54 protein-coding genes, 1 tRNA gene and 2 pseudogenes (2 of these 57 running past the window's edge) are annotated in these 55,272 nt (G+C 66.0%); 19 read left to right on the forward strand and 38 right to left on the reverse strand.

The genetic code is table 11. The features are described 5' to 3' along the window. The 5 genes and pseudogenes from LPB04_RS18705 to LPB04_RS18725 form a co-directional block, all read left to right on the forward strand. Positions 1-918, forward strand: partial view of a porin gene (locus LPB04_RS18705; RefSeq protein WP_193685997.1) — the 3' portion only. 150 nt of this gene lie to the left of the window's left edge; only the last 918 of its 1,068 coding nucleotides appear in the window; its start codon lies beyond the left edge, outside the window; it ends in the stop codon at positions 916-918. Positions 919-951: 33 nt separating this feature from the next. Next, entirely contained in the window at positions 952-1,287 is a 336-nt protein-coding gene (locus tag LPB04_RS18710) for a universal stress protein (RefSeq protein ID WP_193685998.1), read from the forward strand. A gap of 77 nt (positions 1,288-1,364) precedes the next feature. After that, positions 1,365-2,207: a universal stress protein gene (locus LPB04_RS18715; protein WP_193685999.1), complete on the forward strand. Its 843-nt coding sequence runs from the start codon at positions 1,365-1,367 to the stop codon at positions 2,205-2,207. Positions 2,208-2,286: 79 nt separating this feature from the next. After that, positions 2,287-2,577, forward strand: a pseudogene (locus LPB04_RS18720) (NAD(P)-dependent alcohol dehydrogenase); the annotation flags it as partial. Positions 2,578-2,740: 163 nt separating this feature from the next. Beyond that, the gene (locus LPB04_RS18725) at positions 2,741-3,571 is read left to right on the forward strand and encodes a universal stress protein (RefSeq protein WP_227496475.1); all 831 of its coding nucleotides are present in this window, start codon (positions 2,741-2,743) and stop codon (positions 3,569-3,571) included. A gap of 12 nt (positions 3,572-3,583) precedes the next feature. Here LPB04_RS18725 and LPB04_RS18730 read toward each other — a convergent pair whose 3' ends face one another. Continuing rightward, positions 3,584-4,171, reverse strand: coding sequence for an NAD(P)H-dependent oxidoreductase (locus tag LPB04_RS18730; RefSeq protein ID WP_193686000.1), 588 nt, complete (start codon positions 4,169-4,171; stop codon positions 3,584-3,586). A gap of 385 nt (positions 4,172-4,556) precedes the next feature. Between LPB04_RS18730 and LPB04_RS18735 the strand changes: the two genes are divergently transcribed. Genes LPB04_RS18735 through LPB04_RS18745 form a run of 3 tightly spaced genes read left to right on the forward strand, consistent with a single transcriptional unit; the run spans position 4,557 to position 6,273 of the window. Next, on the forward strand, positions 4,557-5,120 hold the full coding sequence (locus tag LPB04_RS18735) for a cytochrome b (RefSeq protein ID WP_193686001.1): 564 nt from the start codon (positions 4,557-4,559) through the stop codon (positions 5,118-5,120). Further along, entirely contained in the window at positions 5,117-5,668 is a 552-nt protein-coding gene (locus tag LPB04_RS18740; RefSeq protein ID WP_193686002.1) for a YceI family protein, read from the forward strand. The genes LPB04_RS18735 and LPB04_RS18740 overlap by 4 nt, the downstream gene beginning before the upstream one ends. 29 nt (positions 5,669-5,697) lie before the next feature. Then, positions 5,698-6,273, forward strand: coding sequence for a YceI family protein (locus LPB04_RS18745; RefSeq protein ID WP_193686003.1), 576 nt, complete (start codon positions 5,698-5,700; stop codon positions 6,271-6,273). Positions 6,274-6,293: 20 nt separating this feature from the next. Here LPB04_RS18745 and LPB04_RS18750 read toward each other — a convergent pair whose 3' ends face one another. From LPB04_RS18750 to LPB04_RS18780, 7 genes are all read right to left on the reverse strand, one after another. After that, a complete protein-coding gene (locus LPB04_RS18750) occupies positions 6,294-7,055 on the reverse strand; it encodes an ABC transporter ATP-binding protein (RefSeq protein ID WP_193686004.1) in 762 nt (253 codons plus the stop codon). Continuing rightward, positions 7,052-7,903 (reverse strand): ABC transporter ATP-binding protein, encoded by an 852-nt coding sequence (locus LPB04_RS18755; RefSeq protein WP_193686005.1) that lies wholly within the window; start codon positions 7,901-7,903, stop codon positions 7,052-7,054. The genes LPB04_RS18750 and LPB04_RS18755 overlap by 4 nt, the downstream gene beginning before the upstream one ends. A 10-nt stretch (positions 7,904-7,913) precedes the next feature. After that, the gene (locus LPB04_RS18760; RefSeq protein ID WP_193686006.1) at positions 7,914-8,795 is read right to left on the reverse strand and encodes an ABC transporter permease; all 882 of its coding nucleotides are present in this window, start codon (positions 8,793-8,795) and stop codon (positions 7,914-7,916) included. Continuing rightward, complete coding sequence (locus tag LPB04_RS18765; protein WP_227496478.1) at positions 8,792-9,844, reverse strand: ABC transporter permease; 1,053 nt, start codon at positions 9,842-9,844, stop codon at positions 8,792-8,794. Before LPB04_RS18765 ends, LPB04_RS18760 begins: the two co-directional genes overlap by 4 nt. 1 nt (position 9,845) lies before the next feature. Continuing rightward, positions 9,846-11,462, reverse strand: a complete 1,617-nt coding sequence (locus tag LPB04_RS18770; RefSeq protein WP_227496479.1) for an ABC transporter substrate-binding protein — start codon at positions 11,460-11,462, stop codon at positions 9,846-9,848. A 3-nt stretch (positions 11,463-11,465) separates the two neighbouring features. Continuing rightward, complete coding sequence (locus LPB04_RS18775; protein WP_193686007.1) at positions 11,466-12,620, reverse strand: mandelate racemase family protein; 1,155 nt, start codon at positions 12,618-12,620, stop codon at positions 11,466-11,468. An 82-nt stretch (positions 12,621-12,702) separates the two neighbouring features. Beyond that, positions 12,703-15,405: a TonB-dependent receptor plug domain-containing protein gene (locus LPB04_RS18780; RefSeq protein ID WP_193686008.1), complete on the reverse strand. Its 2,703-nt coding sequence runs from the start codon at positions 15,403-15,405 to the stop codon at positions 12,703-12,705. A gap of 244 nt (positions 15,406-15,649) precedes the next feature. Here LPB04_RS18780 and LPB04_RS18785 point away from each other — a divergent pair, with 244 nt between their 5' ends. Continuing rightward, entirely contained in the window at positions 15,650-16,393 is a 744-nt protein-coding gene (locus LPB04_RS18785; RefSeq protein WP_193686009.1) for a FadR/GntR family transcriptional regulator, read from the forward strand. Positions 16,394-16,543: 150 nt separating this feature from the next. Here the strand turns inward: LPB04_RS18785 and LPB04_RS18790 are convergent, their stop codons facing one another. Beyond that, on the reverse strand, positions 16,544-17,695 hold the full coding sequence (locus LPB04_RS18790; RefSeq protein ID WP_227496480.1) for a glycerate kinase: 1,152 nt from the start codon (positions 17,693-17,695) through the stop codon (positions 16,544-16,546). A 90-nt stretch (positions 17,696-17,785) separates the two neighbouring features. Then, the gene (locus LPB04_RS18795; RefSeq protein WP_193686010.1) at positions 17,786-18,679 is read right to left on the reverse strand and encodes a LysR family transcriptional regulator; all 894 of its coding nucleotides are present in this window, start codon (positions 18,677-18,679) and stop codon (positions 17,786-17,788) included. Between the two features lie 116 nt (positions 18,680-18,795). On the opposite strand from LPB04_RS18795, the gene LPB04_RS18800 reads away from it, so the two are divergent. The 5 genes from LPB04_RS18800 (at position 18,796) to LPB04_RS18820 (ending at position 25,135) form a co-directional block, all read left to right on the forward strand. Beyond that, the gene (locus LPB04_RS18800) at positions 18,796-19,986 is read left to right on the forward strand and encodes a CaiB/BaiF CoA transferase family protein (protein WP_193686011.1); all 1,191 of its coding nucleotides are present in this window, start codon (positions 18,796-18,798) and stop codon (positions 19,984-19,986) included. Positions 19,987-19,996: 10 nt separating this feature from the next. Then, the gene (locus LPB04_RS18805) at positions 19,997-20,962 is read left to right on the forward strand and encodes a hydroxymethylglutaryl-CoA lyase (protein WP_193686012.1); all 966 of its coding nucleotides are present in this window, start codon (positions 19,997-19,999) and stop codon (positions 20,960-20,962) included. After that, the gene (locus tag LPB04_RS18810; protein ID WP_193686013.1) at positions 20,959-21,876 is read left to right on the forward strand and encodes an NAD(P)-dependent oxidoreductase; all 918 of its coding nucleotides are present in this window, start codon (positions 20,959-20,961) and stop codon (positions 21,874-21,876) included. The genes LPB04_RS18805 and LPB04_RS18810 overlap by 4 nt, the downstream gene beginning before the upstream one ends. A 49-nt stretch (positions 21,877-21,925) precedes the next feature. Further along, on the forward strand, positions 21,926-22,909 hold the full coding sequence (locus LPB04_RS18815) for a Bug family tripartite tricarboxylate transporter substrate binding protein (protein WP_193686014.1): 984 nt from the start codon (positions 21,926-21,928) through the stop codon (positions 22,907-22,909). Between the two features lie 105 nt (positions 22,910-23,014). Beyond that, complete coding sequence (locus LPB04_RS18820; RefSeq protein WP_193686015.1) at positions 23,015-25,135, forward strand: putative bifunctional diguanylate cyclase/phosphodiesterase; 2,121 nt, start codon at positions 23,015-23,017, stop codon at positions 25,133-25,135. A gap of 18 nt (positions 25,136-25,153) precedes the next feature. On the opposite strand, the gene LPB04_RS18825 is transcribed toward LPB04_RS18820, so the two are convergent. From LPB04_RS18825 to LPB04_RS18875, 11 genes are all read right to left on the reverse strand, one after another. Further along, positions 25,154-26,125: a Bug family tripartite tricarboxylate transporter substrate binding protein gene (locus LPB04_RS18825; RefSeq protein ID WP_193686016.1), complete on the reverse strand. Its 972-nt coding sequence runs from the start codon at positions 26,123-26,125 to the stop codon at positions 25,154-25,156. A gap of 17 nt (positions 26,126-26,142) precedes the next feature. Further along, a complete protein-coding gene (locus LPB04_RS18830; protein ID WP_193686017.1) occupies positions 26,143-27,489 on the reverse strand; it encodes an MFS transporter in 1,347 nt (448 codons plus the stop codon). A 44-nt stretch (positions 27,490-27,533) separates the two neighbouring features. Then, positions 27,534-28,781: a benzoate/H(+) symporter BenE family transporter gene (locus LPB04_RS18835; RefSeq protein ID WP_193686018.1), complete on the reverse strand. Its 1,248-nt coding sequence runs from the start codon at positions 28,779-28,781 to the stop codon at positions 27,534-27,536. Between the two features lie 34 nt (positions 28,782-28,815). Next, positions 28,816-29,607 (reverse strand): 3-oxoadipate enol-lactonase, encoded by a 792-nt coding sequence (gene pcaD, locus LPB04_RS18840; RefSeq protein ID WP_193686019.1) that lies wholly within the window; start codon positions 29,605-29,607, stop codon positions 28,816-28,818. A 2-nt stretch (positions 29,608-29,609) separates the two neighbouring features. Beyond that, the gene (locus LPB04_RS18845; RefSeq protein WP_193686020.1) at positions 29,610-30,395 is read right to left on the reverse strand and encodes a 1,6-dihydroxycyclohexa-2,4-diene-1-carboxylate dehydrogenase; all 786 of its coding nucleotides are present in this window, start codon (positions 30,393-30,395) and stop codon (positions 29,610-29,612) included. A 2-nt stretch (positions 30,396-30,397) separates the two neighbouring features. Beyond that, positions 30,398-31,417 carry a benzoate 1,2-dioxygenase electron transfer component BenC gene (gene benC / locus LPB04_RS18850; RefSeq protein ID WP_193686021.1) on the reverse strand — a complete coding sequence of 340 codons (1,020 nt, stop codon included), beginning with the start codon at positions 31,415-31,417 and terminating at the stop codon, positions 30,398-30,400. An 85-nt stretch (positions 31,418-31,502) separates the two neighbouring features. Continuing rightward, positions 31,503-31,994 carry a benzoate 1,2-dioxygenase small subunit gene (gene benB / locus LPB04_RS18855; protein ID WP_193686022.1) on the reverse strand — a complete coding sequence of 164 codons (492 nt, stop codon included), beginning with the start codon at positions 31,992-31,994 and terminating at the stop codon, positions 31,503-31,505. Beyond that, entirely contained in the window at positions 31,991-33,367 is a 1,377-nt protein-coding gene (benA, locus tag LPB04_RS18860; protein ID WP_193686023.1) for a benzoate 1,2-dioxygenase large subunit, read from the reverse strand. The genes benB and benA overlap by 4 nt, the downstream gene beginning before the upstream one ends. 23 nt (positions 33,368-33,390) lie before the next feature. Beyond that, positions 33,391-34,311, reverse strand: coding sequence for a catechol 1,2-dioxygenase (catA, locus tag LPB04_RS18865; protein ID WP_193686024.1), 921 nt, complete (start codon positions 34,309-34,311; stop codon positions 33,391-33,393). A 31-nt stretch (positions 34,312-34,342) separates the two neighbouring features. Beyond that, on the reverse strand, positions 34,343-34,633 hold the full coding sequence (gene catC, locus LPB04_RS18870) for a muconolactone Delta-isomerase (protein WP_193686025.1): 291 nt from the start codon (positions 34,631-34,633) through the stop codon (positions 34,343-34,345). A gap of 24 nt (positions 34,634-34,657) precedes the next feature. After that, positions 34,658-35,767 (reverse strand): muconate/chloromuconate family cycloisomerase, encoded by a 1,110-nt coding sequence (locus tag LPB04_RS18875; RefSeq protein WP_193686026.1) that lies wholly within the window; start codon positions 35,765-35,767, stop codon positions 34,658-34,660. 101 nt (positions 35,768-35,868) lie between these two features. Here LPB04_RS18875 and LPB04_RS18880 point away from each other — a divergent pair, with 101 nt between their 5' ends. After that, positions 35,869-36,783 carry a LysR family transcriptional regulator gene (locus LPB04_RS18880; protein ID WP_193686027.1) on the forward strand — a complete coding sequence of 305 codons (915 nt, stop codon included), beginning with the start codon at positions 35,869-35,871 and terminating at the stop codon, positions 36,781-36,783. 71 nt (positions 36,784-36,854) lie between these two features. Here LPB04_RS18880 and LPB04_RS18885 read toward each other — a convergent pair whose 3' ends face one another. From LPB04_RS18885 to LPB04_RS18895, 3 genes are read right to left on the reverse strand one after another with little or no spacing between them, the layout of a single operon-like run. Next, positions 36,855-37,817 carry a Bug family tripartite tricarboxylate transporter substrate binding protein gene (locus LPB04_RS18885; protein WP_193689086.1) on the reverse strand — a complete coding sequence of 321 codons (963 nt, stop codon included), beginning with the start codon at positions 37,815-37,817 and terminating at the stop codon, positions 36,855-36,857. 41 nt (positions 37,818-37,858) lie between these two features. After that, a complete protein-coding gene (locus tag LPB04_RS18890; protein ID WP_193686028.1) occupies positions 37,859-38,197 on the reverse strand; it encodes an AtuA-related protein in 339 nt (112 codons plus the stop codon). Next, the gene (locus LPB04_RS18895; RefSeq protein ID WP_193686029.1) at positions 38,184-39,536 is read right to left on the reverse strand and encodes an acyclic terpene utilization AtuA family protein; all 1,353 of its coding nucleotides are present in this window, start codon (positions 39,534-39,536) and stop codon (positions 38,184-38,186) included. Before LPB04_RS18895 ends, LPB04_RS18890 begins: the two co-directional genes overlap by 14 nt. 117 nt (positions 39,537-39,653) lie before the next feature. Here LPB04_RS18895 and LPB04_RS18900 point away from each other — a divergent pair, with 117 nt between their 5' ends. Beyond that, the gene (locus LPB04_RS18900) at positions 39,654-40,577 is read left to right on the forward strand and encodes a LysR family transcriptional regulator (protein ID WP_193686030.1); all 924 of its coding nucleotides are present in this window, start codon (positions 39,654-39,656) and stop codon (positions 40,575-40,577) included. Between the two features lie 45 nt (positions 40,578-40,622). Here the strand turns inward: LPB04_RS18900 and LPB04_RS18905 are convergent, their stop codons facing one another. The 9 genes and pseudogenes from LPB04_RS18905 to LPB04_RS18940 form a co-directional block, all read right to left on the reverse strand. Further along, positions 40,623-41,216: a 3-hydroxyacyl-CoA dehydrogenase NAD-binding domain-containing protein gene (locus LPB04_RS18905; RefSeq protein ID WP_193686031.1), complete on the reverse strand. Its 594-nt coding sequence runs from the start codon at positions 41,214-41,216 to the stop codon at positions 40,623-40,625. 76 nt (positions 41,217-41,292) lie between these two features. Continuing rightward, positions 41,293-42,873 (reverse strand): isocitrate lyase, encoded by a 1,581-nt coding sequence (locus tag LPB04_RS18910; protein ID WP_193686032.1) that lies wholly within the window; start codon positions 42,871-42,873, stop codon positions 41,293-41,295. 914 nt (positions 42,874-43,787) lie between these two features. Beyond that, complete coding sequence (locus LPB04_RS18915; protein WP_193686033.1) at positions 43,788-44,207, reverse strand: hypothetical protein; 420 nt, start codon at positions 44,205-44,207, stop codon at positions 43,788-43,790. Positions 44,208-44,254: 47 nt separating this feature from the next. Then, entirely contained in the window at positions 44,255-44,473 is a 219-nt protein-coding gene (locus LPB04_RS24125; RefSeq protein ID WP_227496783.1) for a hypothetical protein, read from the reverse strand. A 118-nt stretch (positions 44,474-44,591) separates the two neighbouring features. Further along, positions 44,592-44,714 (reverse strand): annotated as a pseudogene (locus LPB04_RS24310) (AlpA family phage regulatory protein); the annotation flags it as partial. Between the two features lie 359 nt (positions 44,715-45,073). Next, a tRNA-Val gene (locus LPB04_RS18925) sits at positions 45,074-45,148 on the reverse strand. 39 nt (positions 45,149-45,187) lie between these two features. Next, positions 45,188-45,895 (reverse strand): DNA polymerase III subunit epsilon, encoded by a 708-nt coding sequence (gene dnaQ, locus LPB04_RS18930; protein WP_193686035.1) that lies wholly within the window; start codon positions 45,893-45,895, stop codon positions 45,188-45,190. Positions 45,896-45,950: 55 nt separating this feature from the next. Continuing rightward, positions 45,951-46,391 carry a ribonuclease HI gene (rnhA, locus tag LPB04_RS18935; protein WP_193686036.1) on the reverse strand — a complete coding sequence of 147 codons (441 nt, stop codon included), beginning with the start codon at positions 46,389-46,391 and terminating at the stop codon, positions 45,951-45,953. Between the two features lie 24 nt (positions 46,392-46,415). Further along, positions 46,416-47,189 carry a class I SAM-dependent methyltransferase gene (locus LPB04_RS18940; protein ID WP_193686037.1) on the reverse strand — a complete coding sequence of 258 codons (774 nt, stop codon included), beginning with the start codon at positions 47,187-47,189 and terminating at the stop codon, positions 46,416-46,418. 11 nt (positions 47,190-47,200) lie between these two features. Between LPB04_RS18940 and gloB the strand changes: the two genes are divergently transcribed. Beyond that, positions 47,201-48,025: a hydroxyacylglutathione hydrolase gene (gene gloB, locus LPB04_RS18945; protein ID WP_193686038.1), complete on the forward strand. Its 825-nt coding sequence runs from the start codon at positions 47,201-47,203 to the stop codon at positions 48,023-48,025. Between the two features lie 233 nt (positions 48,026-48,258). Here gloB and aceB read toward each other — a convergent pair whose 3' ends face one another. Further along, positions 48,259-49,848: a malate synthase A gene (gene aceB, locus LPB04_RS18950; RefSeq protein ID WP_193686039.1), complete on the reverse strand. Its 1,590-nt coding sequence runs from the start codon at positions 49,846-49,848 to the stop codon at positions 48,259-48,261. A 183-nt stretch (positions 49,849-50,031) separates the two neighbouring features. Here aceB and LPB04_RS18955 point away from each other — a divergent pair, with 183 nt between their 5' ends. Further along, a complete protein-coding gene (locus LPB04_RS18955; RefSeq protein WP_193686040.1) occupies positions 50,032-50,955 on the forward strand; it encodes a LysR family transcriptional regulator in 924 nt (307 codons plus the stop codon). Between the two features lie 130 nt (positions 50,956-51,085). Here the strand turns inward: LPB04_RS18955 and LPB04_RS18960 are convergent, their stop codons facing one another. The 4 genes from LPB04_RS18960 to LPB04_RS18975 form a co-directional block, all read right to left on the reverse strand. Continuing rightward, positions 51,086-51,289 carry a cold-shock protein gene (locus LPB04_RS18960; protein ID WP_182988379.1) on the reverse strand — a complete coding sequence of 68 codons (204 nt, stop codon included), beginning with the start codon at positions 51,287-51,289 and terminating at the stop codon, positions 51,086-51,088. Between the two features lie 301 nt (positions 51,290-51,590). Next, a complete protein-coding gene (locus tag LPB04_RS18965; RefSeq protein ID WP_193686041.1) occupies positions 51,591-51,971 on the reverse strand; it encodes an Hpt domain-containing protein in 381 nt (126 codons plus the stop codon). 3 nt (positions 51,972-51,974) lie between these two features. Beyond that, complete coding sequence (upp, locus tag LPB04_RS18970; protein ID WP_193689087.1) at positions 51,975-52,625, reverse strand: uracil phosphoribosyltransferase; 651 nt, start codon at positions 52,623-52,625, stop codon at positions 51,975-51,977. A 96-nt stretch (positions 52,626-52,721) separates the two neighbouring features. Further along, positions 52,722-54,398, reverse strand: coding sequence for an isovaleryl-CoA dehydrogenase (locus LPB04_RS18975; RefSeq protein WP_193686042.1), 1,677 nt, complete (start codon positions 54,396-54,398; stop codon positions 52,722-52,724). A gap of 330 nt (positions 54,399-54,728) precedes the next feature. Between LPB04_RS18975 and LPB04_RS18980 the strand changes: the two genes are divergently transcribed. Then, a protein-coding gene (locus tag LPB04_RS18980; RefSeq protein ID WP_193686043.1) for a putative bifunctional diguanylate cyclase/phosphodiesterase crosses the window boundary here: on the forward strand, positions 54,729-55,272 show its 5' portion. It continues 1,193 nt past the right edge of the window; only the first 544 of its 1,737 coding nucleotides appear in the window; it begins with the start codon at positions 54,729-54,731; the stop codon falls past the right edge of the window.

The following is a 55,272-nucleotide window of genomic DNA, read 5'->3' on the forward strand; positions in this document are numbered from 1 at the left end:
GTCACCAGCGGCATGGCCACCCAGAGCCGCTGGGGCTTCCGCGGTAACGAGGAACTCGGCGGCGGCCTGGCCGCCTTCTTCGTGCTCGAAGGCGGCATCCACGCCGACAACGGCACCTCGACCCAGAACAACACGCTGTTCGGCCGCACCTCGATCGTCGGCCTGCGCGGCAAACTCGGTTCGGTGAGCATCGGCCTGCAGGACACCCCGCTGTTCACCGTGCTCAACGTCGTGGTCGACCCGCTGCGCAACGGCATCGTCCGCTCCAACAACCTGATGCCGCCGACCGGCTTCCGGGCCTCGAATTCAGTGCTGTACCGCAGCCCCGACATGAACGGGTTCACGACGGCGCTGATGTATGTGGCGGGCGAAGTGCCGGGCAAGGCGTCGGCCAGCAGCGCAGTCGGCGGCTCCTTCAACTACAGCCGCGGTCCGCTGAACGCCAGCATCGCCTTCCACCGCAAGAACAACGACAGCGCCACCGTGGGCGGCACCGACCCGGCACGCAACCTGCTGCTGGGCGCGAACTACAATTTCGGGCCGGTGCGCGGCTACCTCGGCTACGAAATCAACCGGGGACCGAACAGTGCGCCGCTCAACAACAGCGCGGCGCTGTTCGGCGGCCTGCCGCCGGTGCCCTCCACCGACAGCCACGACCTGCTGCTCGGGGCCTCGATCCCGCTCGGGGCAAGTACTGTGGTGCTGACCGGCGTGCATGCGAACGACCGCACCCTGCGCAACCAGGACGCGAACCAGTTTGGCCTGGCCTACATGTATGCGTTCTCGAAACGCAGCGACGTCTACACGTCCTACGGCACCATTCGCAACCATAATGGTGCCGCCTACACCGAGGGCAACAGCGAGGAGCCGGGCACGGGCAACCGCCAGTTCGCGATGGGACTGCGGCACCGGTTCTGAGGCGCGACCCGGCGCACGGTCGACAGCCGCGACGTGGTGGTCGGCGACCTGTGCGTGATCGGCGAAAGCGATTGCGCAAGACCAGGCCACCGGTCCCGACCTGCTTCCTGGCTGGCGCGCCACGGGATCGATGCCGCGCTCAGCGCTGCGTCGCCGGGTCTCGAAGGCGGCGCGCCCCTGCCGTCGCTGGCGGCCTACCTCGGCGCGGATTTGCTGGTGATGGGCGGATATGGCCGCGCCCGACTGGGCGAATTGCCGGCGGGCGGCGCACCAGGCAGCAAGCAGAGTTGCACGCGCCTGTCTAGTTCCCGGCGCAAATTTCATTCAAATAATCGGAGGGATTTGATCTGGATCATGGCTATTGAATGACACGGGCGTGAGACTGTAGCATGGCGCCGTTTCGCCGCCGGGCTGCCCTTTCACCCGTTCATCTCTTGAGCCGACCCATGCGTTACAAGACCGTCCTTGTCCACGCCGACCTTTCGCGCCATGCGCCCGCCCGCATCGGCCTAGCGACCGCCATTGGCGCCGAACACGGCGCGCACCTGGTCGGCGCCGCCATGACGGGGGTGTCGCGCGCGGTCTTCCCCGACGGCTGCGACGCCCGGCCGGGCACACTGCTGGCCGGCTATGTCGATCCGCTCGTGCACAGTGCGCGGGAGGCGCTTGCACGCTTCGAAGACATCGCGCGCAGCCGCGGCGTGTCCCACGAAACCCGGCTGATCAGCGACCAGGCGCCGGATGCGCTGGCACTGCTGGCGCGCTTCGCCGACCTGGTGGTCGTCAGCCAGGATGACCCCGACGAGAGCCTGGGCTACCTGCCGCCGGCGCTGCGCATGCCCGATTACGTCGTGGTCAACGCGGCATGCCCGGTGCTGGTGGTGCCGCGCGTGGACCTGGCGCCCGCCCCTGCGCGCCGGGTCCTGCTGTGCTGGAACGGCAGCCGCGAAGCTGCGGTGGCGATGGCGGCGGCCCTGCCCCTGTTGCAGCGCGCCACCCATGTAAGCCTGGCTGCGTTGACGTCCGTGTTTCCGAACGAGTTCGCGAGCGCGGCGGAACTGGACGATGCGCTCGCCTTCCTCGGACGCCACGCGGTGCGCGCCGTGCCGTCACTGCGCGACCCCGGCGGCGACACCGGCCGCGCCATCCTCGGCCTGGCGACCGAACTGGACTGCGACCTGGTCGTCATGGGCTGCTTCGGCCACTCACGCTTCCAGGAACTCCTGCTCGGCGGTGCAAGCAGGACCGTCTTGCAGGAGGCGGCACTGCCCGTGCTGATGGCCCGCTAAGCCCGCACGCAAGGACTACAGGGAGCGCCGTCCGCCTCGCCCTTCGCACCTTCAAGACGAACACCAGCAGGAGAACATCATGCCGGACATGAACGCAGCCGACTTCACCGGACCCGGCGAAGCGGTCGTCAAGATCACCATGACCACCAACTGCGGCACCGACGTCCACATCCTGAACCTCGACGGCCACCGGGCCCAGTGCGGCGGGCACGCCATCGGCGGCTGGCGCTTCGGCAACTGCATCGACGGCTGCCAGGCCGGGTACGTGCGGGTGTCCTGCGCCATGGCCAACCTGGCGCCGCATCCCGACGGCCTGAGCGACGAGCAGCTGCAGATGTGCCCGGACATCATGGACGCCGTCGCCGCCGGTCCCCCGGAAGGCTCGACCTGCAGCCGCTGGTCGCTCACCGCTTCCGCCTCGGGCAGGTCGAGGAAGCCTGTGACTTGTTCGCCCAAGGGCGCGATGGCGTTCTGAAGGTGGCGATCGTGCCCTGAGTGACCCGATCTGAACACAACGAAAGAAAGGACCCGCCATGTCCATGTACAAGACGATCGTCGTCCACGTCGACGACGCCTCCCACTTCGAGGCCCGGCTGAGGGCCGCCGCCGCACTCGCCGACGCGCACGATGCGCACCTGGTCGGCACCGCCGCCACCGGAATGTCGGTCGCCGCCTACGCCATGCTGACCGGCTCGATGGGGGCGATGCCGGGCGACGAGTTCGACTCCCTGCGCGCGAGCGGCAACGCGAGCCTGGCCCGCTTTGCCGAACGTGCGCGCCAGCTCGGCGTCAGGTCGGCCGAGGGCCGGCTGGTGGAGGACGAGAGCCGCGCCGGGCTGCTGCTGCAGTCGCGCTACGCCGACCTGATCGTGGTCGCCCAGGACAGTCCCGACGCGCCGGCGGTGCGCGGACTGCCTCAATACCTGGCGCTGCATGGACCGCGGCCGGTATTGACCGTGCCGGCCGGGTATGCCGGCGAACCGATCGCCGACAGCATCGTCGTCGGCTGGGACGGCAGCGTGCCCGCCCTGCGCGCGATCGATGGCGCCATGCCGCTGCTCACCCGCGCGCGCAGCGTGCGCCTGGCGCTGATCAATCCGGAACGCGAGGTCGGCCTGCACGGCGACGAGCCGGGCGCCGACATGGCCTTGTACCTGGCGCGCCACGGCGTGCCGGTCGACGTCGTCGTCGAGCGCACGGAGTGGCCCCCCGGCGAAGCCCTGCTGCGCATCGCGCACGACAACGATGCCGGGCTGCTGGTCACGGGCGCTTTCGGCCACAGCCGCTACCGCGAGATCGTGCTCGGCGGCGCCACCCGGGTACTCCTCGAGCGTGCACCGATTCCGGTACTGTACGCGCATTGAGCATGCCGGCCGTCAGCGCGCCGCCGCCCCAAGCCGGCGCAAGGGTGCGCACCAGCGCTCGACCTGCTGCGGCGTGAGCGACGCGGCGCCGCCCACCACGCACGTGCGCACCGGCCGGATGCCTGCAAAGCCGAGGATGTTGCGTTGCAAGGCCTTCAGGCTGTGCGCCCGGTAGAACCAGCGGTACAGTACCGCCGGCATGCCCATGGTGACGATCACGCGCGCGCTGCGCCCGCCCAGCAGCCCGGCGCGCAGGGGATTGCGGCTTTCCGCTGCGATAGCGAAGCCCGGCCGCGCCACCTGTTCCAGGAAGGCCTTGAGCAGCGCCGGCATCTCCCCCAGCCACAAGGGATACACGAGCACCAGGTGGGTCGCCTGCATGATCTGCTCCTGGACGGGGGCGAGCGCGGCCGGCACGCTGCCATGCTGCCATTCCTCTGCGCTGCGCAGCAGCGGAAAGTCGATCAGCGCGGGTTCGACCGTCTCGACGGCGTGGCCGGCGCCGCGCGCACCGTCGGCATAGGCCTGCGCCAGCGCGTGGCACAGGTGCCGCTTGCTACGGTCGGGATGCCCCTGGATGATGAGGATGCGCTGTGCCATCACGGCGCCCCGCGCGGGTCCCGCGGGTCCAGTATGCGGCCGACACTGCCGGTGCGCGCGCAGGCACCGATGAGCGCCACGGAATCGGGCGTGAAAAAGTGGTCGAGGTTGCGGATACTCATCTGGCGCTCCCGGTGCCTGCCGCCTGTGGCGGCCCCAGGTCCCAGCTTACGTCGACAGCCGGCCACTCGACAAGCCGCCCCTTGATTCGCATCAAATATCTCGAGAAGGAAGGTGAAACGCGCCGTCCTGTCAGCGCAGCCACGGCAAACATGGCGAATTGGATCATTAAATGGAACAGTGTTATCCGAACGGATAGCTTACTCTCGCTTTGCGGAACAGATAAAGTGCTGCCATCGCAAATGATTTGACAGGCAGCAAGTCCATGAAGGCATCGACACCCCAGCGTTACAGCCCGACCGCCATTGCCCTGCACTGGCTGGTGGCGCTCCTGATCGTCGGCACCTTCACGCTCGGCCTGGTGATGACCGACATCCCCGGCCTGACGCCGACCAAGCTGAAGTATTTTTCCTGGCACAAGTGGGCCGGCGTGACCGTGCTGCTGCTGGCCGCCCTGCGCCTGCTGTGGCGCCTGCGCACACCGGCGCCGGCCTATCCGGCCACGATGCCGGCCTGGCAGCACCTCGCCGCCCACGGCACCCACGCCTTCCTCTACCTGCTGATGTTCGGCGTGCCGCTGTCCGGCTATTTCTACACCCTCGCCGCGGGCGTACCGGTGGTGTACTTCGGCCTGTTCCAGCTGCCTGTATTGATCGAACCGGACCTGGCCCTCAAGCCGGTGCTGAAGGCCGTGCACTACTGGCTCAACATGGGCATGGCGGCCCTGGTCTTCATGCACGTCGCCGCCGCCCTGAAACACCTCGTCGTCGACCGCGACGGCATCACGCAGCGCATGCTGCCGTTTTCGAAAGCAAAGGAAGTCCAATGAAATCCCTGCGCCGCCTGGCCCTTGCGGCCGCCATCGTCCCGTTGTTCGTTCACGCTGCGCCGCTCAAGCTCGACGCCGCCCGCAGCAATGTGAGTGCCGTCTTCAAGCAGATGAACGTTCCGGTCGAAGCGAAATTCAAGCAGTTCAATGCCGTCATCGATTACGACGCCAAGCGTCCCGAAGCGGCGAAGGCGCAGGTGAACATCGCCACCGCCAGCCTCGATATCGGCGACCCCGAATACAACCGCGAAGTCGGCAAGAAGGAATGGTTCGACAGCGCCCGCTTCCCGCAGGCCAGCTTCGTCTCGAGCGCCATCAAGCCGGCCGCCAATGGCGCCTTGACGGTCGCCGGCAAGCTGACGATCAAGGGCAAGACGGCCGACGTCGCCTTCCCCTTGACCGTGAAGACGGAGGCCGGCAAGCAAATCTTCGAAGGCCAGATCCCGATCAAGCGCCTGGCCTTCGGCATCGGCGAGGGCGAGTGGAGCGATACCGGCATGCTCGCCAATGAAGTCACCATCAAATTCCGCGTCGCAGCGGCTAACTAATCCATTACCAACCAGAGGATCTACACAACATGAACATCAAGCACATCGCCGCCGCCATCTTTGCCCTGACCGCCGCCACCGGCGCCATCGCCGCCGACACCTATGCCATCGAGCCGAACCACACCTTCCCGAGCTTCGAGGCGGACCACATGGGCGGCCTGTCGATCTGGCGCGGCAAGTTCACGAACACGAGCGGCAACATCGTTCTCGATCGCGCAGCGAAAACCGGCAGCGTCGACATCACCATCGATGCCAGCACCCTCGACTTCGGCCACGCCAAGATGAGCGAGCACGCCAAGGGTCCGGACATGTTCGACGTCGCCAAATTCCCGACCGCGACCTACAAGTCGAAGTCGATCACCTTCAAGGGCGACAAGCCCGTGTCGGTCGACGGCGAGCTGACCCTGCACGGCGTGACCAAGCCGGTCAAGCTGAGCATCAACCAGTTCAAGTGCATCCAGCACCCGATGTTCAAGCGCGAAGTCTGCGGCGCCGATGCTTCGGCCAGCTTCAACCGCAGCGATTTCGGCATCGACTACGGCGTGCAAATGGGCTTCAACCCGACCGTCAAGCTGGCGATCCAGGTCGAAGCGCTGAAGCAGTAAGCTCTGCCCGCTCCGCCCGCTCAGGCCGCGATCGGCCTGGCGCTGAAATTGCGCGTGGCCTCGACCAGCGTGCGCGTATAGGGATGCACGCTGCTGCCGTCGACCAGGGCGGCGCTGGCCTGGATGTCGACGATGCGCCCCTCCTGCATCACCGCGACGCGGTTGCACAGGTGCACCAGCACGCCCAGATCGTGCGTCACCATCAGGTAAGTCAGGCCATCGCGCTCGCGCAGTTCGGCCAGCAGGTTCAGGATCTCGGCCTGCACCGAGACGTCCAGCGCCGAGGTGGGCTCGTCGAGCAGCAGGATGCGCGGCTCGAGGACCAGGGCGCGCGCGATCGCCACCCGCTGGCGCTGCCCGCCCGACATCTGGTGCGGATAGCGGTAGCGGAACGAGTCGTTCAGGCCGACCCGCGCCAGGATGCGCGACACGCGCCCGTCGATATCGCCGATCCTGTGGATGCGCAGCGGTTCCGACAAGGCCGTGTCGACCGTATGGCGCGGGTGCAGCGAACCGTAGGGATCCTGGAACACCATCTGCATCTGGCGGCAACGCGCGCGGTCGATGCCGGGTTTCAAGGCCTGGCCGTCGATACTGGCCTTGCCGGTCCAGTGCGGGTACAGGCCGGCCAGGCAGCGCAGCACGGTGGTCTTGCCCGAGCCGGACTCGCCGACCAGGCCGAAGGATTCTCCTTCTGCCACCGAAAACGACACGTCGCTCAGCACCTTGTGGGCGGCGGCGCCGGTCCCGAAACTCAGGTTCAGGGCATCGACTGCAATCATGCTGCTTCCTCCGGGGTGAGCCACAATGGGTCGCGCTGCAGCACCGGCAGCACGGGCCGGCGATGGTCCATGTCCGGCAAGGCGGCCAGCAGGCCGCGCGTGTAGGGATGGCGCGCATTGTCGAGGTCCGCGGCGGCGATCGATTCGACCACCCGGCCGGCATACATCACGAGCACGCGGTCGCAGAAGCTGCGCACCAGGTTCAGGTCATGGCTGATGAAGATCAGCCCCAAACCGCGCGCGGTCACCAGTTCGTCGAGCACGGCCAGCACCTGGGCACGGACCGAGACGTCGAGCGCGGAGGTCGGCTCGTCGGCGATGACGATTTCCGGTTCCGGGATCAGCATCATCGCGATCATCACGCGCTGCCCCATGCCGCCCGAGATCTCGTGCGGATAGCTGTCGTAGACCCGCTGCGGATCGCGGATGCGCACCGCCTCCAGCATCGCGATCACTTTGTCTTTCGCCTGCGCGCGCGGCATTTTGCGGTGCGCCAGCAGGGCCTCGGCGATCTGGTGGCCCACTCTCATTACCGGGTTCAGCGAATATTTCGGGTCCTGCATGATCATCGACATGCGCCGCCCGCGTATCGCCCGCATCGCCTTTTCGTCGGCCCGCAGCAGGTCGGTGTCGCCGAAGCGCAGCACCTTCGCATCGATGCGGGCGCTGGCCGGATGGAGTTTGAGCAGCGCGCGTCCCACGGTCGACTTGCCGGAGCCGGATTCGCCGACGATGCCGAGCTTTTCGCGGCCCAGCGTGAACGACACGTTGCGGACCGCGTCCACCATCCCGTCGCGCGTCGCGAAACGCACCCCGAGTTCCTGTACATCGAGTTTGAGCTCGTTCATCGTCATCCTTTCAGCTGCGCGGATCGAACACGTCGCGCAGGCCGTCGCCCAGCAGGTTGAAGGCCAGGCTGACCAGCATGATCGCCGCGCCGGGCATGGCCACCAGCCACCAGCACTCCATCATGTAGCGGCGCCCGGCCGAGATCATGGCGCCCCACTCCGCCACCGGCGGCTGCGCGCCCAGGCCGAGAAAGCCCAGGCCGGCTGCGGTGAGGATGATGCCGGCCATGTTCATGGTCAGGCGCACCACCACCGAGGACAGGCACAGGGGCACGATGTGGCGCAACAGGATGCGCAGCGGCGAAGCGCCCTGCAGCTGGACCGCGGCGACGAAATCGGCCTTGCGCAGCGAACGGGTCTCGGCGCGCGCGAGGCGCGCGATCGGCGGCCAGGCAGTGAGCGCGATGGCGATCACCGCGTGTTCGAGGCCCGGGCCGAGCGCCGCCACGAAAGCCAGCGCCAGGACCAGGCTGGGGAAGGAAATGAAAATGTCGGTCACGCGCATGAACACGGTGTCGACCATGCCGCCGAAATAGCCGGACACCGCGCCCACCGCCAGCCCGACCGGCCCGACCACGGCCGTTACCAGGGCGACGATGTACAGCGTGGTGCGGGCGCCGTGGACGACGCGGCTGAAGACGTCGCGGCCGTACTCGTCGGTGCCGAACCAGTGGACGCCGTCGGGTGCGCGCAGCGCCATCGACAGGTCCTGAACCAGCGGATCGTGGCTGGCGATCAGCGGTGCGCACAGGGCGACCGCGACCAGCAGCAGCACCACCAGCGAGCCGGCCAGGGTCATGGGATTGTGCAGCAGGTGGCGCGCCGCGCGCAGCAGGCTTTCGCTGCGCGCCTGCGCCGGCGTGTAGGTAATCGTCAGGGAGGTAGTCATCATTTCATCCGCGGATCGAAGATTTTATACAGCGCATCGGAGACCAGGTTCAGGGTCACGAAGATGATGCCGACGATGAGTACGCAGCCCATCACCGCGTTCATGTCGCCCAGCAGCAGGCTGTTGGTGAGGTATTGGCCGAAGCCGGGCCAGGCGTACACGGTTTCGATCAGGACCGCGCCTTCGAGCAGGCCGCCATAGGCCAGCGCGACGATCGTCAGGAGCTGGACCAGGATGTTGCGGAAGGCGTGCTGCCACACCACCCGCCATTCCGGCAGCCCTTTTACGCGCGCCGTCAGCACGTATTCCTGCGACAGCTGGGCCAGCATGAAACTGCGCGTCATGCGGCTGATGAAGGCCATCGAATGCAGGCCGAGGATGCAGGCCGGCAGCGTGATGTGCTTGACCGCGTTGCCAAAGGCCGCCCAGTTGCCGGCCAGTGCGGTGTCGACCAGCAGCAGCCCGGTCGCGCGCGGCACCACGCCGTCGTATTCGAGCGCGATGCGCCCCGAGCCGCCGACCCAGCCCAGCCAGGCGTAGAACACCAGTAAACCCATCATGCCGAACCAGAACACCGGTACCGAATAGCCGGACAGGCTGATGACGCGCACCACGTTGTCGCCCAGGCCGCCGCGCCGGGTGGCGGCAAACACGCCGAGCGGCACGCCGGCCAGCGCGCCGAGGACGATGGCCAGTGTGGCCAGTTCCACGGTGGCGGGAAACACCCGCGCGATGTCGGCGGTGACGGCGTTCCCGGTCAGCAGCGAGGTGCCCAGGTTGCCGCTCCCGAGTTCGGCGATATAGCGCCCGAACTGCACCCAGACCGGCTGGTCGACCCCGAGCCGGGCCGCCGCCTCCTTGTACATCGAGGCGTCCGCGTCGGGGCCGACCAGCGCCAGCACCGGGTCGACCGGCATCACGCGGCCAATGAAGAAGGTCAGCACCAGCAGGCCGAGCAGGGTCAGCGCGGTGCTGGCCAGGCGGCCGCGCATGGCGCCGGCGCGGGCGCGCCAGCGGGCCAGGTCGGGTCTCCAGGAGGTAGTCGAGGCCATCTCAGTCTTTGTAAACATCGCGCAGGTGGGTAGTGGCCGAGGGGTGGCCGATGTAGTTGTGAACGCGCTTGCTCAGCACGACCGTTTCGACCATTTGCGAGACCGGCTGGATGGCGCCGACTTCGCGTTCGTAGCGCTGCTGGATGCGGCGGTACATCTCGTCCTGCACGGCCGGGTCGCGCTCGCGCACCGCCTCCTCGATCAGGCGGTTGATCTCGGGATCGTGGAAACTGGTACGCCAGCCCTGGAAATTGGTCAGGCGGGCGGCGTCGCTGTTGTCCGGGTTGTAGACCAGGGCGCGCAGGTTGGCGTGCGGATGCGGTTCGACCCCGCCGCCGCCGCGGCCGACGATGATCTCGAATTTGCGCTCGCGCATCGCGCCGTAGACCTGGTTGCCGGTGCCCGACAGGATTTTCGCGTCGATGCCGGCCAGCGCCAGCGTGGCCTGCAAGGAAGTGGCGATGTTGATCAGCGGCGGATCCGACATCACGCGGATCGTGGTGCCGAAGCCTTTCGGATAGCCCGCCTCGACCAGCAGTTTTCTGGCGGCCGCCGGGTCGAGCCGGTAGCCGGGATCGGGCAAGGTGGCCGCCAGGCCGATCATGACCGGCCGCTGGTGGCTGACGCCGTAATTCGGCATGATGGCCGCGTTGATGCCCTGGTAGTCGATCAGGCTGCGCAGGGCGAGCCGCACCCGGCGATCGGCAAAATGCGGATCCTTCATGCTGACGGCCACATAGTAGGAGGTGCCGCGCAGGACCGGCTGCACCACCACGCCCCCATGTTTTTTGAGCGCCTCGATGTCGGGACCGGCCATGCCGGCGGCCAGGTCGACGTCGCCGCGCTCGATCATGAAGCGCAGCGACAGCGATTCGCCGATGTGGCGCATGACCACGCGCCGCAATCTGGCCGGCCCGCGCCAGTAGCCGTCGAAGCGGTCCAGCAGCATGGCGTCCTTGGCGCGCCATTCGGTCAGCGCGAACGGACCCGAACCGGCGGCGTGGGTCAGCAGCCAGGCCGCACCGAGGTCGCCGTTCTTCTGGTGCGCCATGACGGCCTGGCGATCCAGAATCGCCGCGCTGACCGAAGTGGCGAGCGTATAGAGCACCATGCGCGGATCGGTCGCTTCCGGCAGGTCGATGCGCAGGGTGCGCGCGTCCTCGGCGCGGATCAGGCGCTCGACGTTGGCGGCCTTGAAGCCGTAGCTTTTCCAGGGCGAGGCCATTGCCAGGTTGAGTTTCAACACCCGGCGCAAGGACCAGGCCGCGTCGTCGGCCGTCAGCGGGTTACCGGACTGGAAATGCACGCCCTCGCGCAGGGTCAGCGTGAGGCTCATGCGGTCGGGGGCGATCTCCCAGCGTTCGGCCAGCGCCGGCCGCACCTGGCTCAAATCCTGCGGATCGAGTTCGACCAGGTAGTCGTACAGGTTGGCCACCACCCCGAGCACGTCGTTGCCGGTGGCGCCCGCCGGGTCGAGCGACAGCAGGTTGTTCATGTTCATGCCGATCACCAGCTGGTCCTTCGGGGTGGCGGCGAAGGCGGCCATGCAGGCCACCGCCCCCACCACCGCCAATCCAGCCTGCACCGCCCGGCGCAGCCATGCGATCATCTTGTTCATCGCTCAGTAGGTTTCCACGGTATGCGCTTCGATGTAGCCGAAGTTGATGTCTTCGCCCAGGCCCGGCTGCTGCGACAGGTGGACGAAACCGTCGGCATCCATCGGGTCGGCCAGCGAATTGAGGTAGGCCGGGACCTGGTCGTAGTCGAGGAAGGGGTGCAGCAGGCCGCGCTCGTACCACTGGCAGTTCTTGATCGCCGCCGTCACCGCCAGGTTGGCCGCGCCGTTGCCATGCACTTCGCAGTTCATGCCGAAGGCGTCGGCCAGCGCCGCCACTTTCAGGGTCGGCGTAATGCCGCCCACGCCCGGCACGCCGGCGCGCAGGATGTCGCAGGCGCCGGCCTTGACCCAGTCGGCGCGGCTGTGGTGCTTGCCGGCGATCGATTCGGGCCCGACGATCGGAATATCGAGCTGGCCGGCAAGCCAGGCATAGGACGCGATGCTTTGTTCGTTCATCATTTCCTCGAACCAGGCGAAGTTCAGGCGCTCGAGCGCGCGTCCGATGGTCAGCGCGTCGGTACGACTGTACCAGTGGTAGCCGTCCAGCATCAAGGCAATGTCCGGGCCGACCGCCTCGCGCACCGCGGCGCAGGCCTTGATGTCCATCGAGACGTTGGGCGCGAACGACACCGGCGGCATCCAGGTGTGCAGCTTGATCGCCTTGTAGCCGCGTTCGACCAGCTTGACGGCGAAGCGCGCGTAGTCGTCGGGCGTGGACAGGCCGCCTTCGAGCTGGTCGCCGCACATCGTGCTGCCGTAGGCCGGCACCTTGTCGCGGTAGGCGCCGAGCAGTTTATATACCGGCGTCTTCAGCGCGCGGCCGGCCAGGTCCCACAGGGCCTGCTCGATCACGGCCAGCGCGCGGTCGGTCAGCTGGCCGGCGCTGCCGCGTTGCCAGTGTTCGAGGTCCTGCCACAGGCGCTCGCGGTCGAAGGGGTCCTGCCCGATCAGCACCTTGCGCGCGAAGGCTTCCAGGATGTGCGGGCGGATCACCTCGACCGGGCCGAACGCATGGCCGCGGTGGCCGTCGTCGGTGGTAATGGTGAGCATCGCCATCGTCACGCGCTTTTCCGGGCCCGGGTGGGAATGGCCGGCGCTGTCGCTGGTACGGCTGCTCAGGTAGTGGAACACAGTTCCCTGGACGCGTTCAATTTTCATCTGCTGCTCTCAAAATGGTCAAAAAACGGCCGGGCGGCGCACGCCCGGCCATGCACTTACAGGTCCGTATTACAGGTCCGTATCACAGGTCATAACTCAGGCGCAGGTTCCAGGCGCGGCCGATCGGGCTCGACACGTTGTTCGCGTAGCCGGTCGCGTTCGAGTTGGTCGCCGGCGGCCTGGTGTCGGCCAGGTTGCTGACGCCGACCAGGATGGTGGTGTGGGGAATGCCCTTGTAGCCGGCCGTCAGGTTCCAGATCGAATACGAGCTGATGTCGCGCCGGAACTCCGGCAGCACGTTGTTCAGGTCGTGGTAGCCGGTGTTGTAGAAGTTGGTCAGCTGGCCGAACCAGTCGGCCCTGTTCCACGACAGGCGCGCCGTGTGCTTCCAGCGGAAGGTGTAGGTCGGGGCCGAGCTGACGTTGCCCGAACCGATGGAACCGAACCGGCCCAGGTTCGAGATCCATTCGCCTCCCTTCTCGTTCTGGGTCTGGAAGCGGGTCACATAGGTGCCCTCCAGCCCGACCCGGAAGTCGCCCAGTGGATTCCGCGGGAGCTTGTACTGGAGGCCCAGGTCGATGCCGCTGGTGCGCAGGTCGCCCAGGTTGTCGGTAGTGTCCTTCACATAGGCGAGCGAGCCGTCCGGGTTCCTGACGAACAGGTCGGCGTACTTGGCGGTGTTGGTGAAGATCGCATTCTGGGCCAGCACGCCGATGCTGTTCCGGACGCGGATGTCGTACCAGTCGACCGAAACGGTGGCGTTCCGGATCGGCTCGACCACCACGCCGGCGGTCAGGTTGCGCGCCTTCTCCGGCTCCACGTCCGGGTTGCTGCCCTGCTGGATCGGCAGGATGGCATTGCAGACCACCAGCGGATTGGCGCCGGCGACGGCCGTGCCGGTGCCGGGCACGCCCATCCGTCCACCCGGGCACAGGAGCGGGTCATCCCACCTGGCAGTGGTCAGCGCGGTGGCGCCCGGAAGCCGGTAGCCGTAGCGGTCGAAGATGGTCGGGGCGCGAAAGCCCGTGCTGGCCGAGCCGCGCAGCATCAGCAGCTTCGTCGGCTGCCAGCGCACGGTGAGCTTCGGGTTGACGGTGCTGCCGAAGTCGGAATAGCGGTCGCCGCGCACTGCCAGGCCGACGTCGAGTTCCTTCGTGAACGGCAGGTCGAGCTCGGCGAAGGCGGCCGCGATGTTGCGGCTGCCCCTGGAGTGGCTCGGCATGCGGTTCTGGTACGGGACCAGGGCGTCGCCGTCGAGCGAGCGGTCCTCGTCGCCGTCGTGGTGGAATTCGGCGCCAGTGGCGAGGGTGAGCGCGCCGCCGCCCAGTTGAACCAGTTCGCGCGTGAAGGTGGTGTCGACGCCCGTGTACACGTTGGTCGTGTGGCGGATCTGGTTGCCGTCGACCGAGATGCTTTTCAGGTAGTCGAGGCCCTTCGCATCCTGGGTGCCGAAGGGATTGAGGATGCCGTTCAGGACACCGGCGTTCAACTGCGGGCCGTTCAGGTAACCGCGCACGAAGTACGAGTCGCGCCGGCCCGCCGCGTACACGAAGCCGAGACGGTAATCCCAACCCAGGGCCTTGCCCTCGTCGGCCAGCACCAGGCGCATGTTCTGCTGCTCGTCGTCGGCGATCGCCGGGCCGAGTTCGGCCACGCTCCAGGATACGTTCAGGGGCGAACCGTTGATGCCGGCGATGGCCGGCACGCCGGCGCTTCCGCCTGGATAATACGGGCTGCTCGGCGTGATCTTCATGGTCACGCCGTTGAAGCCGACGCTGGTCGTCGGCGCCTTCTGCGTCTTGATGTGTTCCTTTGCGTAGAGCAGCTCGGCGGTGAACAGCTTGTCGTCGCCGTGGCGCAGGCTGCCCTTGCTGAAGAAGGTGGTCTGCGCATTGCCCGGCAGCGCCAGGATATAGTTGGCGCTCAGGGCGCAGGTATTCTTCGGCGCGGGTACCGAGTACGGCGCCGTGCAGCCTTTCGAATAATACGGATTGCCGGTGATGCCGGTGCTGGGCGAGAAGATGTTCGCCGGCTGCGCATAGGTGCCGGTACTGAGCTTGGGTGCGATGCCCAGGCTGGCCAGCTGTTCCGGGCTGCTCAGTTCCGGGCGGTCGGCCGAGTCGAGCGCGCTGCGCTTGTGATGGTCGACGGTGGCATAGACGTTCCAGCCGTCTTCGGCCAGCGAGCCGACGCCACCCAGCACCGACAGCCGGTATTCGCGCCCGCCGCCCGAGCGTTCCGGCTGCACGGTTTGCGCCGTCACGTTCAGGCCCTTGAAGCTCGGGCGCGTGATGAAGTTGAGCACCCCGCCGACGGCATCGGCGCCGTAGGTCGAGGAAGCGCCGTCGCGCAGCACTTCGGCCCGGCTCAATGCGCTCATCGGGATCACGTCGACGTTCACGAAACCGTCCGAGATCGGCTCGTTGGCCAGGCGCCGGCCGTTGAGCAGGACCAGGGTGCGGTTGATGCCGATGCCGCGCATGTTGACGTTGGTGCCGGCGCCGGCCGACGAGGGCACGTTGGTGGCGCCCACCGGCAGCGAAGTGACGACGTCGGCAACCGTGGTCAGCGCGCTGTTGGTCATCTCCTCCGCCTTGACGGTGGTGACGGGCACCGCCTGCTCGCTGGCGACGCGCTTGATGCTGGAACCGGTGATTTCGACTTTCTGCATCGGCGCGGCCGGCGCGGCCTCCTGGGCCGCGGCCGCGCCGGCCAGGCTGAGGACTGCAAGGGCGACCGCGGTCGCCAGGATGGTACGTCGCTGCGGTGGGCAATTCTGGTACATACTCTCGTCTCCTCCGTTGGTTTAGGTAGGCATGTGTCCTTGCGCCGGCACCTGGCGCGATCGGCGCGGTGTGCGTGCCACCCGGACCGGCCCGGCTCGGACCTGCTGGTGGAAACGGCGGCTGGCGATGCGGTCAATGCCGCATTTCTCTTGCCAGTCGTCAGACAACTTACGACCGAGTATAATCACATCATTTTGGAATAGCAAGCATCTCGACCGTCTCATTTTTTTCACAAAAGCATCCATGAACGACACCCATCCCCTCCCGGCCCGCAAGAAGGCCCGTACCCTGGCGCACAGCGTAGTGGCCCATATTTCGGACATGATTCGCGACGGCCGCATCGCGCCGGGCGAGAAGATTCCCTCCGAGGCGGAGGTGATCGCCACGCTCGGCGTGAGCCGTTCGGTGGTGCGCGAAGCGGTCTCGCAGATGCAGGCCGCGGGCCTCGTCGAGACCTTCCAGGGCATCGGCACTTTTGCAGTGGCGGGCGCGCCCCAGCCGATGGGCATGGCGACGGAAGGCGTCGTCACGATGAAGGACGTGCTCGCCCTGCTCGAGCTGCGCATCAGCCTGGAGACCGAAGCCGCGGGGCTGGCGGCCAGCCGCCGCACCGACAGCGACCTGGCCAGGATCCACGCCGCGCTGGCGCATTTCCTCGCGCTCTGCCGTTCCGGCGCCGAGACGGCACAGGCCGATACCGCCTTCCACCTGTCGATCGCGCATGCCGCCGACAACCGCTTCCTGTACGACACCCTGAACCACCTGGGCACCAGGCTGCTCCCCGAAGCGCGCAAGAACACCGTCCAGTTCACGCGCGATGCCCCGTCGGTGTACATCGAGCGGGTGACGCGCGAACACGACGACATCGTGACCGCGATCGTCCGCCGCGATCCCGAGTCGGCGCGCGCGGCGATGCGCACCCACCTCAGCAACAGCCGTGAGCGCCTGCGCCGGGCTTACGAGGCCCATGAGGCGAAATCGGGCTGAGAAAGTCTTTCAAATCGCCAGATACTCGTCAGACGTCTGATTAGTGTTCGTGCATTTTCGCCTTTTCTCCTGAACTGGCAGCAACAAAAAAGGGCTCGCCACCGAAGTGGGCGAGCCCTCTTGCCTTGCGTCTGGAGTTCGCGCAGGCGCCTAGCCCCGGCTGTGCGCCTTGCCGAACAGCGCGGCGACCTGCCTGCCCGCGCGTTCCAGCAGCATCCCGGCATTGCGCATCGCGTAGTCCAGGCTCACCGGCCCGGGCTGGATAGAGAAGCAGCCGTCGAAGGCCGCTTCGAGGGCCGGGTCGAGTTCGACCGCGCCCGACAGCAGGGTCACCGGAATCCCGCTGTCACGGGCCAGGCGCGCCACCATGGCCGGGCCTTTACCGAGCAGGGTTTGTCCGTCCGAGCGCCCTTCCCCGGTGATGATCCAGTCGTAGTCGACCGCGCCGGGCGTCAACCGGTGCGCCTCGAGCACGAACTGCGCACCCGGGCGCAGGCTGCCGCCCACCACCGTCACGGCGAACCCCAGGCCGCCGGCGGCGCCCGCTCCGGCGGCGCGACTCAGGTCGTCCCCCAGCAAGGCCGTGCAGCAACGGGCGAAATGCGCCAGCACGGCATCGGCCTGCGCCAGGTCGCCGTATCCCTTTTGTCCGCCGAATATCATGCTGGCGCCCTCGGGCCCGTTGAGGGGACTGGTCACGTCGGTCAGGCCGATCAGGTGCAGTCCGCCCAGCCATTCGGCACCGGGCCGGCGCTCGACCGACTGCACCCGCATCAGGTTGTCGAAGACCGGATCGAGCTCGTTCCCGGCTTCGTCGCGACACACCAGGGCCAGTTCCGCCAGCATGCCGGCGCCGGCATCGTTGGTCGACGATCCGCCCAGGCCGAGCGCAATCGTCGTGAAGCCGCGTTCGTGGATCGCCCGGATCGCCTGGCCGACGCCGCGCGTGCTGCGTGCGCCCGGCGCTGCGACGGCCGCCGGCAGGCCGACGATCTCGGCGACGTCGAGCACCGCGAAGCTGCCCAGCGCAGGGCTGGTGCAGGCCGCGAAGGGCACGGCGATCGTGGCGCCGTTGGCGTCCCGCACACTGACCTGCAGCCAGGTCCCGCCCAGCCCCTGGGCGATGGCGCTGGCGGACCCCTCGCCGCCGTCGGCAATCGGGGCCTCGCTCACCAGCGCGCCGGGGATGGCGGCGCGCACGCCGGCGGCGATGCTGGCGGCGACGGCGCTGGCCGGCAGGCTGCCCTTGAAGGAATCGGGGGCGACCAGCACCCGCAGCGGTTTGCGTTCACGCGACATCATGTAATTCTCCTGAATGGACGATGATCATAGGGCAGGCGCGCCCGGGCCGGGATTGCCGATTGCTCCAGCTGCTTTTCCGGATCGGCAAAGCTAGCCCCCATGGCGCAAGTGGTCGAGCAGCTTGAGCGCCTCCGGGGCCAGCGAAGCGCGCGCACGCACGCCCAGCCACAGCGAACGCCGGGCCCAGGCGTCGGTCAGGCGAATCGCGTGCAGGCCCGTGTGCTCGGGGCGCACCGCGCCGTCGGGCAGCACGCCGACGCCCAGCCCGGCTTCGATCATGCGGCAAATGCCGTCGAAGCTGCTGACCTGGATCCGCAGGCGCAAGGCCTTGTCGAGCGAGGCGGCGGCGTCGGTCACGCGTTGCAGCAGCGAGCTTCCCGTGTTCAGGCCGACCAGGTCGTATTCGAGCGTCTCGGAAAACGAGATCTCCGTCAGCGCGGCCAGCGGATGGTCGGCGGGCACGACCACCATCAGGTGATCGCGCCGGTACAGGTATTTTTCCAGGCTGGGCGCGGGCACGTTGTCAGCAAAAATACCGAGGTCCGCCTCGCCCGCCGCCACCGCCGCAATCGATTCGGCGCTGACCTTTTCCTCCAGGCTGAGGCGAATCAGGGGCTCCTCGCGCACGAAGGCGGCCAGGTCGCGCGGCAGGAACTGCGTGACCGCCGAGGTGTTGGCCCAGATCCGCACATGGCCGCGCACGCCGATGGCGAAATCGCCCATCGCATCGGCCATCCGGTTCACCGAATCGAGCACCGCGCGCGCGTGCTGCACCAGCTCCGTTCCCGCCGGGGTCAGTTCCAGCCCGCGCGGATGGCGGATGAACAGGCTGCAGTCGGCGGTGCGCTCGAGTTCCGCGATGCGCTTGCTCAGCGCCGACAGCGTCATGTGCGACTTGTCCGCCGCACGCGTCAGGCTGCCGGTGAGCGCCACGTGCAGGAACACGCGCAGGGACTGCAGGTCGAAGTGGCCGGGATTGATCATGGGGGCATCGGTTCGCTTTTCCGAAATGGAAAGGGTCCTTGAAGAATAACCGATTTCCAAACGGTTCCGCCAGACCTACTATCGATCCGACAACGTGAACAATCGAGGAGACGACCATGACGAAACCCCTGCAAGGCTTGCGGGTCATCGAGCTTGGACAACTGATCGCCGGGCCCTTTGCCGGCAAGATGCTGGCCGAATTCGGCGCCGAGGTCATCAAGATCGAACCGCCCGGCAGCGGCGACCCGCTGCGCAAGTGGCGCCTGCTGCACGAAGGCACCTCGGTCTGGTGGGCGGTGCAGTCGCGTAACAAGCAATCGGTGTCGCTCGACCTGCGCACGCCGGAAGGCCAGGACGTCGTTCGTACACTGGTGCAGGACGCCGATGTCCTGATCGAGAACTTCCGTCCCGGGACCATGGAAGCCTGGAACCTGGGCTGGGAGGCCCTGCATGCGATCAACCCGAAGCTGGTCATGCTGCGCGTGTCCGGCTATGGCCAGACCGGCCCTTACCGCGACCGTCCCGGCTTCGGCGTGGTCGGCGAAGCCATGGGCGGCCTGCGCCACCTGAGCGGCGAACCCGGGCGCACGCCGGTGCGTGCCGGGGTCTCGATCGGCGACTCGCTCTCCGCCCTGCACGGGGTGATCGGCGTGCTGCTGGCCCTGCGCCACCGCGACCAGAACGGCGGCGAAGGGCAAGTCGTCGACGTGGCGCTGTACGAGTCGGTCTTCAACATGATGGAAAGCCTGTTGCCGGAATACTCGGTGTTCGGCACGGTGCGCCAGGCTGCCGGCAGCAGCCTGCCGGGCATCGCCCCCACCAATGCCTACCTGTGCGCCGACGGCAAATACGCGCTCATCGCCGGCAACGGCGACGGCATCTTCCGGCGCCTGATGGAGGTCATCGAGCGGCTGGATCTGCGCGACGACCCGGAGCTGGCCCGCAACGACGGCCGCGTCAGGCACGTGGCGCGCCTCGACGCGGCGATCGGCGCCTGGGCCGCCGAGCGCACGCTCGACGAGGTACTGGAGCGCCTCAACGAAGCGCGCATTCCGGCCGGCCGCATCTACGACGTCGCCGATATTGCCGCCGACCCGCACTACAAGGCGCGCGAGATGATCCTCGACACCCAACTGGCGGACGGCACGCCGGTGCAGGTGCCCGGCATCGTCCCCAAACTGAGCGCGACCCCGGGCGAGGTGCTGCATGCGGCACCGGCCCTGGGCGAACACACCGATGCGGTGCTGGCCGACATCGGCATCGATTCCACCACCCGCGCTGCCTGGCGTGCGCGCGGCATCATCTGAAGGAGCCGTGATGGCCAAGCAGCGTCTGTACATCCAGGAAGTCGCGACCCGCGACGGCTTCCAGAACGAGGCGGTCTACGTCGAGACCGAGGACAAGATCGCGCTCGTGAACGCCCTGAGCGAGTGCGGCTACGCCAAGATCGAAGTCACCTCGTTTACTTCACCGAAAGCGATTCCGGCGCTGAAGGACGCCGAAGCGGTGATGCACCAGATCCGGCGCAAGGAAGGCGTGGTCTACACGGTGCTGGTGCCGAACATCCGCGGCGCGGAGCGCGCCCTGTCCTGCAAGGTCGACGAAGTGAACCTGGTGATGTCGGTGAGCGAATCCCATAACCGCCGCAACCTGCGCATGACCCGCGAGCAGTCGTTCGCGCAACTGGCCGAGGTAGTGAAGGTCGTCAGGCAGTCGCCGGTCGCCGTCAACGTCTCGCTGTCGACCGCGATGGGCTGCCCGATGGAGGGCGAGGTGCCGGTGGCCGAAGTGCTGGACTGGACGGCACGCTTCGCCGACCTCGGCGTGCACGGCGTGACCCTGTGCGATACCACGGGCATGGCCTATCCCTCCCAGGTCGGCGAGCTGTCCCGGCTGGCCCGTGCGCGCTTCCCGGCGCTGGAGCTGACACTGCACTTCCATAACACGCGCGGCCTGGCGCTGGCGAATACCCTGGCCGCGCTGGCGGCGGGCATCGACCGCTTCGATTCTTCCCTCGGCGGCCTTGGCGGCTGCCCGTATGCGCCCGGCGCCAGCGGCAATGTCTGCACCGAGGAGCTGGTGCACATGCTCGAACTGGAGGGCTACGACACCGGCGTGGACCTGGACGGGATCCTGGCCGCCGCCGCCCGGCTGCCCGGCCTGATTGGCCATGAGGTGCCGAGCCAGATCCTGAAGGCCGGCCGCCGGCTCGACCTGCATCCGATGCCGGAGGGCGGCGCGGACATGCCGGAGCAGCGCGCGTTCGCGGGAGCGGCCGCATGAAAGTCGTCTTCCTGGATGCGGCCACGCTCCCGACCGACCTGCGTTTCGACCAGGCGACGATCGACTACACGGCCTGGCCGTCGACCACGCCCGAGCTGGTGGCGGAACGGATCCGCGAGGCCACGGTCGTCATCACGAATAAGGTGCGCCTGGACGCCGCACAGCTGCGCGCCGCCGGCCAGTTGCGGCTGGTGGCGGTAGCCGCCGCCGGTACCGACAACATCGATCGCGAGACCGCTGCCGAATTGGGCATCGCGGTGGCCAACGTGCCCGACTACGGTTCCGATTCCGTTGCCGAGCACGTGATCGCGACCCTGTTCGCGCTGCGCCGCCATCTCGTCACCTACGCCGCCGCCGCGGTCGACGGCCGCTGGAGCGCCTCCGGACACTTCTGCTGGACCGGGCCGCGCATCCGCGACGTCGGCGGCAGCGTGTTCGGCGTCGTCGGACGCGGCCGCATCGGCGAAGCGGCGGCGCGGCTGGCGCGCGGGCTCGGGATGCAGGTGCTGTTCGCCCAGGCACCCGGCAAGCCGTGCCGGGACGATGAGCTGCCCCTTGGCGAATTGCTGGAATGCGTGGACGCGCTGACCCTGCACGTGCCGCTGACGCCAGCTACGCGCGGCATGATCGGCAGGGAGGCGCTGGCGCGCATGAAGCCGGACGCCGTCATCGTCAACACCGGCCGCGGTGCACTGGTCGACGCCGAAGCACTGGTGGAGGCCCTGCGGCTGGGGCGCATCGGCGGCGCCGCGCTCGACGTGCTCGATGTCGAACCGCCGCCCCCGGATCACCCGCTGCTGGCGCGCGACCTGCCGAATTTGCTGGTCACGCCGCACGTGGCCTGGGCCAGCGAACATGCGCAGGCGCGGCTGGCACGCAGACTCGAAGAGCTGGTGCAGGCGCAGCTGGATTGATACCGCATTCAGGCAGCACACATATGATCAGACCAACCAGGAGACAAGCATGAAACCCATCCACAACCTGCTTTCGCACACCGTCATCGGCCTCGGCATGCTTGCCGCCACGGCCGCACAGGCGCAGGACCCGGCCTGGCCGGCCCAGTCGATCACGCTGATCGTGTCCTCGGCGGCAGGCGGCACCACCGACATGGCCGCGCGCATGATTTCCGATCCCCTGTCGAAGGCACTGGGCAAACCGGTGGTCGTCGACAACCGGCCGGGCGGCTCGGGCGCGATCGCGGGGTCGGCCGTCAAGCGCGCAAAGCCCGACGGCTATACCCTGCTGGTCCAGTACTCCGGCTACCAGGTCGTCACGCCCCATTTGATGAAGCTGCCCTTCGACCCGATCAAGGACTTTGCGCCGGTGGCCAACCTGCTGGTGGCGCCGCAGGTGATCGTGGTGCGCCCGGACATCCCCGTCAAGACGCTGCCGGAACTGGTCGGCTACGCCAGGGCCCACCCGGGTAAACTCAGCTACGCCTCGTCGGGCAACGGCTCGCTGCAGCACGTCACCGGCGAAATGATCCGCCACCTGACGCAGGCCGACATCACCCACGTCCCGTACAAGGGCACCGGCCCCGCCATCACCGATCTCCTCGGCGGCAATGTCGACATGACCTTCACCACGGCCCCTCCCCTGATCAGCCACATCAAGACCGGAAAACTGCGCCCGCTGGCCATCACCGGCGACGTGGCCCTGCCGGCCGTCCCCAACGTGCCGACCACCGCCGCCATCAAGGGCTTCGAGAAGCTCGACGTCAGTTCGTGGTTTGCCGTGTATGCGCCGGCCGGTACGCCCAAGCCGGTGATCGACAGGCTGACGAGCGAGATCGGCAAGATCACGCAGACGGCGGAGTTCAAGAGCAAGGCGGAAGCGCAGGGCGCCTACGCCGTGTACATGAACCCGAAGGAGCTCGGCGACTACACCGCCAGGGAATTCCAGAGCTGGGGCAAGTTCGTGAAAGAGGCGAAGATCACGGGAGAATGAGCAGGCAGGCAGCGGGGACGGCGGCGGCCAAGCGCGCGCCATCTGCGGGTCAAACTGCTAGTATGCCGCGATCGCTTGCCGATTGTCGTTGCCTCTCCGACTGCCATGCCGCCCTCTTCCCCAGCGGACCTCCTCTGCTCCCCCGGCGTGCTGCATGACCAGCTGCCGGCGGGTATCGTTGTGCATGCCCCGGACGGCCGCATCGTCTCGGCGAATCGGCTGGCCCAGGAACTGCTGGGCCGGAGCGAAGCGCAGCTGCTCGGGGTCGACCCCAGCGCCAGCGCCTGGGCCGTGCTGCGCGAGGACGGCTCGCCCATGCCGCCCGAGGAATTTCCGGCACACGTCGTGCTGAGCACCGGCCGCAAACTGTCGGGCCTCGTCGCCGGCATCGTCGGTTCCGGTTCGCCGTCCTGGCTGTTGTGCAACGCCTACCCGGACTTCGACGAAGCCGGGCGCCTGCGCCAGGTGGTGGTCTGCTTCACCGATTGCACGGCCTTGAAGAGGACCCAGCAATCCCTGGAGAAATCGGAAGAACGCCTGCGGCTCGTGCTCAAGGGCTCCACCGATGCACCCTGGGACTGGGACCTGGTCACGGGCGAGGTGTATTACTCGGCGCGCTGGTGGAACATGCTCGGCTACTGCAGCGGCGAAGGGCTGGACGACTCCGGCGCCTGGCGCCGTCTGCTGCACCCGGAAGACGACGCGATGATCGGCGCCTATCTCGCGGACCTGTTGCCGGGCACGCGCGACGGCTACAGCCTGGAGTTCCGGCTGCGGCACCGGGAAGGACACTATGTGCCCGTGCTGTCGCGCGGCTATGTGCTGCGCGACCACAGCGGCAGGCCGCTGCGTATTTCCGGCGTCAACACCGACCTCACGGAGCGCAAGCGTACCGAGCGGCACATCTACGAACTGGCCTATTTCGACCATTTGACGGGCCTGCCGAACCGCCGCTTCCTGATCGAGGAACTGGGACACGTGCTGGCGCGCGGGCGGCGCTCGGGACATTATGGCGCCCTGCTCTACCTCGACCTCGACAACTTCAAGCTGCTCAACGACACGATGGGGCACGACCTGGGCGACATGCTGCTGCGCCAGACCGCCGAGAGGCTGCGCGCCACGGTGCGCCACAGCGACCAGCTGGCACGGCTTGGCGGCGACGAATTCGTCGTGGTGCTGGAAGACCTGGGCATGTCGCCGCGCGCCGCGGCCGCCGAGGCCGACCGGGTCGCGAACAAGATCCTGTCGGCCCTCGGCCAGCCCTACCAGCTCGACTCGCTCCTGTTCAAGAACACGGCGAGCATCGGCATCACGCTCTTCGACAGCACCGGTACCGACATCGAAACCCTGCTCAAGCAGGCCGACCTGGCCATGTACCGCGCCAAGGCCGACGGGCGCGACATGGCCCGCTTTTTCGATCCCAGCATGCAGAACGAGGCCGACCGCCGCGCCGCCTTCGAGCTGGCGATGCGCGACGGCCTGTCGCTGGGCGAGTTCCGCCTGTTCTGCCAGCCGCAGTTCGATGGCCACGGGCGTCTGGTGGGCGCCGAGGTGCTGGTCCGCTGGCAGCGCGGCGAGCACGGGCTGGTCGGCCCCGACGATTTCATCGGCTTCGCCGAGGAGTCGGGCCTCATCCTTCCCCTGGGCGAGTACGTGCTGGAGGAAAGCTGCCGCGCACTCGCGCGCTGGGAGCGCGACCCCGTGCTGGCGTGCCTGAAGCTGGCAGTGAACGTCAGCATCCACCAGATGCGCGATTCGGATTTTCCGGCGGCGGTGGCGACGATCCTGGACGCCACCGGCGCGCCCCCGAAACGGCTCTGCCTGGAACTGACCGAGAGCGTGTTCGCCGAAAACATGCAGGAAATTAGCGAACGCATGTACGCGCTTCGGTCCCAGGGCATCTGCTTCTCGCTCGACGATTTCGGCACCGGCTATTCCTCGCTGGCCTATCTCAGGCGCTTCCCGCTCTCCGCGCTGAAGATCGACCGCTCCTTCGTGCACGACATCGGTATCGATCCGGCCTCGGGATCGATCGTCGAGGCGATCATCGCGCTGGCCCGCAAGTTCAAGCTCGAGATCGTGGCCGAGGGCGTCGAGCACGAGGCGCAGCGAACATTCCTGGTCCATGGCGGCTGTTCCTCGATGCAGGGCTTCCTGCTGGGGCGCCCGCTGCCGATGGCCGAGTTCGAGCACATGTACGGCGCCGCCGGCGCCGGGCATGCATGAGCGCCGCCCCCCGCCGCCCTAGTCGGCCTTGATGTTGCGCTCGCGGACGATCTGGGCCCAGCGCGCCGTTTCCGTCTTCAGCGTGGCCGCCAGTTCCTGCGGCGATGAACCGACAGGTTCCGCGCCGATCTGGGCAAAGCGCGCCCGGACATTGGCCTGCTTCAGCGCTTTCACCAGTTCGGCATTGAGGCGATCCACGATCGGCTTCGGTGTCCTGGCGGGCACGAAGACGGCATACCAGCCGCTCAGCTCATAGCCCGGAAGACCCGACTCGGAAATCGTCGGGACGTTCGGGAAGACGCTCGATCGTTTGGCGGTGGTCACGGCGAGCGCCTTCAGCCTGCCCGACTCGACATAGGGCTTGGCCGACGAGAGCGAATCGAACATGATGTCGACCTGCCCGCCCATCAGGTCGGTCACGGCCGGCGCGCTGCCTTTGTACGGCACGTGCACGATGTCGACGCCGGCCATCGAATTGAACAGTTCGGCCGCCAGGTGCACGGTCGTGCCGTTGCCGGCCGACGCGTAGGTGAGCTTGCCCGGCCGGGCTTTCGCCAGCGCGACCAGCTCTTTCACGTTGTTGGCTTTCACGGATGGATGGGCAACGAGCAGGTTGGGCACGATGCCCACCAGGCTGACCGGTTCGAAGTCGCGGGTGGCGTCGTATTGCAGTTTCGGATAAATGCTCGGGTTCACCGCGTGGCCGACGGACACGATCAGCATGGTGTGGCCATCCGGCGCCGCCCTGGCGACGATGCCGGAGCCGATCGCGCCGCCGGCGCCCGGCCGGTTCTCGACCACGACCGGCTGCTTCATGCTGACCGAGAGGCTCTCGCCGAGCGTGCGCGCCATCGTATCCATCGCACCGCCCGGCGGGAAGGGCACCACCCATTTGATGGGCTGGCTCGGGTAGGCTTCCGCGGCGGCGGCATCGACGCTGCAGGAAATCAAGGCGCTCGCGGCGAGTACTGTAAAGACGGTCCGGTTCATATCATCTCCCATCGTGATCAGGCGGTCTCGCGCACCGCGCCAGCCAGCGGCAGGGGCGCCGTCGCGGAGCGCTCATGCCGGATCAGCGAGACGGCAATCGTGGCGACGACGGCCGGGATCGAAATGGCCAGGAAATTCTGCTGCAGCGGCAGCTGCATGCCGACCAGGGTGCCGATCACGATCGGCGCCAGGATGGCACCGCTGCGGCCGACACCCGAAGCCCAGCCGATGCCGGTGGAGCGGATCGCGCTCGGGTAGAACTGGCCAGCATACGCGTAAGTGACGATCTGGGTGCCGATGGTCGAAGCGCCCGCAAGGCCGACCAGCAGGAACAGCACCGGCGTCGATACCGGATAGCCCAGCAGCGTGATCGACACCGCGGCCAGCGCATACATGGCCACCAGCACGTACTTGATGTGGAAGCGGTCGGCCAGCCAGCCGCCGCCGACGGCGCCGATCACGGCGCCGAAGTTCAGCACCAGGACAAACGTCAGCGCGGAACCGAGGCTGTAGCCGGCGCCAGCCATCAGCTTGGTCAGCCAGGAGCTGAGCGCATACACCATGAACAGGCACATGAAGAAGGCAACCCAGAACATGATGGTGGAGAAGGCGCGGCCTTCCTGGAACAGTTTACCGACGGGTGCGCCGGAGGCACGGTCGACCGCCGGCAGCGCGAAGCTGTCGCCCGCCTGCGGGCGGTAGCTCGGGTCGAGGCGCAGCACGATGGCCTTGAGTTCCTCGAGACGGCCCTGCCTGACCAGGAAAGGCATCGATTCCGGCATCGACTTCAGGACGAAGGGAATCAGCAGCACCGGCACGCCGGCTGCCAGGAACACCGACTGCCAGCCGTGCTGTTCGATCAGGCCCTTGCCGAGGACGGCCGCGAGCATGCCGCCGACGGCATAGCCGCTGAACATCAGGGTCACCATCGTGGCGCGGATCTTGCGCGGCGAGTATTCGGTCATCTGCGCCACCACGTTCGGCATCACGCCGCCGATGCCGAGGCCCGCCAGGAAGCGCATCACGCTGAACACATAGGGATCGTGCGTGAGGCCGGCAGCGGCCGTGAAGACGCTGAACAGCGCGAGGCAGATGACGATCGCCCAGCGGCGGCCGATGCGGTCGGCCAGGGTGCCGAGGAAGATTGCGCCGAACATCATGCCGAACAGGGCCGAACTGACCATGAAGCCGGCGTTCTGGGCGGTGACGCCCATGTCCTTCATGATGGACGGGACGGCGATGCCGGCCACCGCCAGGTCGTAGCCGTCGCAAATGATGATCAGGGCGCACCACAGCAGCAGGGATGCGTGGAAGCCGTTGAATTTCGCCGCGTCGGCGGTTTTGTGGATGTCGATGTGTCGCATGATACTTGTCTCCGTTATCGTTGGGTTTTGGTGCGAGACGCTCTTTACTGCGGGTTTTTCGATCTCTGAAGGTGCAACATCCAGTAGGCGAGCATGCCGATCACGATCCCCCAGAAGGCCGAGCCGAGGCCGAGGAAGCTCATGCCCGATGCGGTGGCGAGAAAAGTGATGACGGCGGCCTCGCGGTGGTCTTCCGCCGCGACGATGCCGGCCAGGTTGGCGGTGATCGGTCCGAGCAGGGCCAGGCCGGCCAGCGTGACGACCAGTTCCTTCGGCAGCGCCGCGAACAGCATCACGATCGAGCCGCCGCACAGGCCCGCCAGCAGGTAGAACACCCCGTTGGCAATGCCGGCCACGTAGCGCCGGCGCGGGTCCACATGGGCGTCCGGCCCGGTGCACATCGCGGCGGTGATCGCGGCGATCGCGATCGTGATGCCGCCGGTGACCGCGACCGCCAGCGAGACCAGGCTGTTGACCGCCATGATCTGGCGCACGTTGGTGTCGTAGCCGGAGGTTTTCAGCACCGCCATGCCCGGCAGGTACTGGCCGGCGAGCGTCACCAGCACCAGCGGCAAGGCCAGGCTGAAGGTGCTGGCCCAGGACCAGGCGGGCGCGATGAATTGCGGGGCGACCAGCTTCAGCTCGACGCGCGAGAAATGGGTGGTATCGAGCAGGAACGCGAGCAGCACGCCGGCGACCAGCAGCAGCATGACGCTGTAGCGCGGCGCCCAGCGCCGGAACGCCAGCCAGGCGATGATCATGCCGCAGGCCAGCAGCGGCAGCGTGGCGGTCGAGCGGAAGGCATTCAGGCCGAAGGGCAGCAGGATCCCGGCCATCATGCCGCTGGCGACACCCTTCGGCACATGGGCCATGACGCGGTCGAAACTGCCGGACAAGCCGATCGCCAGCAGGATCGCGGCGGCCGTCAGGTAGGCGCCGACCGCTTCGTTCAGCGACAGGCCGGGGAACAGCGTGATCAGCAGGGCCGTGCCCGGCGCCGACCAGGCGGTGATGATCGGGGCCCGCAGCACCCAGGAGAGGACGATGCCCGAGACGGCAGCGCCGATCGAGATGCCCCAGACCCAGGAGGCAAACATATTGCTGTCCACCTGGGCCGCCTGGGCTGCCTGGTAGAAGATCGCGAGCGGTCCGGTGAAGGACACCAGCACGGCGAGAAAGCCCGCCGTGACGCTGGAAGCCGACCAGTCGGACCAGGAGCGGCCGCCGGCGCCGGCGGATTCGGATACTGCGGGCAAGGCATCCGCCGGCCTTCGATGACCAGTCTGTAGCATGCGTGTCTCCGGTAGTGAATCGTACGCGGCCGGTTCAGGCCAGCAGGAAGGATGCGACGGCGTCGGTGAACCGGTCCGGCGCCTCGACGTTCGAGAGGTGCGAGGCCGGCAGGGTCGCCATGGTCGCGCCCTTGATTGCAGCTGTCAGCGCGCACGCGTGGGCAACCGTGGTCACCGGGTCGTCCGTGCCGGCGATCACCAGCGTGCTCGCCTCGATGCGGCGCAGGTCCGGCGTCAGGTCGGCCATCGCGAGCGCTTCGCAGCAGGCCGCATAGCCTTCCGGGTCGAGTCCGCGCACGGTCTTTTGCATGCTGCCCACCACGACCGGCTGGCGCCCGACGAAGCCGGGCGTGAACCAGCGCGACGGCGAGCCCGCGGCGATCTCGTTCATGCCCTCGGCGCGCACCGCCGCAGCCCTCGCCTGCCAGCCCTCGCGCGTGCCGATCTTCGACGCCGTATTGGCCAGCACCAGCTTCTGGAGGCGGCCCGGCGCATGCGCGCCGAGCCACTGGCCGATCACGCCGCCCATCGACAGGCCGACAAAATGCGCGCGTTCGATGTCGAGGTGATCGAGCAGCCCGAGCACGTCGCTCCCGAGGAGTTCGACCGTGTACGGTCCGGCCGGCGCACCGGATGTGCCGACTGAGCCGCCATGGCCGCGGGTGTCGTAGCGCACCACGTAAAAGCGCGTGGCCAGCACCGCGGCCTGGGCGTCCCACATCGACAGGTCGGTGCCGAGGGAATTCGAGAAGACGACGGCCGGGCGGCTGCGCTCGCCGTCGCAGCGGACGTTGAGGGTGGCGCCGTTGACAGGAATGGTCGTCATGGTCACCCCTGGTCGCCGCCAGCTACCGGCAGCACGCTGCCGGTGATGTAGGAAGCCTCGTCGGAGGCCAGGAACAGGATGGCGCGTACCTGCTCGTCGATCGTCCCATACCGGTGCATCAGGCTCGACTCGACGGTCTGATCGACGATGCCCTGGTACCAGGCCTGCTCCTGTGCGCTCAGCGGGTTCGGATTGCGCGGGACGATCCGGGGCGGCGCCTCTGTGCCGCCGGTCGCCACCGCGTTGACGCGGATGCCGTCCTGCGCATGCTCGAAGGCCAGGCTGGCGGTCAGTGCATTGACGCCGCCCTTGGCGGCCGAATACGGAATCCGGTGAATGCCGCGCGTCGCCACCGAGGAGATGTTGACGATCGCCCCGCTCTTCTGCGCGATCAACGCCGGCAGTACGGCGCGGCAGCACCACAGGGTCGGGAACAGCGAGCGCCGGATCTCGGCCTCGATCTGCGCTTCCTCGTATTCCTGGTAGGGTTTGGCCCAGATGGTGCCGCCGACGTTATTCACCAGCACGTCGATGCGGCCGAATTCGCGCAAGGCCGTCTCCATCAGTGCGCTCGCGCCGGCATACGTCTCGAGGTCGACGTTGGCGAGCGTGACCAGGGCGCCCAGCGCCTGCGCCTCGGCGCCGACTTCTTCCAGCACCCGGGCGCGGTCGGCCAGCACCAGCTGCGCACCTTCGCGCGCCGCGGCCAGCGCGACGCCGCGCCCGATGCCCTGGGCCGCGCCGGTAACGACGACGACCTTGCCTTCAAAACGGTTTTGGTTCGTCATCACTAAGCTCCTGCATTCGGCGAGAATTTCTCGTAATGGAAACTGGCGGGCGTGACGCCGATGTCGCCCAGCCAGCCGCGCACGGCGTCCACCATCGGCGGCGGGCCGCACAGGTAGACGTCGACCTCGCCGTCGTTCATCCAGCCTGGCTCGACATGGGCCGTGGCATAGCCCTTGCGCGGATGCGTGCTCTCGGGCGCCGCCACGCAGGTGACGTAAGTGAAGTTCGGATGGGCTGCCGCGATGCGCTCGAGTTCATCGAGGCCGATCAGGTCGAAGTCGTTGGTGACCGCATAGACCAGGCGCACCGGATGGGCGAAACCGCTTTGTTCGAGGCTGCGCAGCATCGACAGGAAAGGCGCGATGCCGGTGCCGCCGGCGAGGAACAGTACCGGCCGCGCGACCGGGCGCAGGTAAAAACTGCCGAAGGGGCCGAGGAAGCTGATGGCGTCGCCCGCGCCCGCCTGGTTGGCGAGGTAGTCGCTCATGCGCCCGTTCGGCACGTTACGCACGACGAATTCGACGCGGCCGGCGCCGGGCGCCGAACTGAAGGAGTAGGAGCGCGTCTGCTCGGTACCGGGAATCTGGACGTTCACGTACTGGCCGGGCAGGAAGCCGGGGGCCGCGCCATCGTCCAGGTCGATGGCGAAGCGGATGGTCGAAGGCGAGAACTGCTCGACCGAAGCGATCTTGCCGCCATAGCTGTGGGCGCCCGACTTGCAGGCCTGCGAGGTGGCCAGGATCTTGACCACGCAATCGCTTTTGGGGCGCATCTGGCAGGCCAGCACGAAGCCCTTGGCCGCGTCGGCGGCTTCGAGCGCGTCTTCGATATAGCTGGACTCCGGCATGTCGTAGCTCCCGGACTCGCAATGGGCGCGGCAGGTGCCGCAGGCGCCGTCGCGGCAGTCCAGCGGAATGTTGACGCGCTGGCGATAGGCGGCGTTGGACAGGGTCTCCTTGTCGTTGCACGCGATGAAGCGGGTGATCCCGTCTTCGAACTGCAGGGCGATGTGATGGCTCATGGTGTCTCCTTGGCCGCGGACCGCCCTGCCGGGCTGCGTTGCGGCGATGTGTGAAGCTTGGGTAACGCTGCTTGGATGTGGCTGTTCAGATGTGATACACGTCGATCACCTGGTGGATGTAGTCATTCTTCAGAACGATGTACTTGTCCAGGATCTTCGGCTGGCTGCCGGCGAAATCGATCACGTAGCGCGACATGCCGAAATAGGAAAAATCGGTCTTGTAGCGGTGGCTCAGCGTGTGCCAGTTGAAGCGCACCGTGACCACTGTTCCTTCCTGCTTCTCGATTTCGATGTTGGCGATGTTGTGGCTGGTACGCGTGTCGGGCACCGTAGCGCTCGAGCGTTCGGTCTTGATCCGGAATACGCGGTCTTCCAGGCCCTGGCGCGTCGGGTAGTAGATCAGCGAGATCTCGCGCTGCGGGTCCGAGACCAGCTGGCCGTCGTCGTCCCAGGATGGCATCCAGAACTGCGCGTCCGGGTGGTAGCAGTCGAGCCACTCGTCCCAGGCCTCGTCGTCCAGCAGGCGCGCTTCGCGGAACAGGAATGCCGCGACGTCAGTGATGGCGATGGCGCTCATGGCTGCTCTCCCTGGGCCGCTTTGGCATTCTTCATGACGTCGAGCCAGTAGCGGTGCTGCACCGTATATAGCCCCTCGTCCTCGGTGCGCACGCCGCTCAGCACCGGCGCCAGGCCGATTTCCCTGGCCGCCTCGTCCGGGCCCTGGATCCACTGTTTGGCCCCGCGGCACATGTCGTTCCAGGGCATGGCGCTGCCGGCGTAGCCGGTCTGGCAGGCGCGGAATTCTTCCAGGTCGTCGGGCGTGGCCATGCCGCTGACGTTGAAGAAGTCCTCGTACTGGCGGATGCGGCGGGCACGCGCCTCGTCGGATTCGCCTTTCGGCGCGATGCAGTAGATCGTGACTTCCGTCTTGTCGACCGCGATCGGGCGCAGCACGCGGATCTGGGACCCGAACTGGTCCATCAGGTAGACGTTCGGGTACAGGCACAGATTGCGCGAGCGCTCGACCATCCAGTCGGCGGTCGGCTTGCCGTACTGCGCCGCATACTCGGCGTGGCGCGGGTAGTTCGGCCGGTCTTCGGGATTGGCCCACTTGGTCCAGAGCAGCATGTGGCCGTGGTCGAAGGCATAGAAGCCGCCGCCCTGGCGACCCCACTTGCCGGCATCCATGGCGCGGATCTTGTCTTCGCGCTCGGCCTCTTCCTTCCTGCGATTGGTCGTGGCGGCGTAGTTCCAGTGCACGGCCGAGACGTGGTAGCCGTCGGCGCCGTTCTCGGCCTGCAGCTTCCAGTTGCCCTCGAAGGTATAGGTCGAGGCGCCGCGCAGCACTTCCAGGCCGTCGGGCGACTGGTTGACGATCATGTCGATGATCTTGCCGGCCTCGCCGAGGAATTCCTCGATCGAGGGCACGTCCGGGTTCAGGCTGCCGAACAGGAAGCCCTTGTAGTTGGCGAAGCGCGCCAGCTTTTTCAGGTCGTGCGAGCCTTCCTTGTTGAAGCAGTCCGGATAGCCCGCGTCTTCCGGGTCCTTCACCTTCAGCAGCTTGCCGCTGTTATTGAAAGTCCAGCCGTGGAAGGGGCAGGTATAGGTCGCCTTGTTGCCGCGCTTCAGCCGGCAGAGCTGGGCGCCGCGGTGGCTGCAGGCATTGATGAAGGCGTTCAGCTCGCCCTGGCGGTTGCGTGCGATGAACACCGGCTGCCGGCCCATCTGCAGCGTGTAGTAGTCGTTGTTGTTCGGGATCTGGCTTTCATGGGCCAGGTAGATCCAGTTACCCTCGAAGATGTGCTTCATCTCGAGTTCGAACAGTTCCGGATCGGTGAACGCGCTGCGGTGCAGGCGGTGGTCGCCGGTTTCGTGATTTTCAACCAGCAGCGCGTCGAGGTCGATGTTGCTGGCCGTGGGACGTGCAGGCACGGGATGGATCGGGATCATGGTGTTCTCCTCTCAGGCTTCGCTTATGCCGCGGCGCGCTGGCGCTCGACTTGTGCGCTCGGTGCAGCTTCGATGTCGCGGTGCAGGCGGAAATCAAAATCGATCGATGCGAAGGGCTTGTCCTGGCCGCGCGCGGCGATGGCTGCCGGGTCATCGACCCGGGTGACCGGCGGCACCAGGCCTTCGCGGCTGGCGAATGCGAAGTCGTCCCACAGGTATTCATCGCCGTCGATGTTGATTTGCGTGGTCAGCTTGCGCTGGCCGGGGGCGCTGACAAAAAAGTGGATGTGGGCCGGGCGCTGGCCGTGGCGGCCCAACTGGTCGAGCAGCGTCGCGGTGCTGCCGCCCGGCGGACAGCCATAACCCTTGGGCATGATGGTCTGGAAAGCGTAGCGGCCCTGGTCGTCGGTGACGATCGTGCGGCGCAGGTTGAAGTGCGATTGAGTGGAATCGAAGAAGGAGTAATTCCCGAGCAGGTTGGCGTGCCAGACTTCGACTTTCGCGCCCGGCACCGCGTTGCCGTCGGCATCGAACACGGTACCCTGCATGAACAGTACCTCGCCCTGCCCGCTCTCGGTCCCGTCGTCGAGGCGCGCAAAGCCTTTGGCCTCCGGCGCGCCGGCCACGTACAGCGGACCTTCGATGGTGCGCGGCGTGCCGCCTTCGATGCCGGCGCGCGCTTCCGCCTCGTCGGCGCGGATGTCCATGAAGCGCTCCAGGCCCAGGCCCGGGGTCAGCAGGCCCAGTTCATTGTTCTTGCCGGCGTTGGTGAGGAATTCGACGCCCTTCCAGAATTCGCTCGGCTGGATGTCGAGGTCTTCCATCGCCTTGCACAGGTCGGCGACCAGGCGCAGGACGATGGCCTGCACGCGCGGGTTGGCGGGACGGTCGGCGGCGTCGACGATCCATTGTTTGGCCAGCAGGTCGATTTGTTGGTGGTTCATGTTTGTCTCCTAGGATTGGACTGGTTTCGGATTACAGGTCGCCGGCGCGGACGGACGAGGGGTGGCGGCACAGGGGCGTGACCGCGATCCGCATGTAAGGGAACAGCGGCAGCGACATCAACAGCGCGTGCAATTCTTCGTTGCCGGGCACGTCGAAGATGCTGACGTTGGCGTACTGGCCGGCGACGCGCCACAGGTGGCGCCAGCTGCCCTCTTCCTGCAGGCGCTGCGCGAGCGCCTTTTCTTGCGCCTTCAGGGCGTCGGCCTGGTCTTTCGGCATCGACTGCGGCAGCTGGACTTCCATCGTTACGTGAAACAGCATGGTGGTCTCCTCTTGTATTTGGGTTCAACGGCGGCGCATGCGGCGCAGCCTGGCGGCGTCGACGCGCACGCCCAGGCCCGGCTTCGACGGCACCTGCAAGGCGAAGTCGGCGTAGACCAGCGGCTCTTCCAGCACTTCCTCGGTCAGCAGCAGTGGCCCGAACAGCTCGGTGTCCCAGGACAGGTCGGTGAAGGTGGCGCACAGGTGCGCCGTGGCGGCGGTACCGATGCCGCCCTCCAGCATCGTGCCGCCGTACAGGCCGATGCCGGCCAGCTGGGCGACGGTGGCGACCTCCTTCGCCGGGAACAGGCCGCCGGACTGGGCGATCTTCACGGCGAACACGTCGGCACCGTGGTTGCGGGCGATGTCGAAGGCGTCGAGCGGGCCATGCAGCGCCTCGTCGGCCATCAGCGCCACGTCGAAGCGGGCCGCCAGGCGGCGCATCGCGGCGCGGTTCTCGGCGCGCACCGGCTGCTCGACCAGGTCGATGCCGCCGGCTTCCAGCTGGGCGATACCGCGCACGGCATCGAGTTCGTTCCAGGCCTGGTTGACGTCGACCCGCACGCTGGCGCGGTCGCCGAGGGCGCGCTTGATGGCGAGCACGTGGTCCACGTCTTCCTGCAGGGCGCGCGCGCCGATCTTGAGCTTGAAAATGCGGTGGCGGCGCTTTTCCAGCATCGCCTCGGCCTCGGCGATGTCCTTCGCCGTGTCGCCGCTGGCCAGGGTCCAGGCCACCGGCACGCTGTCGCGCACCCGGCCGCCGAGCAGTTCGGAGAGCGGCACGCCGAGGCGCTGGCCTTGCGCGTCGAGCAGCGCCGTCTCGATCGCGCATTTGGCGAAGCGGTTGCCCTGGATGGTCTTGCGCAGCTTTTTCATCACGAGCGCGACCTTCGAAGCGTCCATGTTCATAATCAGCGGCGCGATGTGGGCGTCGATGTTCGCCTTGATGCTCTCCGGGCTTTCTTCGCCGTAGTTGAGGCCACCGATCGTGGTCGCCTCGCCCCAGCCTTCGATGCCGTCGTCGCAACGGACCCGGACCAGGACCAGCGTCTGCGTGTTCATGGTCGCGACGGAGAGCTTGTGCGGCCGGATGGTCGGGACGTCGACAAGCGTGGTTTCGATTTCGCGGATCATATTTAATTCGTATAATGGGATAAGTGAATACACGATATTCCTGAACATGATGACCGTCCAACACTGATTTGGTATCGCTTCGATACCCTGGAGGTATGAACATGGAGCTGCGCCACCTGCGCTATTTCGTCGCCGTCGCCGACGAAAAGAACTTCACGCGCGCGGCCGAACGCCTGCACATCGCGCAGCCGCCGCTGAGCCGGCAGATCCAGCAGCTGGAAGAAGAACTGGGCGTGGTGCTGATCGAAAAGGGCTCGCGGCCGGTGCGCCTGACCGAGGCCGGCAAGTTCTTCCATGCCCATGCCGCCGAACTGCTGGCCAAGGCCTCCGACCTGAAGGCCATGACCCAGCGCGTCGGCAAGATCGACCGCAAATTCGCGATCGGCTTCGTCGCGTCGACCTTGTACGGGCTGTTGCCGGAGATCGTGCGGCGCTTTCGCAACCGCTACCAGTCGCTCGAGATCAGCTTCCACGAGCTGACCACGATGGAACAGCTGCAGGCGCTCAAGGAGGGAAGGATCGATGTCGGCTTCGGCCGGCTCAAGAGTGAAGATCCGGCGATCCGCCGCATTGTGTTGCGCGAAGAAGCCTTGATCGTGGCCCTGCCCGTCGGGCACCGCCTGAGCGCGATCGAGGGTCCCCTGAAGCTGTCGCAGGTGGCGCAGGAGACGCTGCTGGTCTACCCGAAAGCGCCCCGTCCGAGTTTTGCCGACCAGGTGCTGGCCACCTTCAAGGAACGCAACCTGGTGCCGCAAACGGTGCTGGAGGTGCGCGAACTGCAGATCGCGGTCGGCCTGGTGGGCGCCGGCCAGGGCGTGGCCGTCGTTCCGCAAAGCCTGCAGGGCATGATCCGCACCGACGTCGTCTACCGGCCGCTCGACGAAGTCACGGCGGTCTCGCCGATCATCTTCAGCGCGCGCCACATGGACCGCTCACCGGAGCTGGTCAACATGCTGGAAGTGATCTACGAAATCTACGAGGAACTGGGGATCGCGCACGTCAGGCACAGCTTGTAGTGGCCCCAGCAAAAAGGCCAGCATGGAAGCTGGCCTCGTCTGTTTGTTGCCGGTCCTCGACCGGCGACTCGCTATTCTTTTTCGATCCCCGCCTTGCGGATGATCTCACCCCATTTCTTCGACTCGGCCTGCTGGAATGCCGCCAGCTCCTCGGGCGAGGTCAGGAAGATCGCGGTGCCGCTGGTCGCGTAGAAACCGCTGTTGGCGCCGGGGCTTTTCGCGGCCTTGCTCAGCAGCTCATTGAGCCTGGCGACCACCGGCGCCGGCGTTTTCGCCGGCGCATAGGCGGCGAACCAGTAACCGACGTCATAGCCCTTGACGCCGGCCTCGGCGATCGTCGGCACATCCGGCATCAGCGGCGAGCGGTGGCCTTCCGAATAGCCCAGGGCGCGCAGCTTGCCGCTCTTGATATGCGGCAGGCCGGTAGCGGAATCGGTGATCATCATCTGGATCTGACCGCCCAGCAGGTCGGTGATGGCGTAGGTGTTGCTCTTGTAGGGAACATGCAGCAGCTGCACGTGGGCCAGCTGCTGGAACAGTTCGCCCGCCACCCGGCTCGACGAACTGCCGCTGCCGAAGCTGATCTTGCCCGGCTCCTTTTTGGCGAGGGCGATGAAGTCGGCCACGCTCTTCACGGGAGACGAGGCATTGACGACCATGATCTGTCCGCCCTTGCCGAGTGCCGTAATCGGCGCAAAACTCTTCACCGGGTCGTAGGGCACGGATTTGTACAGGTGCTCCGCAGCCGCGTGGGTGGTATTCGTCGCGATGAGGACCGTGTAGCCGTCCGGCGCGGCGCGCGCCACCTCGTTGGCGCCGATGAAGCCATTCCCGCCGGGCTTGTTGTCGACGATGACCGGCTGCTTCGTCTCCTGGCTGACCGCCTGTCCCAGTGCGCGCGCCAGCTGGTCGGTCGCGGTGCCGGCCGCGAAGGGCACGACGAAGTGGATCGGTTTTTCCGGGAAGCCGGCGGCCGATGCAGCGGCGGACAGCGCAAGGCATACGGCGGGGATGGCCAGATGACGCAGTTTCATGACACTCATTACTTGTCTCCTTGAGGGGTGGTTTTTGTATGTTAAGCGGTGGGTGCAAGGACCGTCGGACTGTCCTGGTCGGGAATGTCGAGGCTGAGGATCGCCGAACTCAGGGTTTTACCATGGGCGTCCAGGGCGAGCGAACGGGTGACGCCGCCGCTCAGGGCATCGTGCAGGACGAAGTTCAGGGCGCCAAGCGCCGGCAGCGCGAAACGCTGCACCTCCCCCGCGGCGATATCGGCGAAATGCGCTTTCACGCGCTCGGCGGTGAGGTAGTTTTCCAGCCGCGGATAGTCCTGCGGGTCGTAAGCGATCACGGAAATATTCGAGATATTGCCCTTGTCGCCGGCGCGCGCATGCGCGATCTCACGTAACAGCATGCTGGTTCTCCCCGAAGTGGACGGATGCCTGCACGGCGTCGCGCGGCAGCAGGGTCGATAATACCGCGACGATATCGCGCGCCGACTTGAAGGCGCCGCCGCCGCCCGCCGGGCCGCAGGTGTACAGGCTTTCCACTTCGTTGGCGATGCGCGCCGCTTCACGCAGGCTGTCGGTGCGTCCGGCCACGCGGATGCGCACCTCGTACGGTTCCGGATGCGGCGCGGCCAGCCGGTCGCGGTGCATGGCGTTCACGCCCAGGATGTCGTAGCGGATCTCGCTGGTCTGCACGCCGGTGATCTTCAGGCGCTCCTCGACGATGGACAGCGCCAGGCGCGCCCGGTTCAGCGCCCCCGGACCGGCGTATGACATCTGGCCCTCGCCGATATAGCTGTCGATGTAGCCGATCGAGACCTTCAGCGTGTCCGGACGCGGATGGCCGGTGGCGCCTTCGACCAGCACCCGGTCGGGGCCGATTTCCGTGATCCGCACCCCGGAGAAATCGGCGACCACGTCCGGTGTCAGGTAGGCGCGCGGATCGTGGATCTCGTAGAGCAGCTGTTCCTTGCAGGTGGCCGCCGTCACCTGCCCGCCGCTGCCTTCGACCTTGGTGATGACGACGCTGCCGTCCTCGGCCACTTCGCCGATGGGAAAGCCCAGCCGCGCGAGGCCGGCCACGTCCTTGTACCCGGGATCGGCGAAATAGCCGCCGGTGATCTGCCCGGCGCATTCCAGCAGGTGTCCCACCAGCGTGCCCTGCCCCAGCCGCTGCCAGTCGTCCATGGCCCAGCCGAATTCATGGATCAGCGGGGCCAGCACCAGCGCCGGATCGGCGGCGCGGCCGGTGATCACGACGTCGGCGCCGGCGGCCAGCGCCTCGACCAGCGGCTGCGCGCCGAGATAGGCGTTCGCGGACAGCAGGCGTTCGCCGAGGCGGTTGACCGGCTGGCCGGTGTCGTCCATGAACTGCCCGGCGCGCAGCGTATCGAGCACGTCGTCGCCGATGACCGCCGCGACCTTCAGGCCTTCCAGGCCCAACGACCGGGCGATCTCGCGCACCATGGCGGCCGCGGCCAGCGGATTGGCGGCGCCCATGTTGGTCACGATCCGGATGCCCTGTTCACTGCACTGGGCAAGCACTGCCCGCATGCGCTCCGCGAGCAGCGGATCGTAGCCCCCCGCCGGATCCTGCATGTGCGCCCGCTGGGCTAGCGCGATCGTGCGTTCGGCGAGGCACTCGAAAATGAGGTAGTCGAGATCGCCTTTTTCGACCAGCTCCACGGCCGGCTCGAGACGGTCGCCGGAGTAGCCGGCACCGGCGCCGATTCTGATTCGTTTCATGGACGCTCCCTGGCAATGCACTTCCCTGCTTCACAGTGTGGCGCGCCCGACTAATTAAGTACAATGGTCATTTCAGATGGATTAATCCGGTTTTCAGATGAATCACAGGCAGGCAGGATGACGACCAATATCTCGACCAGGCTGCTGTATGCCTTCGTCGCGCTCGAGGAGACCCGGCATTTCACGCGTGCGGCCGAACGCTGCCATACCTCGCAGCCGGCCTTTAGCGCGATGATCCGCAAGCTCGAGGAAGCGGCGGGCACGCGGCTGTTCGAGCGCGACACGCGCAATGTCACGCTGACGCCGGAAGGCGAACTGTTTTCCGAGGTGGCACGCTCGCTGATCGCCGAATTCGAAGCGGCCTTCGACGACATGGCCGATTACGTCGCCCGGCGGCGCGGACGGGTGTCGATCGCGGCACTGCCTTCGCTGGCGGCGCGCGCCCTGCCCGCCGTGATCGCGCAGTATCGGCACCTGTATCCGGGCGTGGCCGTGACCCTGCACGATGCCTTGTCCGATCAATGCCTGGCGCTGCTGCGCCAGCACAAGGCCGATCTCGTGCTGACGGCACCGGGCGCGAATTTCAACGAGTTCGAATCGCGGGTGCTGGGCAGCGATCCCTTCTACCTGGTGTGCCGGCGCGACCACCCGCTGGCCCGCAGGCGCCGCCTGAAGGCGGCCGACCTGGCCGGACAGGAACTCATTCATCTCGCCAAATCTTCGAGCGTGCGCCAACATGTCGACATCCTGCTGCGCGCCATCGAGACCGTGCATTCGGGCTTCGAAGTGGAACACCTGGCGACGGTGGCCGGCCTGGTGGAGCAAGGCCTGGGCGTGAGCATCGTACCCGAGCTGACCCTGTTCCAGTTCCGCCAGCTGGACCTGGCCGCGATCCCCCTGGACGCACACGAACAGACGCGTCCCATCCTGGTCGTCAAGCGCAAGGACCAGGCGCTGTCGATTGCGGCCCAGGCCATGCTGGAACTGATCGAGAAGCAGATCGGGCCGATCGGCACCCGGCGCCAGCCTCCGCAGCGTTAAAGCAGGTTGAGCCGCCCTGCCCTGGGCGGCTGGCGCACAGGCCGGCTATTCCAGTATCAGATCGACGCGCCAGGCCTCGCCATCGGCCACCGGCGCCACCGCGCGGAACATGGGAGCGAAGGCGATCGCGGTGGCCAGGGCCTGCGCCGAGGTCCGTTTGCCGCAAACGACTTCCCAGGTTCCGCCTGCGTCGCCAGGACCGGCGCGATGCAAGCCGAGCACCTCGCCGCTGCGCCGCGTGCAGCCGGCAACCTGGTCCACGCCGCGCTGGCTCGCAAGCGCTATCAGTATCGCGCCGGGCTTTGCCACCTGGTCCAGTCTGCGGAACAGCTTCTCCTTGCCGGCCATGTCGGTGCGCACGGCTTCGATGATCAGGTCGCAGTCTTTCAGGTGATGAAAGTTGACCGTCCCCGCCAGCAGGGCCATGCGCCGGCCGGCCGACCGGACCTGCGCCATCCCCTGGTCGAGCGTTTCGCGCCCGGTTTCGAAGAGCGTGACCGGGATGCCGGCCTCCAGCAGGTTGATGGCGATACCGGCGCCCATCGCGTTGGCGCCAATGATGCCGACCCGCCCGACAGGGCGCGGGCTGGCGTTCGCGAGCGCCAGGGCGTCGCGGCTTTCGTCGTTCATGTTGCTCATGTGGTTTCCTCGGTATGGCGCACAAATGGATCACGAAAAAAAAGCCCGCCGTGGCGGGCCTGTGCAGTGCTATGCGTCAGAACTGGTTCATCGTGTTGTGTTTGCCGGACGCCTTCAGCGCTGCCTCGCCGCTGAAGTATTCCTTGTGGTCGTCGCCCAGGTCGGAGCCCGACATGTTCTGGTGCTTGACGCAGGCGATACCCTGGCGGATTTCCTTGCGCTGCACGCCGGCCACATAGCCCAGCATGCCCTGCTCGCCAAAGTATTCCTTGGCCAGGTTATCGGTCGACAGCGCGGCGGTGTGATAGGTCGGCAGCGTGATCAGGTGGTGGAAGATGCCCGCTTCGCGTGCGGCGTCCGCCTGGAACGTGCGGATACGCTCGTCGGCCTCGCGCGCCAGTTCCGACTCGTCGTACTCGGCGCTCATCAGCTGCGAGCGCTCGTATTTCGAGACGTCCGCGCCCTCGGCCTTCATGCTGTCGAAGACCTGCTGGCGGAAGTTCAGCGTCCAGTTGAAGGACGGGCTGTTGTTGTAGACCAGCTTCGCGTTCGGGATGACCTTGCGGATTTCCTTGACCATGCCGCCGATCTGGGCGATGTGCGGCTTCTCGGTCTCGATCCACAACAGGTCGGCGCCGTTCTGCAACGAGGTGATGCAGTCGAGGACGCAACGCGCCTCCCCGGTGCCTTCGCGGAACTGGAACAGGTTGCTCGGCAGGCGCTTGGGACGCAGCAGCTTGCCGTCGCGCTTGATGATCACGTCGCCGTTGCCCAGGGCATCGAGCGAGACCTCTTCGGCATCGAGGAAGCTGTTGTACTGGTCGCCCAGGTCGCCCGGCTCGCGGGTGTAGGCGATCTGCTTGGTGAGACCGGCGCCCAGCGAATCGGTACGCGCCACGATCAGGCCGTCGTCGACGCCCAGTTCCAGGAAGGCGTAGCGCACGGCACGGATCTTGGCGAGGAAGTCTTCATGCGGCACGGTGACCTTGCCGTCCTGGTGGCCGCACTGCTTCTCGTCCGACACCTGGTTCTCGATCTGGATGCAGCAGGCACCCGCTTCGATCATCTGCTTGGCCATCAGGTAGGTCGCCTCGGCATTGCCGAAGCCGGCGTCGATGTCGGCGATGATCGGCACCACGTGAGTGACGAAATTGTCGATCTTGTCCTGGATGGCAGCGCGCGCCGGTCCTTCGGCGGCATCGAGCTGGCGGAACAGGCCGCCGAGTTCGCGCGCGTCGGCCTGGCGCAGGAAGGTGTAGAGCTCGCGGATCAGCGCGGCGACCGCGGTCTTCTCGTGCATCGACTGGTCCGGCAGCGGGCCGAACTCGGAACGCAATGCCGCAATCATCCAGCCCGACAGGTACAGATAGCGGCGGTCGGTGTTGTTGAAGTGCTTTTTAATGGAGATCATCTTCTGCTGGCCGATGAAGCCGTGCCAGCATCCCAGCGACTGGGTGTATTGGGACGGATCGGCATCGTAGGCCGCCATGTCGCGCCGCATGATGCCCGCCGTGTAGCGGGCAATATCGAGGCCGGTCTGGAACCGGTTCTGCGCGCGCATGCGGGCCGCCGACTCGGGATTGATGGCGTTCCAGCCCTCGCCCTGCTGCTGCTTGAGACTGGTGATGGCCTGGATATCGTTCTGGTACTGGGACATGATGACACTCCATGAAAGATGAATCGAAACCTGTGGCGTCCGCCGCTGAGCTGTGCTCGCGAACTGCGCCGGGATGGGTTCATCATAAATGAATACGCTCGGATATCTTCTGTCTTATATAAGACTTACCAGAATCTTTTATTCCTTTGTTTTCAATCGCTTGTATGACTCTTTTTGCAATGTGGAAGGTGGTTTTGAAGAATGGGATCATACGAACGGCGAACAGTCGTCCAATTTTTCGCAATATGAAACGAAGTTCGGCTGTGTGAAAAATAGGGCCGGCGCTGGCGAATGGACGCCTGACGCAGGGTGAGGAGGCAAAAGGCGCGATCGTGAACTGGAAGCGCCACCGAATACAGCGCGCTGCATTGCCTGGCATGAACTTTTGCAGGAACGGCTACGGAATCGCTGGGCGTGTTCGCAGCAGACCGTCTCTGGAAGGTGGAGCCTGCGGCGGCCGAGCGGCTGCTGTACGCAGGCTCCGGATACCATTCAGCGGCGTCCCTGCAGCTGCTGATCAATACAGCACCAGTGGAGAAGACGGGGTCTTCGGCCCGGGCGGTTCTTGCCGGACTGGGGAGCTTTCCGAGAGCGATCGGCTCGACTGGGCAAGAGAGCGCCTGCCTGCCGCGGGCGCGCATGCGGAGACGCTGGCCAGGATTCTCCACACGGACATCGGCGCCAGTCCATGATCGACTACGTGAAGCTCAAGAGGACGCGAGGTCTCGGAAAAGGCCGGCGTGATGAAGCCCCAGTCAGCGAGCGTCACTGTGGCATGCTTTTGGGGAATCGCACCTCGCCTTGAGGCGGGGAAATCCGGTTCGATGCAGCAAGGAAGGTCAAAGATCGAGGCCTTATCTTGTCGTCGACATGATCAGGCCTGGTCGTTTCTCTTGCCGTGAGCCCGGGATGGCTCAGTCGGGGTATAAGCGTTCGAAGACTTCCTTGAACATTAGCCACTGTTGCGGAATCGAAGTGCTCTTCAACTCTTCCTGATAAACCGCCAGCGCGATTTCAATCGCGGGAATCAGCTGCCGGGTTTTACGGAGCTTGGTTTGTTCGATCAGGTAGTTCACGAGATCGATTGGCCTGTGCATCTGCATGTCTTGCGGCACCAGAGCCGGGTACGGGACGAAATCTTGAGGATGCGCAGCGTGAAGCAGCAGAAGCGTGTATTCGCCAACCATCGCCTGAGCACCCAGCGCCCCCAAGCTATTGAGATACTTCAGCTCCAAATTGATGTTGTTGAGCAAATCGTTGTCATTACGACTGATTAGCAACGAGGGCTCATCACCTTGCCTGGTGAGTCCCACGATGAGACGTGGATCTTTCATGATCAATCCTTTCTACCCGGCCGGAGCCGGGCATGGACAAATGACGATTAAGGTGCAGGGTGCGCGCCGTTGTCAGTTAATCTTTTTGCCGTTTCGAAACAGGCAAACATCCGATCGTTAGCTTCTTGCTTGGACATTTCGACCTCTCGGTAAAGGTCCTGCCCTTTCCTTCCCTTGGCGTTGACGATCGCGTTGCAAACTCTGATCTCCGCGATATTGATGTCCACGCAAATTTGACCCAACTCGGCTTGGGTCTTGCCTCTCATTCCGCTGTCTGGCCCACGAAGGTGCTATCGTCACCCTGCCTGTGGGCCACGAGGACGTGTTTCCCTCTATTGGATCCCCTCGCTCTCCAGCCAGCCCAATGCGAGCTGATGGTTTGAGCTGCGCAGGGAACGTGCCCTGCTTGATGGCTGAGTAGATACTTGACCGCGATAGCCCAGTCATCGACATGACTTCGCGGATCCGGATGATCCGGCCGCTACCTGGAAGAGTTGGGATTTGCATCGCTGCTCCAATAAGGTTGACTGGTCCAAGAGTACCTGTACAGCCCAGGCAGGAACAGCATCTAACAGCCTGGTTTTCGCCCGGTTAGATTTGCTCATCGGTAGAGGTGGCCGTGAATGTCCGACCGTGGAGGCCAGCCGCAAAGGAGACTAGTAGCTGACCGTATCTCAGGTATCAGCCATTTGTCGCCACGCGGCATGTTGACGGGGGCTTCTTCGCGAGTCGCCATCGAAAGGCTCTCATGCTGAGCAAGTCCCATATTGTCCAGCGACGTACCGGGATGTTTCCCGTACTTTTCCCGTACAAAGAAAAAGGGCCTGTAACGCAACGTTACAGGCCCTTGACTTTGCTAAGAATTCTGGTGGGAAGTGCAAGTTTCGAACTTGCGACCCCTGCAGTGTGAATGCAGTGCTCTACCCCTGAGCTAACCTCCCTGACAACGAGGCGTATTATGCCAAAAACTTTCTCTACCGTCAAACTTTTGGCGAATAATTTCTCCACACGCATTCGCCTTTGACGCCTTTGTCGAGGCCGGCAAGCACTTCGTCGTGGAATGCCAGTTCGTCCGCACTGGCCGCGACGACGATGATCTCGCCCAGCGGCACGGCGTCGAGCTCGATGCCGTCGCTGGTGGATTCCGCCTCGTGGTCCATCGACAGCGAGTTCTGGCCGCGCGTCATGGCGAGATACACATCGGCCAGCAGCTCCGAGTCGAGCAATGCGCCGTGCAGCTTGCGGTGGGCGTTCGAGACGCCGTAGCGGTCGCAGAGGGCGTCCAGCGAGTTGCGTTTGCCCGGATGCATTTCCTTGGCGTTGACCAGTGTGTCGATCACGCCGCTGCAATGCGACGTAAAACTCGGCAGGCCGAGCCGCTGGAATTCGGCGTTGAGAAAACCCAGGTCGAACGGCGCGTTATGGATGATGACTTCGGCGCCGGAGATGTAGGCGCGAAGCTTCTCGGCGATCTCGTGGAATTTCGGCTTGTCGCTGAGGAACTCGGTGGTCAGGCCGTGCACCGCGAGCGCAGCCTCGTCGGACTCGCGCTCGGGGTTGATGTACTCGTGAAAATTGTTACCGGTGAGCGTGCGATTGACCAGCTCGACGCAGCCGATTTCGATGACGCGGTCGCCCGTGCGTGGATTCAGGCCGGTGGTTTCGGTATCGAGGACAATCTGGCGCATGGCTGGCTAATCTTGAGTAAAGGCAAGACGAGAGTATAGCGCATGCGCCCCTGGATCAGCGTCGTACGGTGGTCACACCCCGGTTCGCCAGCACGTCGGCGCGCTCGTTGCCGGGATGGCCGTTGTGGCCGCGTACCCAGCGCCATTCGACCGTGTGCTGCTGCTGGGCCAGGTCGAGCGCCTTCCACAAATCGTCGTTCTTGACGGGCTCCTTGGCCGCGGTCTTCCAGCCGCGTGCCTTCCAGCCGTGGATCCATTCCGAAATGCCCTTCTGCACGTACTGGCTGTCGGTGTGCAGCACCACGTCGCAGGGCCGGTTCAGGACGCCCAGGGCCTCGATCACGGCCTTCAACTCCATGCGGTTGTTGGTCGTGTTCAGCTCGCCGCCAAAGATTTCCTTCTCGTGCCCGTCGGCCACCAGCAGCGCGCCCCAGCCGCCGGCGCCCGGATTGCCCTTGCAGGCGCCATCGGTAAAAATTTCCACTTTCGTCGTCATGCCAGGCGGTCTTTCCTTGATTCTTTATTCTCTGTTGGTTGCCGGGACAGCCTGCGGCGCCCGGCTCGACTTCTTGTTCCACGCCGGCCCGATCAGGTGCATGCCTTTCACGCGCTTGATCGCGTGCACGATGTAGACGGCGCCAAGGTAGGGCCACCACTTCTGCCCTGCCCCTTCCATCACCGCGAAGCGGTTGATCCACTGGGCCGTGCGAAACGGTGGCGCGTAACAGCCGAAATGGCTGCGCGTGACGCCAAGATTCAACAATTTTAACCAGTCTTTCATGCGGGGCATAGAGATGAATTCGCCTGCCGCCGGCAGGTAGCCGCTGCGCGTGACCTTGCCCAGCCCCTGGCGCACGCCCCACAGGCTGGCCGGATTGAAGCCGCAGATGATCACCTGCCCTTCGGGGATCAGCACGCGCTCGACCTCGCGCAGCACCTGGTGCGGCTCGGCCGCGAACTCGAGCACGTGCGGCAGCACGACCAGGTCCAGGCTTTGCGAAGCGAAGGGCAGCTCGGCGAAATCGAGGGCCACGGCGATCTGCTTGCCGCTGGCGGCGAACTCGAGTTCGTCGAAGGTCGAGGTGCGCGTTGCCGCCTGCCACTTGTTCGGCATACGGTTCGCGGCCAGGGCGTCGATCTGCGGGACGCCGATCTGGACCGCGTTATAGCCGAAGATATCGGCCGTCAGCTCGTCGAGGCAAGCCTGCTCGAAGGCGCGCACATAGGCGCCTGCCGGGGAAAGCAGCCACTCGTCGAGCGCTATAATGGATTTTTCTGACGCAGCGCTATCCATGCCACCCTCTCATGCAAACCAGACCAGATTCCAACGGCGATCACGCCGCGCGTAATGATTTGAGTGTCCTGACCATACCAGCGTTCAAGGATAATTATCTTTGGCTGATCCACGACGGGTCGAACGCCGCCGTCGTCGATCCCGGCGATGCGGCGCCCATCCTGGCGGCGCTCGCCGCGCACGGCCTGACCCTTACCGCCATTCTACTCACCCATCACCATGCTGACCACATTGGTGGCGTGCCCGCCCTGCTCGACCGTTTCGATGTGCCGGTATTCGGCCCGCGCAACGACGGCATCGATGCGGTGACCGAGCCGCTGGGCGAAGGCGACCGCATCACGGTACCGGGCCTGGGACTGGAGCTGGCCGTGCTCGAGGTGCCGGGCCACACGCTCGGCCATATCGCCTATGTGCGTACCACGCCGGGCCTGCATTGGCTGTTCTGCGGCGACACCCTGTTCGCCGGCGGCTGCGGCCGCCTGTTCGAAGGGACGCCGGCCCAGATGGCCGCGTCGCTCGACAAGCTCGCCAGCCTGCCCGAGGATACCGAAGTCTATTGCGCGCACGAATACACGCTGTCGAACCTGCGCTTCGCGCTGGCCGTCGAGCCGGACAACAAAGCACTGGTCCTGCGCATCCGCGACGAGAGCGCCAAGCGCGCGGCCGGGCTGCCGACGGTGCCCTCGAGCATAAGCCTGGAGCGCAGCACGAATCCGTTCATCCGTTACCGCGAGCCGGCCATTGCCGAGTCCCTGCTGGCGGCGGGCAAGCTGGAACGTGGGGCCGCGCCGGTGCAGGCATTTGCCGCCCTGCGTGAATGGAAAAACGTGTTCTGAACCGGCACTGCCGGCCTCGTGCAGCTCCCTCTCCCCTTCGGCCCTGCCAGCCTGGCGTGGACGCGTGCGTGGCCGGGCGCTGCATTTTGCTGCCTTTCCTGTGTTGGTTAGTTACATTTCGAAGGTGCGCACCCTTCCCCCGATGCGGGCACCTCATGCATGCCACAGGCGAACGACGCCCGCAAAAAAAGGCGCCGTCGCGATGACGGCGCCTTTTCCCATACCGGCCTGACTCAGATTTCTTCGTACAGCGGCAGCGTCAGGAATTCCGCGAACTGTTCCGAGGTCGACATTTGCTCGAAGATCTCCGCGGCGCGCGCATAGCTCGGGTTGTCCCCGTTCGGCGCTGCTGCCTTGGCGTTCGCCAGTTCTTCCGGAATCATCGCGCGCACCATCTCGGCGGTCACCTTGCGGCCGTCGTCCAGCACGCCCTTCGGCGAACGGATCCACTGCCACACCTGCGAGCGGCTGATCTCGGCGGTGGCGGCATCTTCCATCAGGTTATGAATCGGCACGCAGCCATTGCCCGCCAGCCAGGCGCCCAGGTAGTGGATACCGACGTTGATGTTGTAGCGCAGGCCCGCTTCCGTGATCGGCGCTTCCGGCTTGAAGTCGAGCAGTTGCGCGGCAGTGACTTCGACGTCCGGACGCTGCTTCTCGATCTGGTTCGGCTTGTCGCCGAGCACCTTCTTGAATTCCGTCATCGCCAGCTCGACCAGGCCCGGGTGGGCGACCCAGCCGCCGTCGTAGCCGTCGGTCGCATCGCGCGCCTTGTCGGTACGCACGCCGCCCATGGCGATCTCGTTCTTTTCCGGATCGTTCTTGATCGGGATGAGCGCTGCCATGCCGCCGATCGCCGGCGCGCCGCGCTTGTGGCAGGTCTTCAGCAACAGCAAGGCATAGGCGCGCATGAAGGGCGCGGTCATCGTCACCTTCGGGCGGTCGGCCAGGCAGAAGTCCTTGTCATTCTTAAATTTCTTGATGCACGAGAAGATGTAATCCCAGCGGCCCGCGTTCAGGCCGGCGCTGTGCTCGCGCAGTTCGTACAGGATCTCGTCCATCTCGAAGGCAGCGACGATGGTCTCGATCAGCACGGTCGCCTTGATCGTGCCACGCGGCAGGCCCAGCGCCTCTTGCGTCGCGATGAAGATGTCGTTCCACAGGCGCGCCTCGAGGTGCGATTCCATCTTCGGCAGGTAGAAGTACGGGCCGGCGCCGCGCGCCAGCTGCTCTTTCGCGTTATGGAACATGAACAGGGCGAAATCGAAGATGCCGCCCGAGATGCGCTTGCCGTCGACCAGCACGTGCTTTTCGTCGAGGTGCCAGCCGCGCGGACGCACGACCAGGGTCGCGACCTTGTCGTTCAGCTTGTAGGTCTTGCCGTTCTGCTCGAGCGAGATCGTGCGGCGCACGGCGTCGCGCATGTTGATCTGGCCGGTAATCTGGTTGTCCCAGTTCGGCGTGTTCGAATCCTCGAAGTCGGTCATGTAGCTGTCGGCGCCCGAGTTCAGGGCGTTGATGACCATCTTGCGCTCGACCGGGCCGGTAATTTCAACGCGGCGGCACTCCAGCGCTTGCGGGATCGGCGCGATTTTCCAGTCGCCGTTGCGGATGTGGGCGGTCTCGGGCAGGAAATCCGGGCGCTCGCCGGCGTCCAGGCGTTTCGCGCGCTCGACGCGGGCGGCAAGCAGCTCCTGGCGGCGCGGCTCGAATTTTCGCGTCAACATCGCGACCAGTTCGAGCGCCTCGGGCGTGAGGATTTGTTCGAAACCGGGCTTGATCTCGGCCGAGATTTCCAGGCCTTGCGGGGTGGCGATGGTCATGTGGTGCTCCTTGAAGGGTGTCAAAAATCCTGTGCAGCGGTTGGCCAATGCCGCCCAGTATAAGCCAGCTTGGCGTTTGCCATATCATCAAGTATATTCAACAGAAAGTAGGCAAACGATACATTTGTGCATTTCATTTGTGCGTATTTGTCACAGATGGTGCATCACGATTACAGGAGCGGCGTGGGAAAGTTCAGGGAAATCTCGACCTTTGTCGAAGTGGTGGCGCGCGGCAGCCTGTCGGCGGCGGCGCGGGCCGAGGGAATCGCGCCGGCGATGATCGGGCGCCGCCTGGACGCGCTGGAAAGCCGGCTCGGCGTGAAGCTGCTGCAGAGGACGACGCGGCGCCTCGCCCTGACCGACGAAGGCGCGGCCTTTCTCGAGGATTGCCAGCGCATCCTGGCCGAGATGGAAGAGGCGGAGACGGCCGTGTCCGAACGCAGCGCGCATGCGAAGGGGCACCTGCTGGTGTCGGCCCCGGCCGGCTTCGGACGCCAGCACGTGGCCCCACTGCTGCCCTCTTTCCTGGCCGAACACCGCGAGGTGACGGTCAACCTGAACCTGAACGACCGCGTGGTCGACGTCGTCGGCGAAGGGGTCGATGTCGCGATCCGCATCGCCAGCCTTGGCGACTCGAACCTGGTGGCCGTGAAGCTGGCCGAGAATGCGCGCGTGGTGGTGGCGAGCCCCGCCTACCTGAAGCGCCACGGCACGCCGCGCACGCTGGCCGACCTGGCGCGCCACAACTGCCTGGCGATCAGCAGCGAAGGCAGCCAGCGCGGCTGGACCTTTCGCGAGCACAACAAAACGGTGACGCTGAAGGTGGCCGGCAACATGGTTTGCAACGATGGGGAAGTCCTGCACGACTGGGCGCTGGACGGGAAAGGCCTGGCCTGGCGCTCGATGTGGGAAGTCGGCGCGCACCTCGAGGCGGGGAAACTGGTGACGGTGCTCGACGATTATACGGCGCCGGGCAACGATATCCACGCGGTATTTGCCCAGCGGCGACATTTGCCGCTGCGGATACGCGCCTTTGTCGACTTCCTGCGGCGCGCTTATGCGCAGCCGGATTATTGGCGGGCGGAAATCAAAGAGGTCGAAACCTGAGCGGGCGCCAACACGGCTGAGGAAACGGGTAGCTGTGGCGGCCTTGTGATGACTCCGCCATGCTGTGCGAAAGCGATAGACGAAAAAAAATCCCCGGCAATGCCGAGGATTTTTCATCGTAACTCAGCGATTAGATCGGCTGAATGTTCGATGCTTGTTTGCCCTTAGGACCCGAGGTCACGTCGAACGAGACGCGCTGGTTCTCTTGCAGGGACTTGAAGCCTTGGCTCTGGATAGCCGAGAAGTGCGCGAACAGATCTTCGCCGCCTTCATCAGGGGTGATGAAGCCGAAGCCCTTCGAGTCATTGAACCATTTAACGATGCCAGTTGCCATTACAATTTCCTATTTCAGTTAAGTGGGCTTACGCCCGTTTATGATCGTTTGAAGAAGCAAGAAAGAAATGACAGACAGACTGCACTACTAGCTCGAACCCAACGATCCCGTATTATACCGAATAAAACCGCGCACAAGCAGTTTTCGCAAAATAAAAAAACAGTGTGCGTAACAATGCCGTACACCAACTATTTGCTCGACTATTGCGGGACTCGATTTGCATCGGCACTAGGGAGAATATAGGTCATCGAAGCTTGGCAAGTTTGCGCTGGATCAAACGGCTCGACGCTAGACTTTTGGCCTATGGCAACAGGGAAAACGCGGCGCTGTGATACGCCGGCGCGGGCGCCGCCAGGCCGCTGCGGACAAAATCGTCCAGTGAAGCCAGCCATGCGCGCCAGTCGTCCTCGCCCACGTGTTCGAAAGCCGTCAGCACGCGCAGGCGCTGCTCGAGTGCGCGCGCGCCCTGCCCCAGTTCGCGAAAGCCGAAGGTTACCGCGGCGCCGGCCAGCGTATGCAGCAGCGACTGCAGGTCGTCCGCCAGCGCGGGCGCCGGCGTGGCCGGATCGAAGTCCGCTCCGGCCGCGCCGAGCCGCTGCAGCGTGGCCGGCAGGCCGGCGCGGAAGTCTTCGTTCGCCTGGGTCAAGCGGACAAAGAAGTCCGTATCGTTTGCGCCCGTCACCGCTTACTTGGTGCCGAAGATGCGGTCGCCGGCGTCGCCCAGGCCCGGCACGATATACGCGTGCTCGTTCAGGTGCGAGTCGAGCGAAGCGACATACAGCTTCACGTCCGGATGCGCATCGTGGAAGACCTTGACGCCTTCGGGGGCCGCGACCAGGGCCAGGAAGATGATCTGGTCGTCGCGCACGCCGCGCTTCTTGAGCACGTCGACCGCGTGCACCGCCGAGTTCCCGGTGGCGACCATCGGATCGCACAGGATGAAGGTGCGCTCGGAGGTGTCCGGCAGGCGCACCAGGTATTCGACCGGCTCGTGGGTGTCGGGATCGCGGTACACGCCGATGTGGCCGACGCGCGCCGACGGCACCAGTTCCAGCAGGCCGTCGCTCATGCCGATACCGGCGCGCAGGATCGGCACGATGGCCAGCTTCTTGCCGGCGATGACGGGGGCGTCGATCGTCACCAGCGGGGTCTGGATCGCACGCGTGGTCAGCGGCAGGTCGCGCGTGATCTCGTAGCCCATCAGGAGCGTGATTTCCTTGAGCAGTTCGCGGAAGGTGCGCGTGGAGGTGTCGTGCTCGCGCATGTGCGACAGCTTGTGCTGGATCAGCGGGTGGTTCAGGATGTAGAGGCTCGGGAAGCGCGGGTCTTGTTTCATGATCGACATAAGAGGTGTTCTTTGGTTGAGACGTTCAACCTGCCATTATCCCAGTAGCGCGTCCTTTTGTCGCGCTCCGGCTGTAGAAACTTCATGCTAGAGCTTCAGGGCCCGCGCCAGGATCGCGTCGAGGTCGAGCCCGGACGGCAGCCGGCCGAAGGCGCCGCCCACATCCTGCGCGATGCGCGAGGCGACGAAGGCCTCGGCCACATACGGCGGCGCATGCTGCAGCAGCAGTGCGCCCTGCACCGCGATCACCAGCCGCTCGGCGAGCCTGCGCGCGCCCGCTTCGTCCGTGTCCAGCAGGTCGCGCCCGAGCTGCCCGACATACCGGGCGAAGCGCGCGTCGAGCGCCGCCGCCGGCGCCAGCTCGGCCTCGAGCGCCGCGCGCGCCGCCTCCGGCGCCTTGCCGAGTGCACGCAGCACGTCCAGGCACATCACGTTGCCCGAGCCTTCCCAGATCGAGTTGACGGGAAACTCGCGGTACAGGCGCGCCAGCGGCCCATCCTCGACATAGCCGTTGCCGCCCATGACCTCCATCGCCTCGGCGCCGAAAGCCGGGCCGCGCTTGCACAGCCAGTACTTGCCGGCCGGGGTCAGGATGCGGCCGAGCGCGGCTTCGTTCGGATCGTCTGCCCTGTCGAAGCAGCGCGCCAGGCGCAGGGCGAAGGCGGTGGCCGCTTCCGATTCGAGCGCCAGGTCGGCCAGCACGTTCTGCATCAGCGGCTGCTGCGCCAGCGGTTTGCCGAAGGCGGCGCGGCCGCGCGCGTGGTGCAGCGCGTGGCACAGGGCCGCGCGCATGATGCCGGCCGTGCCGACCACGCAATCGAGGCGGGTATGGCTGCCCATTTCGAGGATGGTCGGGATGCCGCGCCCGACCGCGCCCACCAGCCAGCCGACCGCGTCGCAGAATTCGACCTCGGACGAGGCGTTCGAGCGGTTGCCGAGTTTATCTTTCAGGCGCTGCACCCGGATCGCATTGCGGCTGCCGTCGGGCAGGAAGCGCGGCACGAAGAAACATGACAAGCCGGCACTCCCGCCTTCGTCGGTCTGTGCCAGGATCAGGTGGGCGTCCGACTGCGGCGCCGAGAAAAACCACTTGTGGCCGACGATGCGCCAGGCGCCCTCGCCTTCCTCGCCGAAGCGCGCCCTCGCCTCGCCCGGGGCAATCTCCGTTGCGCGCGTCGTGTTGGCGCGCACGTCGGTGCCGCCCTGTTTTTCCGTCATGCCCATGCCGATCAGGGCGCCGCGTTTCTGCCCGACCGGCAGCGAGCGCGGGTCGTACTCGTTCGAGAGGATTTTCGGGAGCCAGCGCTCGCCCAGCTTGCCGGCGCGGCGCAGCGCCGGCACCGAGGCGTAGGTCATCGTCACCGGGCACTGGGCGCCGTTCTCCACCTGCCCGAACAGCAGATAGGCGCCGGCCCGCGCCACCTGCGCGCCCGGGCGCGGATCGGCCCAGGGCGCAGAGTGGGCGCCGGCGCCGATCATCAGCGCCATCAATTCATGCCAGGCCGGATGGAATTCGATTTCGTCGATGCGCCGCCCGCTGCGGTCGAAGGCGACCAGGCGCGGCCCGTTGGCATTGGCCAGGCGCGCGAGGTCGAGCACTTCCGGACGGCCCAGGCGGGCGCCAAGCGCGTCGAGGCCATCGTGCGCCCACTGCGCGCCCTCGCGCGCCAGGCCCTCCTGCAAAGCCGGATCGCAGCGCAGCAGGTTGACGTCGCCGAAGGGCGGCGCCTGGTTGAAGACTTCGTGCGTGTCGAACTGGTTCATTGCGGCTCCTCGCGGCTATGCGCGTTCCGGTCTATAATGTTGCAAGAAAGCATCGAATCGAATGCTTTTGCTTTCTTAGGTGCAACTCATCGGCGACAATGGCGGTCTTGTATTGACAGCGCCTGTTAGCGATCCGTCAAGAGGCTAGCGCAAAGCGCGACGTCAGGCAAGGTGCCACTGCGGTAACGCAAATGAAGCGTAAATCACAGTGGCAACCGATCTTTTTTTAATGCCCCTTGGAATTTTTCAGTGATAAAGTGCCCTGTGGTTTGTTAAACTCGCACGGTTCCACCTGTTCAGGGTGCCCGCAATAAGGCAGATATTTCAACGATGCGCTCTCCTTCCGCCGCCGTGCCGTTCGACCAGCCGCGCCCGGCGCCGGCGCATGGCGCCGACAGCCTGCTCGAGGCCGCGGGCGATTGCGCGTTCCGGATCGCCCCGAGCGGCGAGATCCGCAGCGCCAGCCGGCGCACGCTGCGCCTGCTGGGCCTCCAGATAGCGGCCGAGGGCATGCCGCTGGCCGGCTTCGTGCTGGAGGGCGACGGCGCCGCCCTGCGCACCGCGATCGCGGAGGCCAACGCGGCGGCAGATCCGGTGCTGGTGCGCGTGCGCCTGCGCTGCGTTGACCAGGACCTACCCTTCGAACTGCGCATCGCCGAGCTCGGCGAGGACGACAGCCTGCTGGTCGTCGGGCGCGACATGAGCGCGCAGCACGCCACCGAGGAACGGCTGCGCCACATGGCGACCCACGACGCGCTGACCGAACTGCCGAACCGCCTGCTGCTGACCGACCGCATCCGCATGGTCGTCGCCAACGCGCGTCGCTCCGGCCAGGGCTTTGCCGTCGCCACGATCGGCCTCGACGGCTTCAAGA

The sequence above is a fragment of the Massilia litorea genome (genome assembly GCF_015101885.1).
Classification (GTDB): domain Bacteria; phylum Pseudomonadota; class Gammaproteobacteria; order Burkholderiales; family Burkholderiaceae_D; genus Telluria; species Telluria litorea.

Bases quoted from the DNA above. Each gene is read 5' to 3' on its own strand.
- LPB04_RS18745 (WP_193686003.1), top strand. From the start codon at position 5,698: ATGAACATCAAGCACATCGCCGCCGCCATCTTTGCCCTGACCGCCGCC.
- LPB04_RS18730 (WP_193686000.1), bottom strand. From the start codon at position 4,171: ATGGCACAGCGCATCCTCATCATCCAGGGGCATCCCGACCGTAGCAAG.
- LPB04_RS18780 (WP_193686008.1), bottom strand. From the start codon at position 15,405: ATGTACCAGAATTGCCCACCGCAGCGACGTACCATCCTGGCGACCGCG.
- LPB04_RS18750 (WP_193686004.1), bottom strand. From the start codon at position 7,055: ATGATTGCAGTCGATGCCCTGAACCTGAGTTTCGGGACCGGCGCCGCC.
- upp (WP_193689087.1), bottom strand. From the start codon at position 52,625: ATGAAACAAGACCCGCGCTTCCCGAGCCTCTACATCCTGAACCACCCG.
- LPB04_RS18910 (WP_193686032.1), bottom strand. From the start codon at position 42,873: ATGTCCCAGTACCAGAACGATATCCAGGCCATCACCAGTCTCAAGCAG.
- LPB04_RS18900 (WP_193686030.1), top strand. From the start codon at position 39,654: ATGACGACCAATATCTCGACCAGGCTGCTGTATGCCTTCGTCGCGCTC.
- LPB04_RS18835 (WP_193686018.1), bottom strand. From the start codon at position 28,781: ATGCTACAGACTGGTCATCGAAGGCCGGCGGATGCCTTGCCCGCAGTA.
- pcaD (WP_193686019.1), bottom strand. From the start codon at position 29,607: ATGACGACCATTCCTGTCAACGGCGCCACCCTCAACGTCCGCTGCGAC.
- LPB04_RS18715 (WP_193685999.1), top strand. From the start codon at position 1,365: ATGCGTTACAAGACCGTCCTTGTCCACGCCGACCTTTCGCGCCATGCG.
- dnaQ (WP_193686035.1), bottom strand. From the start codon at position 45,895: ATGCGCCAGATTGTCCTCGATACCGAAACCACCGGCCTGAATCCACGC.
- LPB04_RS18875 (WP_193686026.1), bottom strand. From the start codon at position 35,767: ATGATCCGCGAAATCGAAACCACGCTTGTCGACGTCCCGACCATCCGG.
- catC (WP_193686025.1), bottom strand. From the start codon at position 34,633: ATGCTGTTTCACGTAACGATGGAAGTCCAGCTGCCGCAGTCGATGCCG.
- LPB04_RS18765 (WP_227496478.1), bottom strand. From the start codon at position 9,844: ATGGCCTCGACTACCTCCTGGAGACCCGACCTGGCCCGCTGGCGCGCC.
- LPB04_RS18785 (WP_193686009.1), top strand. From the start codon at position 15,650: ATGAACGACACCCATCCCCTCCCGGCCCGCAAGAAGGCCCGTACCCTG.
- LPB04_RS18815 (WP_193686014.1), top strand. From the start codon at position 21,926: ATGAAACCCATCCACAACCTGCTTTCGCACACCGTCATCGGCCTCGGC.
- LPB04_RS18810 (WP_193686013.1), top strand. From the start codon at position 20,959: ATGAAAGTCGTCTTCCTGGATGCGGCCACGCTCCCGACCGACCTGCGT.
- LPB04_RS18760 (WP_193686006.1), bottom strand. From the start codon at position 8,795: ATGATGACTACCTCCCTGACGATTACCTACACGCCGGCGCAGGCGCGC.
- LPB04_RS18805 (WP_193686012.1), top strand. From the start codon at position 19,997: ATGGCCAAGCAGCGTCTGTACATCCAGGAAGTCGCGACCCGCGACGGC.
- LPB04_RS18830 (WP_193686017.1), bottom strand. From the start codon at position 27,489: ATGCGACACATCGACATCCACAAAACCGCCGACGCGGCGAAATTCAAC.
- LPB04_RS18890 (WP_193686028.1), bottom strand. From the start codon at position 38,197: ATGCTGTTACGTGAGATCGCGCATGCGCGCGCCGGCGACAAGGGCAAT.
- LPB04_RS18790 (WP_227496480.1), bottom strand. From the start codon at position 17,695: ATGATGTCGCGTGAACGCAAACCGCTGCGGGTGCTGGTCGCCCCCGAT.
- aceB (WP_193686039.1), bottom strand. From the start codon at position 49,848: ATGACCATCGCCACCCCGCAAGGCCTGGAAATCTCGGCCGAGATCAAG.
- LPB04_RS18975 (WP_193686042.1), bottom strand. From the start codon at position 54,398: ATGAACCAGTTCGACACGCACGAAGTCTTCAACCAGGCGCCGCCCTTC.
- LPB04_RS18775 (WP_193686007.1), bottom strand. From the start codon at position 12,620: ATGAAAATTGAACGCGTCCAGGGAACTGTGTTCCACTACCTGAGCAGC.
- LPB04_RS18735 (WP_193686001.1), top strand. From the start codon at position 4,557: ATGAAGGCATCGACACCCCAGCGTTACAGCCCGACCGCCATTGCCCTG.
- LPB04_RS18725 (WP_227496475.1), top strand. From the start codon at position 2,741: ATGTCCATGTACAAGACGATCGTCGTCCACGTCGACGACGCCTCCCAC.
- LPB04_RS18895 (WP_193686029.1), bottom strand. From the start codon at position 39,536: ATGAAACGAATCAGAATCGGCGCCGGTGCCGGCTACTCCGGCGACCGT.
- LPB04_RS18795 (WP_193686010.1), bottom strand. From the start codon at position 18,679: ATGATCAATCCCGGCCACTTCGACCTGCAGTCCCTGCGCGTGTTCCTG.
- LPB04_RS18940 (WP_193686037.1), bottom strand. From the start codon at position 47,189: ATGGATAGCGCTGCGTCAGAAAAATCCATTATAGCGCTCGACGAGTGG.
- benB (WP_193686022.1), bottom strand. From the start codon at position 31,994: ATGAGCGCCATCGCCATCACTGACGTCGCGGCATTCCTGTTCCGCGAA.
- LPB04_RS18880 (WP_193686027.1), top strand. From the start codon at position 35,869: ATGGAGCTGCGCCACCTGCGCTATTTCGTCGCCGTCGCCGACGAAAAG.
- LPB04_RS18740 (WP_193686002.1), top strand. From the start codon at position 5,117: ATGAAATCCCTGCGCCGCCTGGCCCTTGCGGCCGCCATCGTCCCGTTG.
- rnhA (WP_193686036.1), bottom strand. From the start codon at position 46,391: ATGACGACGAAAGTGGAAATTTTTACCGATGGCGCCTGCAAGGGCAAT.
- LPB04_RS18960 (WP_182988379.1), bottom strand. From the start codon at position 51,289: ATGGCAACTGGCATCGTTAAATGGTTCAATGACTCGAAGGGCTTCGGC.
- LPB04_RS18800 (WP_193686011.1), top strand. From the start codon at position 18,796: ATGACGAAACCCCTGCAAGGCTTGCGGGTCATCGAGCTTGGACAACTG.
- benA (WP_193686023.1), bottom strand. From the start codon at position 33,367: ATGATCCCGATCCATCCCGTGCCTGCACGTCCCACGGCCAGCAACATC.
- LPB04_RS18820 (WP_193686015.1), top strand. From the start codon at position 23,015: ATGCCGCCCTCTTCCCCAGCGGACCTCCTCTGCTCCCCCGGCGTGCTG.
- catA (WP_193686024.1), bottom strand. From the start codon at position 34,311: ATGAACCACCAACAAATCGACCTGCTGGCCAAACAATGGATCGTCGAC.
- LPB04_RS18885 (WP_193689086.1), bottom strand. From the start codon at position 37,817: ATGAAACTGCGTCATCTGGCCATCCCCGCCGTATGCCTTGCGCTGTCC.
- gloB (WP_193686038.1), top strand. From the start codon at position 47,201: ATGCAAACCAGACCAGATTCCAACGGCGATCACGCCGCGCGTAATGAT.
- benC (WP_193686021.1), bottom strand. From the start codon at position 31,417: ATGAGCCATCACATCGCCCTGCAGTTCGAAGACGGGATCACCCGCTTC.
- LPB04_RS18905 (WP_193686031.1), bottom strand. From the start codon at position 41,216: ATGAGCAACATGAACGACGAAAGCCGCGACGCCCTGGCGCTCGCGAAC.
- LPB04_RS18755 (WP_193686005.1), bottom strand. From the start codon at position 7,903: ATGAACGAGCTCAAACTCGATGTACAGGAACTCGGGGTGCGTTTCGCG.
- LPB04_RS18915 (WP_193686033.1), bottom strand. From the start codon at position 44,207: ATGAAAGATCCACGTCTCATCGTGGGACTCACCAGGCAAGGTGATGAG.
- LPB04_RS18845 (WP_193686020.1), bottom strand. From the start codon at position 30,395: ATGACGAACCAAAACCGTTTTGAAGGCAAGGTCGTCGTCGTTACCGGC.
- LPB04_RS24125 (WP_227496783.1), bottom strand. From the start codon at position 44,473: ATGAGAGGCAAGACCCAAGCCGAGTTGGGTCAAATTTGCGTGGACATC.
- LPB04_RS18770 (WP_227496479.1), bottom strand. From the start codon at position 11,462: ATGAACAAGATGATCGCATGGCTGCGCCGGGCGGTGCAGGCTGGATTG.
- LPB04_RS18825 (WP_193686016.1), bottom strand. From the start codon at position 26,125: ATGAACCGGACCGTCTTTACAGTACTCGCCGCGAGCGCCTTGATTTCC.